This window comes from Mycobacterium sp. 852002-51971_SCH5477799-a (assembly GCF_001667145.1).
GTDB lineage: Bacteria > Actinomycetota > Actinomycetes > Mycobacteriales > Mycobacteriaceae > Mycobacterium.
In genome coordinates, this window is the sequence record NZ_LZIF01000014.1 from 57,672 (window position 1) to 115,342 (window position 57,671).

46 protein-coding genes, 3 tRNA genes and 2 pseudogenes (2 of these 51 cut by a window edge) are annotated in these 57,671 nt (G+C 67.4%); 31 read left to right on the forward strand and 20 right to left on the reverse strand.

Annotated elements, in window-relative coordinates:
- A protein-coding gene (locus A5753_RS01230; RefSeq protein ID WP_067122318.1) for a lysylphosphatidylglycerol synthase transmembrane domain-containing protein crosses the window boundary here: on the reverse strand, window positions 1-1,707 show its 5' portion. 669 nt of this gene lie to the left of the window's left edge; the window shows 1,707 of its 2,376 coding nt (coding positions 1-1,707); the start codon lies at window positions 1,705-1,707; its stop codon lies beyond the left edge, outside the window.
- Window positions 1,708-1,875: 168 nt separating this feature from the next.
- Here A5753_RS01230 and A5753_RS01235 point away from each other — a divergent pair, with 168 nt between their 5' ends.
- Together A5753_RS01235 and A5753_RS01240 are read left to right on the forward strand one after the other, a co-directional pair.
- Window positions 1,876-2,829 carry a class I SAM-dependent methyltransferase gene (locus A5753_RS01235; protein WP_067122321.1) on the forward strand — a complete coding sequence of 318 codons (954 nt, stop codon included), beginning with the start codon at window positions 1,876-1,878 and terminating at the stop codon, window positions 2,827-2,829.
- Between the two features lie 8 nt (window positions 2,830-2,837).
- Entirely contained in the window at window positions 2,838-3,791 is a 954-nt protein-coding gene (locus tag A5753_RS01240; RefSeq protein WP_067122582.1) for a class I SAM-dependent methyltransferase, read from the forward strand.
- A 35-nt stretch (window positions 3,792-3,826) separates the two neighbouring features.
- On the opposite strand, the pseudogene A5753_RS01245 reads toward A5753_RS01240, so the two are convergent.
- Window positions 3,827-5,190: pseudogene (locus A5753_RS01245) on the reverse strand (HNH endonuclease signature motif containing protein).
- Between the two features lie 85 nt (window positions 5,191-5,275).
- Entirely contained in the window at window positions 5,276-6,007 is a 732-nt protein-coding gene (locus tag A5753_RS01250) for a TVP38/TMEM64 family protein (protein ID WP_067122585.1), read from the reverse strand.
- A 131-nt stretch (window positions 6,008-6,138) separates the two neighbouring features.
- On the opposite strand from A5753_RS01250, the gene A5753_RS01255 reads away from it, so the two are divergent.
- Both A5753_RS01255 and A5753_RS01260 read left to right on the forward strand, forming a co-directional pair.
- Window positions 6,139-7,257 carry a DUF2235 domain-containing protein gene (locus tag A5753_RS01255; protein WP_067122324.1) on the forward strand — a complete coding sequence of 373 codons (1,119 nt, stop codon included), beginning with the start codon at window positions 6,139-6,141 and terminating at the stop codon, window positions 7,255-7,257.
- A 13-nt stretch (window positions 7,258-7,270) separates the two neighbouring features.
- Complete coding sequence (locus A5753_RS01260) at window positions 7,271-7,852, forward strand: phospholipase D-like domain-containing protein (protein WP_067122327.1); 582 nt, start codon at window positions 7,271-7,273, stop codon at window positions 7,850-7,852.
- Here A5753_RS01260 and recD read toward each other — a convergent pair.
- The 3 genes from recD to recC are packed head-to-tail and all read right to left on the reverse strand — an operon-like array spanning window position 7,845 to window position 16,158.
- Complete coding sequence (recD, locus tag A5753_RS01265) at window positions 7,845-9,542, reverse strand: exodeoxyribonuclease V subunit alpha (RefSeq protein ID WP_067122588.1); 1,698 nt, start codon at window positions 9,540-9,542, stop codon at window positions 7,845-7,847. The genes A5753_RS01260 and recD overlap by 8 nt on opposite strands.
- 11 nt (window positions 9,543-9,553) lie before the next feature.
- Window positions 9,554-12,856, reverse strand: a complete 3,303-nt coding sequence (gene recB / locus A5753_RS01270) for an exodeoxyribonuclease V subunit beta (RefSeq protein WP_067122329.1) — start codon at window positions 12,854-12,856, stop codon at window positions 9,554-9,556.
- The gene (gene recC, locus A5753_RS01275) at window positions 12,856-16,158 is read right to left on the reverse strand and encodes an exodeoxyribonuclease V subunit gamma (protein WP_067122334.1); all 3,303 of its coding nucleotides are present in this window, start codon (window positions 16,156-16,158) and stop codon (window positions 12,856-12,858) included. The genes recB and recC overlap by 1 nt, the downstream gene beginning before the upstream one ends.
- 134 nt (window positions 16,159-16,292) lie before the next feature.
- Between recC and cynS the strand changes: the two genes are divergently transcribed.
- A complete protein-coding gene (cynS, locus tag A5753_RS01280) occupies window positions 16,293-16,772 on the forward strand; it encodes a cyanase (RefSeq protein WP_067122337.1) in 480 nt (159 codons plus the stop codon).
- 83 nt (window positions 16,773-16,855) lie between these two features.
- Here the strand turns inward: cynS and A5753_RS01285 are convergent, their stop codons facing one another.
- The 5 genes and pseudogenes from A5753_RS01285 to A5753_RS01305 all read right to left on the reverse strand — a co-directional run bounded on the left by A5753_RS01285 (window position 16,856) and on the right by A5753_RS01305 (window position 22,169).
- Complete coding sequence (locus A5753_RS01285; protein WP_067122340.1) at window positions 16,856-17,335, reverse strand: hypothetical protein; 480 nt, start codon at window positions 17,333-17,335, stop codon at window positions 16,856-16,858.
- Window positions 17,332-19,773, reverse strand: a complete 2,442-nt coding sequence (locus A5753_RS01290; protein WP_067122343.1) for a molybdopterin oxidoreductase family protein — start codon at window positions 19,771-19,773, stop codon at window positions 17,332-17,334. The genes A5753_RS01285 and A5753_RS01290 overlap by 4 nt, the downstream gene beginning before the upstream one ends.
- Before the next feature lie 60 nt (window positions 19,774-19,833).
- Window positions 19,834-20,529, reverse strand: coding sequence for a crotonase/enoyl-CoA hydratase family protein (locus tag A5753_RS01295; RefSeq protein WP_067122346.1), 696 nt, complete (start codon window positions 20,527-20,529; stop codon window positions 19,834-19,836).
- A pseudogene (locus tag A5753_RS01300) lies at window positions 20,526-21,379 on the reverse strand (hypothetical protein). Before A5753_RS01300 ends, A5753_RS01295 begins: the two are co-directional and overlap by 4 nt.
- Window positions 21,380-21,449: 70 nt before the next feature.
- The gene (locus tag A5753_RS01305; RefSeq protein ID WP_067122353.1) at window positions 21,450-22,169 is read right to left on the reverse strand and encodes an MBL fold metallo-hydrolase; all 720 of its coding nucleotides are present in this window, start codon (window positions 22,167-22,169) and stop codon (window positions 21,450-21,452) included.
- A gap of 91 nt (window positions 22,170-22,260) precedes the next feature.
- Between A5753_RS01305 and A5753_RS01310 the strand changes: the two genes are divergently transcribed.
- The 12 genes from A5753_RS01310 (at window position 22,261) to rplA (ending at window position 27,498) form a co-directional block, all read left to right on the forward strand.
- Window positions 22,261-22,467: a type II toxin-antitoxin system VapB family antitoxin gene (locus A5753_RS01310; RefSeq protein ID WP_067122356.1), complete on the forward strand. Its 207-nt coding sequence runs from the start codon at window positions 22,261-22,263 to the stop codon at window positions 22,465-22,467.
- A gap of 153 nt (window positions 22,468-22,620) precedes the next feature.
- Window positions 22,621-22,693, forward strand: a tRNA-Thr gene (locus A5753_RS01315).
- A gap of 53 nt (window positions 22,694-22,746) precedes the next feature.
- A tRNA-Met gene (locus A5753_RS01320) sits at window positions 22,747-22,820 on the forward strand.
- 40 nt (window positions 22,821-22,860) lie between these two features.
- On the forward strand, window positions 22,861-23,028 hold the full coding sequence (gene rpmG / locus A5753_RS01325) for a 50S ribosomal protein L33 (protein ID WP_003898538.1): 168 nt from the start codon (window positions 22,861-22,863) through the stop codon (window positions 23,026-23,028).
- A gap of 48 nt (window positions 23,029-23,076) precedes the next feature.
- A complete protein-coding gene (gene hadA, locus A5753_RS01330; RefSeq protein WP_067122359.1) occupies window positions 23,077-23,556 on the forward strand; it encodes a (3R)-hydroxyacyl-ACP dehydratase subunit HadA in 480 nt (159 codons plus the stop codon).
- Window positions 23,543-23,971, forward strand: coding sequence for a (3R)-hydroxyacyl-ACP dehydratase subunit HadB (gene hadB / locus A5753_RS01335; RefSeq protein WP_067122372.1), 429 nt, complete (start codon window positions 23,543-23,545; stop codon window positions 23,969-23,971). Before hadA ends, hadB begins: the two co-directional genes overlap by 14 nt.
- A gap of 3 nt (window positions 23,972-23,974) precedes the next feature.
- Window positions 23,975-24,475: a (3R)-hydroxyacyl-ACP dehydratase subunit HadC gene (gene hadC / locus A5753_RS01340; RefSeq protein ID WP_067122375.1), complete on the forward strand. Its 501-nt coding sequence runs from the start codon at window positions 23,975-23,977 to the stop codon at window positions 24,473-24,475.
- 156 nt (window positions 24,476-24,631) lie between these two features.
- Window positions 24,632-24,704 (forward strand) — tRNA-Trp (locus A5753_RS01345).
- A gap of 94 nt (window positions 24,705-24,798) precedes the next feature.
- Window positions 24,799-25,248 (forward strand): preprotein translocase subunit SecE, encoded by a 450-nt coding sequence (gene secE, locus A5753_RS01350; protein ID WP_067122377.1) that lies wholly within the window; start codon window positions 24,799-24,801, stop codon window positions 25,246-25,248.
- Window positions 25,249-25,273: 25 nt separating this feature from the next.
- On the forward strand, window positions 25,274-26,071 hold the full coding sequence (gene nusG / locus A5753_RS01355) for a transcription termination/antitermination protein NusG (protein ID WP_067122380.1): 798 nt from the start codon (window positions 25,274-25,276) through the stop codon (window positions 26,069-26,071).
- A 47-nt stretch (window positions 26,072-26,118) separates the two neighbouring features.
- The gene (gene rplK, locus A5753_RS01360; protein ID WP_067122382.1) at window positions 26,119-26,547 is read left to right on the forward strand and encodes a 50S ribosomal protein L11; all 429 of its coding nucleotides are present in this window, start codon (window positions 26,119-26,121) and stop codon (window positions 26,545-26,547) included.
- Window positions 26,548-26,790: 243 nt separating this feature from the next.
- Window positions 26,791-27,498, forward strand: a complete 708-nt coding sequence (gene rplA / locus A5753_RS01365) for a 50S ribosomal protein L1 (protein ID WP_067122385.1) — start codon at window positions 26,791-26,793, stop codon at window positions 27,496-27,498.
- Between the two features lie 10 nt (window positions 27,499-27,508).
- On the opposite strand, the gene A5753_RS01370 is transcribed toward rplA, so the two are convergent.
- From A5753_RS01370 to A5753_RS01400, 7 genes are all read right to left on the reverse strand, one after another.
- Entirely contained in the window at window positions 27,509-28,726 is a 1,218-nt protein-coding gene (locus tag A5753_RS01370) for an RNA polymerase sigma factor (RefSeq protein ID WP_067122388.1), read from the reverse strand.
- Window positions 28,727-28,729: 3 nt separating this feature from the next.
- On the reverse strand, window positions 28,730-29,428 hold the full coding sequence (locus A5753_RS01375; RefSeq protein ID WP_067122391.1) for a YciI family protein: 699 nt from the start codon (window positions 29,426-29,428) through the stop codon (window positions 28,730-28,732).
- A 94-nt stretch (window positions 29,429-29,522) separates the two neighbouring features.
- Window positions 29,523-30,419 carry a hydroxymycolate synthase MmaA4 gene (mmaA4, locus tag A5753_RS01380; RefSeq protein WP_067122591.1) on the reverse strand — a complete coding sequence of 299 codons (897 nt, stop codon included), beginning with the start codon at window positions 30,417-30,419 and terminating at the stop codon, window positions 29,523-29,525.
- 211 nt (window positions 30,420-30,630) lie between these two features.
- Complete coding sequence (locus A5753_RS01385; protein WP_067122394.1) at window positions 30,631-31,491, reverse strand: cyclopropane mycolic acid synthase family methyltransferase; 861 nt, start codon at window positions 31,489-31,491, stop codon at window positions 30,631-30,633.
- An 89-nt stretch (window positions 31,492-31,580) separates the two neighbouring features.
- Window positions 31,581-32,486, reverse strand: coding sequence for an alpha/beta fold hydrolase (locus A5753_RS01390; protein WP_067122397.1), 906 nt, complete (start codon window positions 32,484-32,486; stop codon window positions 31,581-31,583).
- A complete protein-coding gene (locus A5753_RS01395) occupies window positions 32,486-33,832 on the reverse strand; it encodes an AarF/ABC1/UbiB kinase family protein (RefSeq protein WP_067122400.1) in 1,347 nt (448 codons plus the stop codon). Before A5753_RS01395 ends, A5753_RS01390 begins: the two co-directional genes overlap by 1 nt.
- 41 nt (window positions 33,833-33,873) lie before the next feature.
- Window positions 33,874-34,467 (reverse strand): DinB family protein, encoded by a 594-nt coding sequence (locus A5753_RS01400; protein ID WP_067122594.1) that lies wholly within the window; start codon window positions 34,465-34,467, stop codon window positions 33,874-33,876.
- Between the two features lie 78 nt (window positions 34,468-34,545).
- On the opposite strand from A5753_RS01400, the gene A5753_RS01405 reads away from it, so the two are divergent.
- From A5753_RS01405 to A5753_RS01415, 3 genes are read left to right on the forward strand one after another with little or no spacing between them, the layout of a single operon-like run.
- A complete protein-coding gene (locus tag A5753_RS01405; protein WP_067122403.1) occupies window positions 34,546-38,733 on the forward strand; it encodes an NEW3 domain-containing protein in 4,188 nt (1,395 codons plus the stop codon).
- Complete coding sequence (locus A5753_RS01410; RefSeq protein WP_067122406.1) at window positions 38,730-39,347, forward strand: malonyl CoA-ACP transacylase; 618 nt, start codon at window positions 38,730-38,732, stop codon at window positions 39,345-39,347. Before A5753_RS01405 ends, A5753_RS01410 begins: the two co-directional genes overlap by 4 nt.
- 5 nt (window positions 39,348-39,352) lie before the next feature.
- Complete coding sequence (locus tag A5753_RS01415; protein ID WP_067122409.1) at window positions 39,353-40,267, forward strand: ROK family protein; 915 nt, start codon at window positions 39,353-39,355, stop codon at window positions 40,265-40,267.
- On the opposite strand, the gene A5753_RS01420 is transcribed toward A5753_RS01415, so the two are convergent.
- On the reverse strand, window positions 40,260-40,589 hold the full coding sequence (locus tag A5753_RS01420) for a helix-turn-helix domain-containing protein (RefSeq protein WP_082971117.1): 330 nt from the start codon (window positions 40,587-40,589) through the stop codon (window positions 40,260-40,262). The two genes, A5753_RS01415 and A5753_RS01420, sit on opposite strands and share 8 nt — an antisense overlap.
- Window positions 40,590-40,656: 67 nt before the next feature.
- Here A5753_RS01420 and A5753_RS01425 point away from each other — a divergent pair, with 67 nt between their 5' ends.
- The 3 genes from A5753_RS01425 to rplL all read left to right on the forward strand — a co-directional run bounded on the left by A5753_RS01425 (window position 40,657) and on the right by rplL (window position 42,403).
- A complete protein-coding gene (locus A5753_RS01425) occupies window positions 40,657-41,097 on the forward strand; it encodes a DUF1772 domain-containing protein (RefSeq protein ID WP_067122415.1) in 441 nt (146 codons plus the stop codon).
- 246 nt (window positions 41,098-41,343) lie between these two features.
- Complete coding sequence (rplJ, locus tag A5753_RS01430) at window positions 41,344-41,964, forward strand: 50S ribosomal protein L10 (protein WP_067122418.1); 621 nt, start codon at window positions 41,344-41,346, stop codon at window positions 41,962-41,964.
- A gap of 43 nt (window positions 41,965-42,007) precedes the next feature.
- The gene (gene rplL / locus A5753_RS01435) at window positions 42,008-42,403 is read left to right on the forward strand and encodes a 50S ribosomal protein L7/L12 (protein ID WP_007767831.1); all 396 of its coding nucleotides are present in this window, start codon (window positions 42,008-42,010) and stop codon (window positions 42,401-42,403) included.
- Between the two features lie 49 nt (window positions 42,404-42,452).
- On the opposite strand, the gene A5753_RS01440 is transcribed toward rplL, so the two are convergent.
- Window positions 42,453-43,124 (reverse strand): TetR/AcrR family transcriptional regulator, encoded by a 672-nt coding sequence (locus A5753_RS01440; RefSeq protein ID WP_067122421.1) that lies wholly within the window; start codon window positions 43,122-43,124, stop codon window positions 42,453-42,455.
- Between the two features lie 71 nt (window positions 43,125-43,195).
- On the opposite strand from A5753_RS01440, the gene A5753_RS01445 reads away from it, so the two are divergent.
- The 8 genes from A5753_RS01445 to A5753_RS01480 all read left to right on the forward strand — a co-directional run.
- A complete protein-coding gene (locus A5753_RS01445) occupies window positions 43,196-44,713 on the forward strand; it encodes a carotenoid oxygenase family protein (protein WP_067122424.1) in 1,518 nt (505 codons plus the stop codon).
- A 170-nt stretch (window positions 44,714-44,883) separates the two neighbouring features.
- A complete protein-coding gene (locus tag A5753_RS01450) occupies window positions 44,884-45,894 on the forward strand; it encodes an ABC transporter ATP-binding protein (protein WP_067122427.1) in 1,011 nt (336 codons plus the stop codon).
- 392 nt (window positions 45,895-46,286) lie between these two features.
- Window positions 46,287-49,793, forward strand: a complete 3,507-nt coding sequence (locus A5753_RS01455) for a DNA-directed RNA polymerase subunit beta (RefSeq protein ID WP_156655854.1) — start codon at window positions 46,287-46,289, stop codon at window positions 49,791-49,793.
- A 70-nt stretch (window positions 49,794-49,863) separates the two neighbouring features.
- The gene (locus A5753_RS01460) at window positions 49,864-53,814 is read left to right on the forward strand and encodes a DNA-directed RNA polymerase subunit beta' (protein WP_067122432.1); all 3,951 of its coding nucleotides are present in this window, start codon (window positions 49,864-49,866) and stop codon (window positions 53,812-53,814) included.
- Window positions 53,815-54,172: 358 nt separating this feature from the next.
- A complete protein-coding gene (locus tag A5753_RS01465; protein WP_067122435.1) occupies window positions 54,173-54,928 on the forward strand; it encodes a deoxyribonuclease IV in 756 nt (251 codons plus the stop codon).
- 56 nt (window positions 54,929-54,984) lie between these two features.
- Window positions 54,985-56,613, forward strand: coding sequence for an acyl-CoA dehydrogenase family protein (locus tag A5753_RS01470; protein WP_067122438.1), 1,629 nt, complete (start codon window positions 54,985-54,987; stop codon window positions 56,611-56,613).
- An 8-nt stretch (window positions 56,614-56,621) separates the two neighbouring features.
- Window positions 56,622-57,560 (forward strand): crotonase/enoyl-CoA hydratase family protein, encoded by a 939-nt coding sequence (locus tag A5753_RS01475; RefSeq protein WP_067122441.1) that lies wholly within the window; start codon window positions 56,622-56,624, stop codon window positions 57,558-57,560.
- A 2-nt stretch (window positions 57,561-57,562) separates the two neighbouring features.
- On the forward strand, window positions 57,563-57,671 hold the beginning of the coding sequence (locus A5753_RS01480) for a PaaX family transcriptional regulator C-terminal domain-containing protein (protein ID WP_067122444.1). Its footprint extends 611 nt past the window's final position; 109 of the gene's 720 nt are visible here — the first part of the coding sequence; it begins with the start codon at window positions 57,563-57,565; the stop codon falls past the right edge of the window.

A 57,671-nucleotide genomic window follows, 5' to 3' on the forward strand; every position in this document is an offset into this window, starting at 1 on the left:
GGTGGTGGTTGCGGCAAAAGTGTTGGCCACCTGCGCGATTGACAGCGTCCAGAAGTTCACCATGCCGTCGGCGCAGGCCCACAACGCGGCGGCCGCACCGACATACGTCAGCGCCGACACCAGCAGCCCCAGCAGCGCCCACGACCAGTTCGCCGTCCGCAGTTGGGAGAAGAACGTCGGTGCCGTGCTGATGAAGGGGTACGCGACATAGACCAGCGCGCCGAAGAGCACCAGCTGCACGATCTGGCTGCGGGTGAACCTGGTGATGGTCGCAGGCTTGATCTGGTCGGCGCCGGTTTGGCGCTTGACCTCGGCCCGCGCGCCGGAGATGACGGTCCCAGAGTCCGGTATGGACCGCCGAATGTGACGCGGCACAGCGACTTTGGTGAGCCGGCGGGAAGCGCCGAGGATGGTGTCCTTGCCGAACACCTCGATCGCCGCGCTCACCGCGGACTGCGGCTCGTAGAGGGCGGAGGCAGTCACCAACAGCTGCGCAATGTCGGATTGAAGTTGGGCGTCGGTCGCCCCGTACTCGGCGTTGCCGAATCCTCCGAACACCACGGTGTCGTCCTCCACCGTGATGTGGTGGCTGCGCAGGTCGCCGTGGGCGATCCGGCGGTCATTGAGGGCTCGCAGCGATTCCCAAAGCCTTGCAACGGGAGTCGTCGCCGCGCATTCCTCGATGGGCGTCCCGCCGGGGGGCCGGTGCGAGTACAGCATCCAGCCCCGGTCCAGCGGGGCGACGGCGACCGTCGCCGTGTTGGCCAGGCCCACTTCACCGATGGCGATCGCCATCAACGCGCGATGTTCCACGGCCCGGCGCATGGACGTCACCAGGGGTGCGGTTTCGACGTCGCGCAGCTTCAGCTTCTCCCAGAGTTGGCGCAGCGCTCCACCGCTGCGTTGGTGCGGGCCGTACAACTCGATCAGCACCGTCTCCCCGAGATGTTCGCCGTCGGCCGAAAGAATCAGCGGGCCGCGGCCGGCCGGCCGGACCACCGTGAGCCGCGAGACGGCGAAGCCGCCCTTGGACAGCGCACGCACCGTGGCCTCCAGCGGCACCTCGAGCGCGGGAGTGCCGACCACGAGCACGACCAGCGCGCCGACGATCCACCCCACCGCCAGGCCCACCAATGAGCGCGCCGGGACGATGGCACTGATCACCAGATGGATGGGGACGAAGGCCAGCAGCAGCGCCCACCACCAGTGCCGCCAGCGCGCCGGCAGCCACGGGCCCGAGACCGTCAGCACCGCCGCCAGCATCCCGATCCAGCGCGGGTCGTCGAGGAATTGCGCCGGAACGGTGCTGAGCCGATCGTGAACGTCGAAGTGCCATCGTGGTGACGCGATGCCGCTGGCGCTGATCGACAACAAGAGAATCGCGCCGAAGCCCGCGGCGGCATACGCGCCCAGCATTTTCCACTGCCCCGCGACGATCAGACCGATGAGGATCACGAATGGCAAAGCCACGATCGCGAACCCGTACACCAGATACACCACGTCGGATTGCGTCGGTGACAAGACGCCGACGATCTGTGAAACGGATTTCTCCAGCGCGATCCATTGCGGCCGGGTGATCAACGAACCCGTGATCACCAGCGCCAAGAACAGCGAGGCCAGCACCAGCCGCAGGATGTCATTGGTCCGCCGGGTCAACGGCTGCAGCAAGCTGCCGGAAACGAAGATGTCGCGCCCGTCAACTCGCATGTACTAACGATCCTTCGGATTGCCCGGCACCGCTGACACCTCGCTTACCGCCTGCTGAATTGCCCGCCGACAAGTTAACGTAAATACCCGGTTCGTTGACAGCTCCCGCTCATCCGGCACGCGTAGGGTCGGATAGGTAGGCGTGCTAGCGAATTGGGGGGCAGCGGCGTGGCCAGGACGGACGACGACAGCTGGGAGATCACCGAGAGCGTGGGGGCCACAGCGCTGGGTGTGGCGGCGGCCCGGGCCGAGGAGACCGAGAGTGAGAACCCGCTGATCCGCGATCCGTTCGCGCGGGTGTTCCTGCAAGCCGCCGGAGAAGGCATGTGGGACTGGTTCGCGGCTCCCAATCTGCCCGCCCAGATCGCCGAGATCGACCCGGACCTGAAGCCGCGGATGCAGGGGATGGTCGACTACATGGCCGCGCGGACGGCGTTCTTCGACGAGTTCTTCCTGGACGCAACCGGCGCGGGCGTGCGCCAAGTGGTGATCCTGGCGGCGGGGCTGGACTCGCGGGCCTGGCGGCTGCCCTGGCCCGACGGCACCACGGTGTATGAGTTGGACCAGCCGCGGGTGCTGGACTTCAAGGCCGCGACGCTGCGCGACAAGGGTGCCCAGCCAACCTGCGAGTTGGTCAACGTTCCCGCCGACCTGCGCCACGACTGGCCGTCCGCTTTGCAGCAGGCGGGATTTGACGCCTCGGCGCCCAGCGTGTGGTCGGCCGAGGGGTTGTTGCCGTTTCTGCCGGCTGCCGCACAAGAGCTGTTGTTCGAGCGGGTGCAGGCACTCGGCGCGGAAGGCAGCCGGATCGCCGTGGAGGCGCCCGGTGCCGACTTCCTCGACGAGGGCGCCCACGACCGGCAGCGCCAGACCATGCAGCGGGTGCGCGACGTGATGGCCGATCTGGATCCGGACCGCGACATTCCCGACGTGCAAGACCTGTGGTACTTCGAGGAACGCGAAGACGTGGGTGACTGGCTGGGCCGCCATGGTTGGGACGTGACGGTCACCCCGGCGCCGGAGCTGATGGCCGGCTACGGCCGCAGACCACCACAAGACATCGACGACGCCACTCCGCAGACGCTGTTCGTCGCGGCGCAGCGGACCAGAAAGGAAGCGTGACCGGAGAAATGAGCGGAGCCAGAACCGACAACGACAGCTGGGAGATCACCGAAAGCGTGGGGGCGACCGCGCTGGGTGTGGCCTCGGCCCGTGCGGCGGAGACCCGCAGCGAAAACCCGTTGATCACAGATCCATTCGCCCAGGTGTTCCTGGATGCCGCCGGCGACGGCGTGTGGAACTGGCATTCCGCGGCGCAGCTACCGGCCGAGATCATCGAAGCCGAGCCGACGTTGCCGCTGCAGATGCAGTCGATGGTCGGCTACATGGCTTCGCGCACAGCGTTTTTCGACAAGTTCTTCCTCGAGGCCACCGGCGCGGGCATCCGCCAGGCCGTGATTCTGGCGGCCGGCCTGGACGCGCGGTCCTGGCGGTTGCCTTGGCCGGCGGGCACGACGGTCTACGAGCTCGACCAGACCCGGGTGCTGGACTTCAAGGCGTCCACGTTGGCCGAGCATGGGGCAACGCCCGCCTGCAACCGCGTCGCGGTGCCGGTGGACCTGCGCCAGGATTGGCCGGCTGCGTTGCAACAGGCGGGTTTTGACATCTCCGCGCCCAGTGTCTGGTCGGCCGAGGGGCTGATGCCGTATCTGCCGGCGGCGGCCCAAGATTTACTGTTCGACCGCATTCAAGGGCTGACCGTTGCCGGCAGCCGGGTCGCCGTGGAGGCATTGGGTCCGACGTTCCTCGACCCGCAGGCCCGCGCCAAGCGCCGTGAGCGGATGGACCGGATCCGCGGGCTGATGGCCGACGTGGATCCGGACCGTGAGATACCCCGGACCGACGAGCTCTGGTATTTCGAGGAACGCGAGGATGTCGGCGAATGGTTCGGCCGCCACGGCTGGGATGTAACGGTGACACCGGCCGGCGAGTTGATGGCCGGCTATGGTCGCGCAGCGCCCGAGGAAGTCCGGGCCTACGTGCCCGGGAATCTGTTCGTGGCAGCGCAACGGACGACGAGCTAGCGGACCGACGGCGCCGAAAGCACTCTGCGCCAATGTCAACCGGGTTCATCGTCGTCCCCGCCGCGCAGGAATCGTTCGGGGTGATGAAATGCGTTTGTCTTCGGTTGCCCATGGTCTAGGTGCGGAGGCGCGATCCATTCCGTTTCGCCTCGGGCATTGGCGCGAGTGGTCCAGCCCTTTTCGGCAAGTCTGTTGTCCGGTCCGCAGGCGAGGGTGAGGCCGTCGATGTCGGTGCGACGGGTGGCGGTCCAGCCCTGGACGTGGTGGACCTCGCTGTGATACGCCGGTGCGTCACAGCCCGGTTTCGTACAGCCACGATTCTTGGCGTACAACATGATTCGCTGTGCCGGCGACGCCAGCCGCTTGGTGTGCTGCAACGCCAGGGCCCAGCCGTTGTCGAAAATCGCGAGGTAGTGATGAGCGTGGCTGGCCATGCGAATCAGATCCGACATCGGCACCGAAGAGCCGCCACCGGTGAAACCCTTGCCTGTGGCGGATTCCAGATCCTGCAGCGTGGTAGTGACCACGATCGAGACGGGTAGGCCGTTGTGGCAGCCCAGCTCGCCCGAGGCCATCAAGGCGCGCAACCCGGCCAGCAGTCCGTCGTGATTGCGTTGGGCTTGGCTGCGGGTATCGCGTCGGACCGCGTCCTCATCGGTAGCTCGTCGACGAAGGGTGCGTGATCCTCCGGGTTGCACGCACCGGGAGCGGCCAGCTTGGCCAGCACCGGTTCCATCGTGGCCCGCGCCTCAGGCGTCAGATAGCCGGTGATGGGCGACATCCCGTCGTACTGCTGGTCGCCGATGGTGATGCCGCGCTTGCGGGCGCGCTCCGTATCGCTGAAGTCCCCGTCGGGGTTGAGCCAGTCCATGATGCGTTGGGCGTACTTGGCCAGTTCATCGGGACGATACCCGCCCGCCTTGGCAGCGAGGTCGGCGTCGGCGGCCTCGCGGGTCGGCAGGTCGACCGCGGCGGGCAGGTGAGCAAAGAAGCCGCGGATCACCCGCACGTGCCCATCGCCGATGAGCCCCTTGCGTTGGACGGCCGCCGTTGCGGCCAAGTTGGGCGCCAACAGTTCGCCGGTGAGCGCCCGACGTTCGCCGAGGTCGGCGGCCTCGTCGATGCGCCGCCCGGCCTCGGCCTTGGTGATGCGCAACCGATCGGCGAGCGCCGAGCGCAACGTGCCGCCCAGTTCTGCGTCGCCGGCCTGGGCACCGACTTGGTTGATCAGGACGTGCTGTGGTGCTCGCAGGCGACGCGCGACGCGTTCCATGCGTTCCAGTGCGCGCAGTCGTTCTGGGGTGGTCAGCGCCTCAAAAGTCAACTTGCACAGGCGGTCCACGTCGTCGTCGAGCGCGTCGAGAACATCGACGACCTCTTCACGGCTGCTCGAACCCATGCCTCAAATCGTAGGAAGCACCACCGACAAGAATCGCGGCTTTGTAGCCACTGAAACCAAAGTGGCACAAGGGATTTAACGGCGGCTAGCGCGCTGCCGAATCGGGCTCCGGCGCACCGTTGCCCTCGTCGTCGGGTGCGTGCCCGCGCCATTTTCGGTAGCCACGATGCGCGGCGAACGCGCCGACGACGGCGCTCACGCACCACACCGCGATCGCCGCGTAGGCCAACGGTGACGACCGGTTCCCGATCGAAGCGCCCAGCGCGGTGTAGGCGAAGGCGCGCGGGGACGAGCCGATGAACGCGCCAACGGCCATCTGCCACACCGGAACTCCGAACGCGCCGAACGCATACGAGGCCAGCGCATCTGAGATGCCGGGGACGAAGCGCTGGCCGACGACCGCCCACAGTCCGCCGCGTCCGATCAGGGCGTCGATGCGATCGGCGCGCGCCGTACCCAGCAGCGCGCGTGCGCTGTCGCGGCCGGCGCGCCGCCCGACGAAACTCGCGACGATCGCGGTGCCCACCGTCGCGCCCAGCGTCACGAAGACGCCCAGCAGCGGACCGAACAGCAACCCACTGCCCGCGGCCAGTATCGAGCCCGGAACGAACAACGCGCCCACGACCGCCGAGACCACGACGTAGGCCAGGGGTGCCGCCGGTCCGGTCACGGACACCACGCGACGGATCTCGTCGATGTTGATCACCCGCGCGACGGCCACCAGATAGAAGACCACGCCCAGAAACCCGGCGAACACGGCCAGCCGCACGATGTGGGACCGTCGCGATGTCGGTGGCGGACCGTCGGTGTCGTCCATGTTGACCATGATTGTTCCGCACCGCCGCTCGCTCATCCCCGCCGGGGATTTTCAACACGCCGCGGTGCGGGCGCGGTCGTCGTAGAGTGCCGCATATCAGGGAGTCGAATTCTGGTGAGAGGCCTTCCCCGATGACCGAGCAGCCTGTGCCGCCGAAAGGCAAGCGGATAGTCGTCTGCCTGGACGGCACCGCGAACCAGATAGGAGCCGGCAACCTCACCAATGTCGCCAAGCTTTTCGAGCTGCTCGACAAGAACGATCCCAGCACTCAACTGGTTTACTATGACCCCGGTGTGGGCACGCTGGCGCCGGCCGCCGCGCACTCGGCGGTGCGGCGCTCGGTGTCGCTGCTGATCGAGAAGGCGTTCGGTGCAGGCCTGAAAGACAATGTCGCACAGGCATACCGGTATGTGATGGAGCATTGGCGTCCCGGCGACGCGGTGTACATCTTCGGTTTCAGCCGCGGCGCCTACACGGCGCGCGCGTTGGCGGGCATGCTGCTGCGGCCGGGACTGATGCGGCCGGGTTCGGAGAACCTGCTGCCTTACGCGGTCGAGAAGTACGCCATCAACCGGCCTTTCACACAGGATGAGTTTGACCGCTGGGCCGAGTTCGCCCGCGCGTTCTGCTGGCGCACCGACGGCGAGCCGCTGTTTTCCGTGGTGCGCCAAAACAGTCCGAACCAGGTGTGGCACTACGCCGTGCCCGTGGCGTATCTCGGACTGTGGGACACCGTCAAGGCGGCCGGCTTCCTGCGGTTCGGCAGCCTGCGATGGCCCTACACGCGTTCGCTGCCCAACGTGGCCCGCATCCGCCACGCCGTCTCGATCGACGAGCGACGCCGGCCGTACCGTGAATATCTCATCCAACGGCACCCGCAGGGCCTCGAGGAACGCTGGTTCCCCGGTGTGCACGCCGACGTCGGCGGCACGTTTATGCCCGACCACCGGCTTGCCGCGATTGCGTTGAAATGGATCGTCGACGGAATCACCGACGAACTGGCGATCGACGCGACGGCCTACCGGCGGCAGTGCGCGGTGACCGAAGACTTTGCGTACGCGCCGATCCACAACAACGGGAAGTTGTGGTACCTGGTCGGACGCCGGCGTCGGCCGATGAACCCCGACGCACTGGTGCACCCGAGCGTGTTGGCGCGCCGTCGTGACAATCCGGGCTACTTACCGAACCTGACCGACGAGCAGCAACGGCTGTCCGCCGACCCGAAAGATTGGATGTCTCCCGCGTTGTGAAGGAGCAACCGCCATGGCACTGAGTTCGCTGACCGAGCTGGACCAATACAAAGCCGCGCCCTTCCCCCCGGGCTATCCCGACGACACAAGGACGTTCTACAGTCCGGTCGATCAGGTGCACCAAGCGCTCAAGGCCCTGTTGAGCTCGGCCGACAAGACCATCGTCGTGGCGATGTATGGTTACGACGACACCGAACTCAATGCGGTGCTCCAGTCGGCGCTGAACGACGAAAAGATCTATGTACAAATGAGTCTCGACTCCACGCAGGCCGCCGGAAAGTCCGAACACGCTCTGCTGGCCCCATGGCTCAACGACAAGGTCGGCAACAGCATCGCGATCGGTCACAGTGAGAAGTCGGCGATCATGCACTTGAAGATGGTGATCATCGACGGCGTCGACGTCATCACCGGTTCCACGAACTGGTCCACCGGCGGAGAATCCAAGCAGGACAACCAACTCACCGTGATCCGGGACCCATATGTGTGCGCGGAAGCTCGCTCGCGGATCGACATCATCCACGACGGCATGCTCAAGCAGATGGCCGCGCGGGCTGGGTCCGGAAGCGCACCCCAGGGTGGCCCTGCCGCTACTTGACCGACCGCAGCCGTTGCCGCAATCCGGTGGCGCGCACCGCCCGGCGTTGGAGCGCCGCGCGGATCGATGCCTCGGGGCCCGCCACCCGGACCTTGGTCTTCGCCCGGGTCACCGCCGTGTAAAACAATTCTCGCGTCAGCAGACGCGAATCTTCCGGCGGTATCAGCACCGTCACCTCGTCGGCCTGGCTGCCCTGGCTCTTGTGGATGGTCATGGCATGCATCGTCTCAACCTCGCCGAGGCGGCTGGTCGCGAAGTTCAGCGGCCCGGTGGCGCCGGCGACGACGGCACGCAGGCCGTCGGCGGCGGCCACGGTCACTCCGGTGTCGCCGTTGTAGAGGCGCAGCCCGTAGTCGTTCGCCGTCACCAGCAAGGGACGGCCGGCGTACCACTGCGACCAGGCCGGCTGGCCGGTCGCTTCGGCAATCCACTTCTGCACCTGCGTGTTCCAGTGCGTCGCCCCGTAGGGTCCCTCGCGGTGCGCACACAACAGCCGGTGTTCGTCCAGCGTCGCCAACGCCTCGGCCGCCGCGCCCAGCAGCGCGGCCGAGCGCAGCCGCAGCGCGTGAGCGACCAGCACCCCACGCAGCCGCTCGGCCGGGCGCTCGGTGTTCACCCACTCGATGTGTTCACCGCCGGCAGCCAGCAATTGCACGACACGGTCCGCCTCGCCGACCCGGATCGCCTCGGCCAGGGCGCCGATCGACGTGCCGAATCGGTGCGGTGTGTGCAGGGCCGCGACCCGCACGTCGTCGCGGGCGGCCAATCCGTCCACCAGGTCCGCGAGCACGGCACCGGCTTCCACCGAGGCCAACTGGTCGGGGTCACCGACCAGAATCAGCCGGGTGTCCGGCCGGACCGCCTCGACCAGCCGGGCCATCATCGTCAACGACACCATCGACGTCTCGTCGACCACGATGACGTCGTGCGGTAGTCGATTGCCGCGATTGTGCTTGAAGCGCACCGACGTATCCGGCCGGGGGCCCAGGAGGCGATGCAGCGTGGTTCCGGGCAGGCCGGTCAGCCGCGCCCTGTCCGCCGCGGTGAGCTCCTGGCTTCCCGCGGCCACCGCCTCGGCCAGCCGTGCCGCCGCCTTGCCGGTCGGTGCGGCCAGTGCAATCCGCGGTCTCGGCAGGCCGGCCCGCTCCGCCTGTTCGACCAGCAGGGCGAGCAGGCGCGCGACCGTGGTGGTCTTGCCGGTGCCGGGGCCACCCGTCAGCACGGTCAGCGCCTGCGCGACCGCGATCTCGGCGGCCGCCCGCTGCTCCTCATAGCCGGGGCCGAAAAGCCGTTCGTAGCTCGCCGGTTCGATGTCGGCGGGGGCCACCGAAAGGGCCAGCAGGTCGGCGCACACCTGCTCTTCCTCGAGCCAATACCTGTCGAAATACAGCAGGTCGCCGAACAACCGCAGCACCGGCGGCGACCCGAGCAACGCACTCGCGCGCACCGCCGCCATCCAGTCATCGGTGCCGGGCCAGGGCAGGTCGGCTTCGTCGAACTGGTCGTGCACCGCGCGCAGATCGACGCAGACCGAACCGCCCCGCAACGCGCGTACCACCAGGGCGACCGCGAGCGCCACGCGCTCGTCGGGTTCGCCCGTGAGCGAGGTAAGTCGTTGCGCCACATGGATATCGGCGGGTTCGAATACACCGGCGTCGCTGAACGTGCGCAGCAGCCCGGTCGCGGACATGACTTCCACCGTCACGCGGCCACCCCCTGGGCATCGAGCAGATTCGACAGGGCCGCGATCAATGGCCAGGGCGGCCGCCAGTCGAACACGCCCGCCGGGTGGCCGTCGAGCACGGGCGTCCGCGCGCCGCACATGCCCCGCACGAACAGGTAGAGGACGCCGCCGAGGTGCCGGCTCGGATCGTAATCGCTCAACCTCCAACGCAAAAACCGATGCAGCACAGCACAATACAACAGCGCCTGCAGTGGATAGTCCGAGTGCAACATCGCCTCGGCCATGCGTGATCGGTCGTAGTCGGCGGCGGTCAGCGGTCGTTCCGGGTCTCCGAGCCGGTTGGTCTTGTAATCCACCACCACGTAGCGGTGCCCCGCTCCGTCGGGAATGCGAAGCACGGCGTCGATCGACCCGGTGAGGTATCCGCGCAGCGACTGATCGCCGAGGCCGGGTTCGGCGAGCCGGTCGGCATAGGCGGCCAGCACATCGTCATCCGGCAGATGCGCGCGCAACAGCGGCGCCACATCCGCGAGCCGAACCTCGGGCGCCGTCGAAGGACGGTCACCGCCTGCCAGGGGAAGCTCGAAGTCCAGTTCGCGCAACCGGTCCGGCAACCCGATCTGGCGTAGCGTCCTGCCATCCGTCGACGGGCCCAGCGGCGTGTCGTGCATCGGCACCATCGCCGCGGCCAGCTCGTCGGGGGCCACGGCGACCGGCCACCATGCAGAGTGGGCCCGGATCTGCGTCTCGAGCTCGGCGGCCAGGTCCTCGGCCAACGGGTCGGCCGTCTCCAGCACGGCGTGCACCAGGGTGCCGAATTTGGCGCCCGCCGGCAGGTCGGCCATCGGCGAGGGCACGTCCGGCCCGGCCACCGCCGACGCCAATGGAATGTCGCCGGCTTCGTCGTCGAGTTCACCGATTTCGGGTTCGCTGCTCACCCCGCTGGTCTGCGCCGCCCGGATCAAACCGGAATACGAGGTGCGCCGCCAACCGGTGTCGATGCCGCGGTGAAAGTGGCGGTTCCCCAGACGATCGGGCATCAGCTGGGCGGGCAGCGGCGGGGCAGGCGCCACCACCGATTCCTCGATGACCGGCCCGCCCGCCGCCTCCCACTCGCGCAGCCGGGCCATGGCATCGTCGTCGGAGATCCTGGCGGGTTCGCACCGGTCCGGCACCACCGGCTCGCCGGGCCGGCGACCGCGCAGCAGCCGCGACAGGCCGCCGTTGGGTTCGTAGTACGCCGGTGACCACCACGCCACCACCTGGGACTGGGCCCTGGTCATCGCGACGTAGGTCAATCGGCTGTCGTCGCTGGCGTCCTCCTTACGCCCCAGCCGCTCAACGGCTTTGAAGTCTGGGCTGTCCTTGCCGCCGACGTGCAGGCAGCGCGCGCCGTCCTCGTCGTGGAACAGCACCACGTCACTGTCCTGAGTGTTGCGGTTGAACGCGAACGGCAGATACACGATGGGGTATTGCAGGCCCTTGCTGACGAAGACGGTCATGATCTGCACGGCCGCGGCGTCGCTGTCGAGCCGGCGATTGCGTTCCGGCGCGCCGCTGCGCTCGTCACGCTGCCGGCGCAGCCAATCGCGCAGCGCGGGCAGGCCGTAGTGGTTGCGGTGCGCGACCTCCTGCAGTAGCTGGGTGACGTGCGCCAGGTCGGTCATGTGCCGCTCGCCGCCCCGCCAGGCGAGCACCCGGTTGCCCATGCCCAGCAATTGAGCGGCCTCGAAGATGGCCGCGACACCGCGTTCGCGGGCATGACCGGCCCACTCCCGCAGGGTTTTCCCGACATTGTCTGTGAGCGCGTCACCGCCGGCGGCCAGCGATTCGGCGGTCTCACCGAAGAACATCGTCGCGGCGGCCGCGCGCACCATCCCCGGCCGGTGCGGCTGGTCGAAGGCCTCCAGCAGGCACAGCCAATCCTCGGCGGCCTCGGAGGTGAACACGTCGGAGTTGCCCGTGTACACTGCCGGGACGCCCGCCGCGCAGAGGGCCTTGAAGCATGCCTGCGCGTCGCGGTGTTTCTCCACGATCACGGCGATGTCGCGGGCCTGCAGTGGTCGACCGGCGAACGTCGCCCCGCTGGCCAGCAAGGCGCGGATGTCCGACGCGAGATCGGCACCGATGTGCTCGCGCACCTCATCGATCGGTAGGTTCTGAACACCGCGGCGCCCCAACGCCTTCCGTGCGACCACGCGCAGCCGGAACGGATCGTTGTGCGGTGCGCCGGCGAGCCGATGACCACGGTGGTGTGCGTCGACGTCGTTCACCACGATTGCGGGGTCACCGAGCTGGGCGCCGCGCAGCACCACCTGAAGCCGCTGCAGCAGCGCGGAGTCGCTGCGCCAGTTGGTGTCCAGCGTCCTGCGCTCACCGGCCGTCTCGGCCGCCCGCAGGTAGGTCACGATGTCACCCCCGCGAAACGCGTAGATAGCCTGTTTCGGGTCACCGATGAGGATCACGGTGGAGCGCCCACTGAAGGCCCGGTCGATCACCTGCCACTGCACTGGGTCGGTGTCCTGGAACTCGTCGACCATGACGATGGGCCAGCGTTGGTGCATGCGTAGCCGGGCGGGGGAGTCGTCGGTGGTCAGCGCGTCGGCCAGGCGGATCAACAGATCGTCATAGCCCAGGACGCCCAGTCGGCGCTTGCGCGTATCCAGCTCGGCCAGAACCTCTTTGGCGAATTTGACGCTGGCGGCAGCGCGTGAATCGGGGTCCGGGTCGCGCGGCCGCAGCTCGGTCGACGGGTTGTTGACCACCGCTCGCGCCAGCCGCAGCGCCTCGCGGTAGTGCAGCGCCGGGTCGTCGCGCTCCTGGCCGAAGTGCGCCAGATACAGGTCGTCGACGATCTCGGTCACCAGGTCGTCGAGACTGTCGAGCAGCGTCACGCTGGCCGCCGTGTCCCCGGCCACGCCGAGCGAGCGCAGCACCAGCTGGCAGAACTGATGGGTGGTGGCGATCGTCGCCGCGTCGAAGCCGGCCAGCGCGTCGCGAAGGCGCTGTCGGCGTGCCGCGCGCTGCTCGTCGGTGCCGTCCAGCAGGTATGCCACCACCTGGTTGTCGCCGATGGTCGACGGATCGGCGAAAGCTCGTACAGCATCTACCGTTTGGCAGCGGACGCGTTCGCGTAACTCTTGACTCGCGGCCCGGCCGAACGTGATGAGCAGCATCTGGTCGAGCGTCGCGGCACCGTCGGCGAGGTACCGCGTCACCAAAGAGGCCAGCGCGAAAGTCTTCCCGGTTCCCGCGCTGGCCTCCAGCACGGTGGTGGAGCGCTCGGCGGGAAGCGCACCCAGCAGGTCGAAGCGCTCCATCAGTGGGGTTTCCTCCCGGCGCGCAGCATCGGCAGCCAGACCCGCGCGGCGTAGGCGCCCAGCCGAGTGTCCTCGCCGTCGCACTCCTCGCCCGGACGTACGGGCTGCATCAGCTCGTCGAGCGCCGCGCCCTTGCCCCACGCCCGCGCGTGAGCCGGGGCCTGATCCTCGCCCGGAACGCGGTCGGTGGATTTCCATCGGTATCGCGCCTCGGTCACCGGGTCGTCGCCGCCGTACCGAGCGGCTGCCCATGCATAGGATGTCTTGATGGGCAACGGGATTGGCTCACGCCGACCGGTATCGTAGATCGCCACCAGCTCGCGCAGCACCTGCACGGCCTGCGCACGGTCGTGCGGCGGGCCCAGCCCCTCGACCCGGGTGCTGGCGCCCCTGCGCATGCGGCCGACACACACCGCCGACCAGTCCCGGCCGGGATCATGGGCGGCCAAGGCCAGCAACGGGATCCACGATTCGAGCAGATGTTTGCCGTCCAGGCGCGAATACGTCACTGACACCGTGCGATCGCCATACACCGGCGACACCGTGCCGGTCAACCGCCGCCCGCCGCCCAGGTCGATGTCGACATCGTATGCGGCGGCGCCGGCGTGGCCGTGCCCTTGCCTATGGCCAAGCGCCTCGCGCGCCAACAGGGCGGCTTGGTCGCGGATCTCGGTGACCTTGCGCCAGCCCAGTTGGCCCGGCGGCAGCGTGCCGCGCCGCCACTCGGCCTGCCGCGCGTCGTCCGGAGTCATTCCGCGCAGCATGTCGCCCAGCATCCGATCGCCGACCGTCCACTCTTCGAGGCCGTCGATGTCAACCGGCATGGCGTCTTGCACGCCGTCGACGTCATAGGGGAGCGTGAATTCCAGTGCGCGGAAGAAGCCCTTCACCGGATCTTTGAAGAAGCCGACCAGTTCGGCGAGGATGACGTCGCCGGCCGGCGGTGACCGCAGCGGTGCCGAGATGAATTTCGGGCGTTCGCGGTGCTCGCCGGTGGCCGCGCGCGCCGCACGCAACACCGTGGGGTCGAAACTGAACGGCACGTCGCCGACGAGCCTGCCGGGGATGACATTGCGAATGTCGTACGGCTGCAACGGATGCTCGACGACGATGCGGTCCCGCACCTTGGTCGGGCTGGTCATGTCGAGGGTGTCCAGGAGTTCGGCCAGCGGCACCGCCGGGGGGCGCGGCTGGCCCGAATATTCGTTGGCGCCGGTGTAGGTGATCACCAGTTTCTCGGTGGCCGCGCCGAGCGCGTCGAGCAGCAGTTGCCTGTCCTCCGAACGGATGTCGCGTTCCCCGGTCATCGGACATCGGGCCAGCGCGTCGTCGCCGTCGACGATTCCGCGCCGCGGGAACACCCCGTCGTCCAGCCCGACCAGGCACACCACCCGGTGTGGCACCGAGCGTATCGGCACCATGGTGCACACCGTCAGGGTGCCGGTGCGGAAGTTGGCCCGCGTCGGGCGACCGGCGAGGCGGTGGGTCAGCAGCGCGCGAATGTCGGGCAGCCGCAGCGCGGTGCCGGCCCGGGACCCGGCCTGCGCAACCGTCTGGGCGAACTCGCGTTGCATCTGACCGGTCTGCCATTCGTCCGCATCGCGGACGCGCGTCAGCAGCGCGATGCCCTCGGTGAGCGAGGCCAGCCACTCGGTCAGCGGGCGGGTTCCGGAAAGCGAATCGAGGACGTGTTGCAGCCGCGCGACGAATTCGGCGAACTGGCCGGCCAATTGGACGCGGTTGCTGCTGACGTCGTCCAGCGGCAGCGTCGCGTCGATCCATGCGTTCGAATCATCGGACATCGCGACGCCGGCCAGTATTCGGTCGATGCCGAAGCGCCATGTGTTGTGCACGAAGTCGACGTGGTAGGGCCGCCGATGCTCCTGATCCAGCCCCCACCGGATATTCGCCTGCCGGACCCAGCGGGTGATGGCCTCCAGGTCGTCATCGGTGAACCCGAACCGGGCCCGCACCGGCGGGGACTGGGCCAGGTTGAGCACCTCGCTGGCCGTCACCCGTCCGGCCGCCAGGGCGAGCAGTTGCGCGGACACGCCCAGCAGTGGATTGGTCTGGATCGGTGAGCGGTCGGCCAGCCGGACCCGCAGCTGGTGGGCGGGATGGGCGCCGTGCACCACGTCGCCCAGGCCGAAGTCGGCCATGATCAGCGGCGCGTAGGTCTCGATGTCCGGGCACATCACCAGGATGTCGCGCGGCTGAAGCGTCGGGTCGTCCTGCAACAGGCCGAGCAGCACCTCGCGCAGCACATCGACCTGGCGGGCCGGGCCGTGGCAGTTGTGAATCTGCACCGATCGGTCGTCGGCTCGCATCGTGCGGCCAAGGGGGCGAACGGCGTTGGCGGCGATGTCGGACTGCAACCAGCCGAGCAGCGTGTCCGGGCGTTCGTCGCCGGGCAGATAGTCGTCGGTCACCGGATCCGCCGGCAGGCTGCGTTGCAACTCCCGCAGGTCTCGTCCCAGCGTCGCGAGCAGCGGGTGGGACACCGCGCGGTGGCTGACGTCGTCGCGCCGGCGAATCGCGCCGCGGGTGCCGGCCAGCGCGCGCCACAGCTCCTCGCTCGGGTGCGGTAGCCACAGATGCAGGTCGTGGTGGGTGGCCACGGCCTCCAGCAGCTCGATATCGGTGCGCGTCAACCGGGTGTGCCCGAACAGTGACAGCCGAGGCGGCAGCTCGCTGGGCGCCTCTCGCAGTCGCGCGATGGTGTTGGCGTGCCGGATATGCGGCGGGTCGGCGGCGACTCTCGCCACCAGTGCCCGCCACAGCTCGGGCTGCCAACGCAGGTCCTCGTCAAGCTCGCCGGGGTCGCCGTTGCCCCAGTCGACGAGCAATTGCGGGCGCTGGCGCGCGTAGGAGTCGAACAGGCCGGCCAGCCGTCGCGCCACCTCGTATCGGCGGCCCCGGCGCAGCTCGGCCTCCGCGCCGGTGTGGAAGTGGCCCACATGCAGGGCCAGCGTGCGGCACCACGGTTCGTCCAGCGAGCAGTCGATCGCCTCGAGCAGCGGCCAGGCCATGGCGTCCGGCGACCAGGGATCGTTGTCGGACGTGCCGGTGACCTCGGCGATCAACGAGCCCGGACTGCGGAACGCCACCCCGGCGCACACCCCGTCACCGCCACGCGCACCGAGCAGGTGCGACAACCGCTGGCTTAGCCAGCGTTCCACGCCCCGCGCCGGCACGACGACGAGTTCGGTGCCGAACGGGTCGAGCAGCGGGTTGGCCAGCAGGGCGCCGAGACCGTCGGCCAGAAGATCGGTGCGCTCGGCGCGGTGTAGATGAAGCGGCATTGCGCTGTCACGATAAACCCGGACACCGACGTGAGTGGGCGCTTACGGGTGCGACCGCTTGGAATGGGTGCCGTGCGACGCCGGTCGCTGGTGACCGCGCCGCTGTGAGGGCCAGCCAGGCATGCTTGGGGGCTATGAACAGAACCGAAGTCACCGAACAGGTTGTTTTTGCCCGGCTCCGGGAGGGGCTGACGTGGCAACAGCTGGCCGACGCGATCGGTAGGCCAGTCATGTGGACCACGGCGGCATTGCTCGGCCAGCATCCGATCCCGGTGGAGCAGGCCAAGGTTCTGGCCTCGAAGTTGAAGCTGGACGATTCGGTGGCGCCGGTGCTGGCTGCCGCCCCGATGCGTGGCGGGCTGCCCGCCGCGGTTCCTACCGACCCGACCATCTACCGCTTCTACGAAGCCCTGCAGGTGTACGGCGGCGCCCTCAAGGAGGTGATCGCCGAACAGTTCGGCGACGGCATCATGAGCGCGATCAACTTCAGCCTCGACGTACAGAAGAAGCCGCACCCGTCCGGTGATCGGGTCGTGGTGACTTTCGACGGGAAGTTCCTTCCCTATCAATGGGTCGAGGCGGACGGCTCAAGCGAGGACGCCAAAATGAAGTGACGGCGCGTCGCGGGCGTGTCAGACTAGCGTCGAGGAGGCGAAGTGAACGCGGTGGCGGCCAGCGGCGGCCACCGCGTTCGCCGTTAGTTCATCAAGACCTGTGGGGATAGCTCTTTGAGCATCGCGTTGGCCCAGCGCATCTGCCGCAACGTCTCGGGGTGGCAGCGCGACGACAGGCTCAGCAGTTCGGAATCCTTTGCGGCCTGCGCGCCCTGCGCCAGCAGCTCCCAATCCAGCGAAACCCCCGCCGACAGCCGGTGAATCCGGCGCAGGTCGGCGAGCAGTGCCAAACCGGGCTCCGGCCGGTGTCGCAGCAGGCCACTCATCCGCGACTGCAGAAAACCGGTGATCGCGCCGGTGCGCGGGTCCGCGGACAGGCGCAGACCATAGTGACGCCCGTGCTGCGCCAGCTCGCTGACATGATTCTGCGACCAGCGGGACATGTCGCGCGCGAGGTGGTGAATGTCCTGGTCACTGTGGTGACGCGCCGCCACCACGTTGAGCTCGTGCGCCAGCTTGCGTTCGGAGCGATGCAGCTCGCGGATCGCCAACTTCAGCTTCATGGCCGGCCTCCCCCGGCGACGACTTCGGTGACGCTGGCCATCGCGCCATCGACCGTCGCGGGCACAGATCCATTGGCCGACGCCGCGGTCGTCGGCGCGCGCCCATTTCGGCCGGGCGGCCTCACCCGAGCCTTGCGCAGCCGGGCGGCGGCGGTCTTGTAGATCGGCTGCTTGGACACCGGATCCCAATCGGTGAGCGTCATTTCGTTGCCGGCCCGGTGGTGAGCCTTGCCGTCGGTGTCCCAGTAGCCGTAATGGAAGGGCACGAACAACACGCCCTCGCGGATGCCGCAGATGCGCGCGGCGCACACCACGCAGCCGCGGGGCGTGCTCACCTCGACAAGATCGCCTTCTTCGATGCCCAGCCGCTGCGCGTCGCGGTCGGACACCTCGACCCAGACCTCCGGGGCAGCCCGCTGAAGTTGCTGTGCCCGAGCGGTTTTGGTGCGGGTATGGAAATGGTAGACGGTGCGTCCGGTGATCAGCGCGAACGGGTACTCGGAGCTCGGCTGCTCGTGCGGGGGCACGTACTCGGCCGCTTTGATGATGGCCTTGCCGAAGGGGTTCATCGAGCGGTATTCGTCGGGTTGCAATGGGGCGCCCGTGATCATGTCTTTGCCGTATGCCTCGCAATAGTCCGGGGCCGCCCAGAATTTCGCATCGGCGTAGAGCCGTTCGGTGCCGTCGGGATGCTCTGCGTTACAAGGCCATTGAATGCCGCTGCCGCCGCGCAGCTTGTCGTAGGTCAGGCCCGTGTAGTCGCACGGCCGCCCCGCGGTGCATTTCTTCCAAGCCTCGAACGCCGATTCCGGATCCGTCCAGGGCGGGAACGGCTGGCCGTCGGAGTCGCGGAAGTCCATCCGGCGCGCGTAGTCCAGGAAGATGTCGAGGTCCGAACGCGCGGAACCCGGTGGGTCAACTGCCTTTTCGGACAGGTGCACGGTCCGGTCGGCATTGGTGAAGGTGCCGGTCTTCTCCGCCCACGCCGCGGCGGGTAACACCACGTCGGCCAGCGCGGCGGTCTCCGTCATGAAAATGTCCTGCACGATGAGGAACAGCCGTTCCTGCGACAGGATGTCGCGGATCCGCCGCAGCTCCGGCAACGATACCGCGGGATTGGTGGCGGTGACCCACAGCATCCGCATCGTGCCCTCTTCGGCGAAGCGGAACATCTGCATGGCGTGCGTCGGCGGACCATAGTGCGGAATCTGCAGCGGCTCGAGATTCCACAACTTCGCCAATTCTTCGACGTGAGAGTCGTTGGACCAGTTGCGGAAGCCGGCCAGGTCCCCGTCGGCCCCGCACTCGCGCGTGTTCTCCGCGGTCGGCTGCCCGTTCATCTGCAGCACCCCGCAGCCCGGCTTGCCGAGCATGCCGCGCACCAGGTGAATGTTGTTGACCTGCACGGCCGCCGCGGTGGCCTGGTGGGACTGGTAGAAGCCCTGCAGCACGGTTGACATCAGCCGCTTAGCCTTGCCGAGCAGCCGCGCCGCCCGCCGGATGTCCTCGGCCGCCACACCACAGATATCGGCAGCCCGCTCGGGCGGAAATTCCTCGACCCGGCTACGCAGCTCGTCGAAACCGACTGTGTGCGTGTCGATGTAGTCCTGATCGATCCAGCCGTGGCCGATGATCTCGTGCAGCAGACCGTTCATTAGCGCCACGTTGGTGCCCGGCAGCGGCGCCAGGTGAACCGTGGCATGCCGGGCCACCGGCGTCAGCCGAGGGTCGACGCAGACGATCGACGGCGGCGAGTTGCCGGCCAGCCGGTCCAGCATTCGCGCCCACAGGACCGTCTGCGTCTCGGCGACGTTGTGCCCGAACAAGGCGATGACGTCGGCGTGGTCTACGTCGGTGTAGGACCCCGGTTGCCCGTCGCAACCGAAGGATTCCTTGAGCGCCTCGGCGGCCGTCGCCGTGCAGAGCCGGGTGTTGCCGTCGACGTGGTTGGTGCCGATCGCCCCGTGTGCGATCGCACCCTGGGTGTAGTACGCCTCGGCGAACAGCTGCCCGGAGGTGTAGAACCCGATCGAGCTGGGGCCGTAGCTGGCGAGTAAGTCCTTGGTGCGGTCCACGATCCGTTGCATGGCGGTGTCCCAGTCGCACGGCTTCAGCTCGCCGCGGACCCGGATCATCGGTGTGGTGAGGCGGTCGGGCGAGGCGTTGGCCTGCCAGCCGAACAGATCCTTCGGATCGAGCCGCCCCTGGTTGACCCGGTCGACGGCGCGCCCGCGCACGCCCACGATCCGCCCGTCCTTGACGGCGATGTCCAGGCCGTCACCGTTGGAGTGCAACACCGCGGCCGACTGCACCCAGCGGTCAACCGACTCGGCGCTGACTCCGTCGGCCAGGTAGGTGTCGACTCGTTCCGGCCACCGCGTGCCGGGTTCGTAAGGAGTTCGCGTTCCCCAGGGGTTCGCGATGCGATCGATGGCCATTCCGCTGTCTTCCCCGGCAGCGGCCCCCCAAACCGGCTCGGGCCAAGGCCCTTGCGCGGCTCACACTCCGAATTCGGCTTCGATCCCGTCGATGCCGGCGCGGATGGCCGCCAGGGCGTCGGCGCGGGCGCGCAGTTTCGTGGCGGCGTGCGCCCGCTGATTCAGGCCGGCGAATTCCCGTGCGGCCTCTTCGGCGCGGTCGATCACCACCTCGGGCAGTACGATCTCGTCGACAAAGCCTGCCGCAAGGGCGGTTTCACCGAAGAACGTCTTGGCCAGCCCGGCGGCCTGCTGGTAGGCCGATGGCGTCAACCGCAGCTTCATGATCTCCAGCGCGGCATAGGGAATGACCATGCCGATCGCGACCTCATTGGCCTGAATGTTGTAGGCGTGTGCGGCCACCCGGTGATCGCCCGCCGACAACAGGAACGCCCCCATCGCGATGGCATGGCCGGTGCACGCCATCACCACCGGCTTGGGATAGGACAACAGGCGATACGCCAACTCGAATCCGCCGCGGAGCATGTCGATCGCGGGCTGCACCTCACCGGAAGTCAGGATCTTCAGGTCGAAGCCGCCGCTGAACACGCGTTCGTTGCCGGCGATCACCAGCGCTCCGGCGTCGTCCGCCTCGGCCCGGTCGATCGCATCGTTGAGGGCCTGTTGCATGACCGGGCCCAGCGCGTTGACCTTGCCATCGTCCATCTTGATCACGGCGATGGAGTCCTTGGTGCCGTAGTGGACCGGGGCGCTCATCGGTTACTCCTTGCCGTCAGGCGGGCTGGCTGTGGTGTTTGCCCAGGTCGTTTTCGGCGTTACTCCAGCGCAGGCTGACATCGGTGGGTTCGTCGAGTTGGCGTGTGCGCCATCTGTCTTGGGTTTCCCGCACCGCCGCGTTGATCCGTTCGATCTCGCTGCGGAACACCTCGGGCCGGGTTTCCTTGCTGACGTAGTGGAAATAGGTCAGCAGGCCGCGCAACAGCTCCAGCTTCTCCTTCTCCCGCTTCGCCAAATCGTGGGTGGTCATCAATTCGATGCGCTGGACGGGGGGCAGGGCATCCCAGTCCAGCACGACGTCGGTGTGCAGCGGGGAACGCTCGCGCTCCCAGAACCGCCGGCCGCGCGCTCGATCGGGCCGGTCGTAGTAGGTCAGGGTGCCGGTGAAGCGCGATTCGATGCCGCTACCGATCTCGGCGCGGTCGAGCGCGGAATCCCACACCATGCGCCACTCCTGGCCGGACGCCAGCATCGGCAGCTCGCGGGGGAGCCGCAGTTCGACGACGTCGGCGTAGCCGTCGGTGGCGTTCTCGTATTCGGCGACGGTCGGGGGATTGGCGAAGGAGAAACCGATGTCGTAGGCCGCGGTCCGCCCGAAGTTCCGGACCACGAGTTCGATCACGTGCCAGTCGGCGGAATGCGGCTCCATGAACATCGCGACCTGAGGACGCGTCTGCTCGGCCGCCGCGCGGCGATTCCGGGTGATCTGCCTGTTCGTGAAGATCAGCGTGATGACTGCCAGGACGATTGCCGCCCACGCCGCCCACGCTATCCAGGTGTCGGACCCGACGTGCGTGACATCATGCCAGCTGTCCTGGATCCAACCCATGGAATCCACCCTCCGCTTATATCACAGGGGCGGTGCCCTCGCCGCCTGGTCGTGACCGAGCGATACGGCCTCAGCCGCCCATCAGCATCCGCCATTGGTTGAGGTCCGCTGCCCGATACACGTAGTTGGAACGCTTGACCTCCGCGAGCGACGCGCTGGGCTCCGCCGAATACCAGTGACCCGGAAACACGGTCGGGTCACCGGGCAGGGTCGCGAGCCGCTGCAGGCTGCGGTACATCTCCTCGGAGTCCCCACCGGGGAAGTCCGTTCGCCCGCAGCCCTCCAGGAACAGCGTGTCACCGGCGACGAGGCGGCCGTCGAGCAGAAAGCACTGGCTTCCCGGCGTGTGGCCGGGAGTGTGCAGCAACTCGATCTCGATCTCGCCGATGCTGATCTTGTCGTGATTCTCGTGGGACGTCAGGTCGCCGAGACCTATCCCCGTGACGCGCGAAACCCACAGTGCCTCATGGGTATTGACGTGCACCGGCACCGGCACCGGTGCCCGGTCCAGCAGCTCGGCAAGCCCCGGCAGCGCGAACCCCATCATCGAGCCACCCACGTGGTCGGGGTGGTGGTGGGTCACCAGCACGCCGGACAGGTGCATGCCATCGGCCTCCAGCGCGTCGAGCAGGTCGCCGGCGGCGTAGGCCGGGTCGACGACCACGCAGTCCCCCGTTTGCCGGTCGCCGATCAGGTAAGCGAAGTTGCGCATTTGCGTCGCGAACATGTCGCCGGCGGCGAAGTCGCGACCGGAGAGCAGTTGTCGGAAATACAGCCGGTCCTCTGGCACGTGAACAGACTAGGACCCCGACCGCAAGGGGCCCACCGACACCGCCGTTTCGGAGCCGATTAGGCCGGTACCTCGTGGGTATTGTTGGCGCATGAGGAAGAAGGTCGAAATCGAGGTCGACATCGATCTGGTCGACGAGGCGATCCGCCGCTTCCATCTCCTCGATGCGCGCGAGGCCATCAACCTCGCGTTGCGGACCCTGCTCAGCGACGGCGAATCCGTCGAACAGGACGATGAGTACGACGAGTTCAGTGACCTCAGCGCCTGGGAACGTCATCGCAACGGCGGGAGCGGCTGATGTTTGCCGCGACCCCATCGACCGCCGGGTGACCCTCGGGTTTACGAACGTCCGCCGGGGAACGGCGCTGCCATTACCCGTGGTTTGGTTCCGCTGCGAGCCAGGCTGTACCCTCTTTTAGGCCCGCGCGGAGGAGATCGCTTCGGGTGCACGGCCCCCTTAGCTCAGTCGGTAGAGCGTTTCCATGGTAAGGAAAAGGTCAACGGTTCGATTCCGTTAGGGGGCTCGGCGGACGCCGAGCAGGCGTGGCGGCCCCCGACCCCAAAAGGGGTGGCCAGAGGCGATGTAGCTCAGTCGGTTAGAGCGAACGACTCATAATCGTTAGGTCGCCGGTTCGAGTCCGGCCATCGCTACAACACAACAGCACAGTTCAGGAATCGAGAGAGAACCGTCATGGCTTCCAGTACCGACGTACGGCCGAAGATCACCTTGGCATGCGAGGTGTGCAAGCACCGCAACTACATCACCAAGAAAAACCGCCGGAACGACCCGGACCGACTGGAGCTGAAGAAATTCTGCCCCAACTGCGGTAAGCACCAGGCGCACCGGGAGACGCGCTAGCGGCCACCCGCGGGCGTTTACTCCAGTTGACTAGGTAGTTTAAGAACCGTGCCGTTAAGTCCGAGCATCGTCGGTATGCACTACCGCTACCCCGATCATTACGAGGTGGAGCGGGAGAAGATCCGCGAATACGCGGTGGCCGTGCAGAACGACGACCCCTCGTCCTTCGAGGAGAAGGCGGCGGCCGAACTCGGCTACGGCGGTCTGGTAGCGCCCCCTACCTTCATCTGTGTTTTCGGATACAAGGCCCAGACCGCGTTCTTCCAGTACGCGAACATCGAGATCGCGGACCAGCAGATCGTTCAGGTCGACCAGGTGCTGAAGATGGAGAAGCCGATTGTCGCCGGCGACAAGCTGTACTGCGACGTCTACGTGCAATCGCTGCGGGAGTCGCACGGCACCCAGATCGTTGTCACCAAGAATGTCGTCACCAACGACGCCGGCGACGTCGTGCAAGAGACCTACACGACCCTGGCGGGCCGTGCCGGTGAGGATGGAGAAGAGGGATTTACTGATGCCACTGCGTGAGTTCAGCTCCGTGAAGGTGGGTGACCAGCTTCCGGAGAAGACCTATCCGCTGACCCGACAGGATCTGGTGAATTACGCGGGCGTTTCTGGTGACTTGAACCCGATCCACTGGGACGACGAGATAGCCAAGGTTGTCGGCCTGGACACCGCGATCGCGCACGGCATGCTGACCATGGGTATCGGCGGCGGCTACGTGACCGCGTGGATCGGTGACCCCGGCGCGGTAACCGAGTACAACGTGCGGTTCACCGCCGTGGTCCCGGTGCCCAACGACGGCAAGGGCGCCGAGCTCGTCTTCAGCGGCCGGGTGAAGTCCGCCGATCCCGAGACCAAGTCCGTGACGATCGCGCTTACGGCCACCACCGGAGGCAAGAAGATTTTCGGCAGGGCGATCGCGTCCGCGACTCTGGCATAGTTCATGGCACTCAAGACGGACATCCGCGGAATGATCTGGCGTTACCCGGATTACTTCGTCGTGGGGCGCGAGCAGCTGCGTGCGTTCGCGCAATCCATCAAGAACGATCACCCCGCCTACTACACGGAAGACGCGGCCGCCGAACTCGGCCACAGCGCGATCCTCGCGCCGCTGACCTTCGCGACCATCTTCGCCAAGTTGGTGCAGCTGGACTTCTTCCGGCACGTCGACATCGGCATGGAAACCCTGGTGATCGTCCAGGTCGACCAGCGCTTCGTGTTCGCCAAGCCGATCATGGCCGGCGACAAGCTGTGGGCCCGGATGGAGGTCCAATCGGTGGACGAGCGCTTCGGGGCCGACATCGTCGTCACCAAGAACATCTGCACCAACGATCAGGGTGAGCTGGTCTTGGAGGCCTACACCACGCTGATGAGCCAGTACGCCGAACAGTCCGAGAACCTGCGCTGGGACCCGGAAACCGGCCAGGTTGTCAGGACAGCGTAATTACTATTGGATTTCCCGCGCTTAGGGGCAATCAAGTACACTCGGTCCTCGGGGTTTTCCCAGCAATAGCGCGCTTTCCGTGAGTCGAAGTAATCGGAAGGCGCGCGTGTCATGTAGGCCCCGGTAGGTAAGCGCAGGTTGGCCTGCCAACCGCGAAGGGGCGTAGCTCAACTGGCAGAGCAGCGGTCTCCAAAACCGCAGGTTGCAGGTTCAAGTCCTGTCGCCCCTGCAATGGCGAACGTACTGGCATGGTGGACACTGGAAGGAAGTTCCCACCAGCGGCGGGATGGTTCGCGAAGTACTAGCAAACAAAGGAGCATGCGGTGAGCGACGAAGGCGACGTTGCCAACGACGCCGCAAGCGACGGCACTGACAACGATGCCGACCGCGCGAGCGCCGGTCGGACTGCGGTGGTGACACGGCCCCAACGCCCCACGGGCAAACGGTCCCGGCAGCGGGCGGTCGAGGGCGGCGAATACGCCGGGGCTTCGGATGAGGTCGAGGCCTCCGGGCCGGACGAGGCCAAGAAGGGCGCCAAGGCCAAGAAGGCGGCAAAGCCCAAGAAAGCCGGCGACGGGCGGGTCAACCCGTTCCTTTTCGTCTACAACTACCTCAAGCAGGTCGTTGCAGAGATGCGGAAGGTCATTTGGCCCAACCGCAAGCAGATGCTCACTTACACCTCCGTTGTGCTGGCTTTCCTGGCCTTCATGGTGGCGCTGGTCGGCCTGGCGGATTTCGGCCTGACCAAGCTGGTGCTGTTGGTGTTCGGCTGAGCGAGTGACAGAGAGGACTCAAACCGTGACTACCTTCGACGGTGACCCGTCCGCGGGTGAAGCGGTCGACGTGGACGAAACCGCGCAGGCGCAGGCCACGGACACCTCTGCGGCCGCCGAGGTCACCGAGGCGACTGTGGACGACGCCGCCGACGAGACGGCCGACGCCGCCGCGGCGCCCGAGCAGCCGGCCGAAGAGGCCGACCCGGCCGCCACGCTCAAGGCGGAGCTGCGCAGCAAGCCCGGCGACTGGTATGTCATCCACTCCTACGCGGGATACGAGAACAAGGTCAAAGCCAACCTCGAAACCCGTGTGCAGAACCTCGACGTCGGTGACTACATCTTCCAGGTGGAGGTGCCCACCGAGGAGGTCACCGAGATCAAGAACGGCCAGCGCAAGCAGGTCAATCGCAAGGTGCTGCCCGGCTACATCCTGGTGCGCATGGACCTGACCGACGATTCGTGGGCGGCGGTCCGCAACACCCCCGGTGTCACCGGGTTCGTCGGGGCGACCTCGCGTCCGTCGGCGCTGACGCTCGACGATGTGGTCAAGTTCCTGCTGCCGCGCGGCGCGACGAAGAAGGCCGCCAAGGGCGCGGCCACCACGGCCGCCGCCGCCGAGGTGGGCGGGCTGGAACGCCCGGCCATCGAGGTCGACTACGAGGTCGGCGAATCGGTGACGGTCATGGACGGCCCGTTTGCGACGCTGCCGGCCACGATCAGCGAGGTCAACGGCGAACAGCAGAAGCTCAAGGTGCTGGTGTCGATCTTCGGCCGCGAAACCCCGGTCGAATTGACGTTCAGCCAAGTCTCCAAGCTCTAAACCGGCGCATACGCCCGGCGTAAACCAGGAAGGAACAGCACAATCTCATGGCCCCGAAGAAGAAAGTCGTCGGGCTGATCAAGCTTCAGATCCAGGCGGGGCAGGCCAACCCGGCGCCGCCGGTCGGGCCCGCGCTCGGTCAGCACGGCGTCAACATCATGGAGTTCTGCAAGGCATACAACGCTGCCACGGAGAACCAGCGCGGCAACGTCATCCCGGTGGAGATCACGGTCTATGAGGACCGCAGCTTCACCTTCGCGCTCAAGACGCCGCCCGCCGCCAGGCTGCTGCTCAAGGCCGCCGGCGTGGGCAAGGGATCGGCCGAGCCGCACAAGACCAAGGTCGCCAAGGTCAGCTGGGATCAGGTCAAGGAGATCGCCGAGACCAAGAAGGCCGACCTGAACGCCAACGACATCGACGCAGCCGCCAAGATCATCGCCGGCACCGCCCGGTCGATGGGTATCACCGTCGAGTAGACCGAGCATGACGAAGCGGGGCGAGGAACGAGGCCCAGCGTAGGAATGCGAAGGACGAATCGACGCAAAAACACCGTCGAGTAGACCGAGCATGACGAAGCGGGGCGAGGAACCAGGCCCAGCGTAGGAATGCGAAGGACGAATCGACGCAAAAACACCGTCGAGTAACACCCGCATCACCCGTGGGAGGGCCAGCTTCGGCCCGCTTTTCAACCACGACCCAACACACGATTGGATGAATCAATGAGCAAGAACAGCAAGGCATACCGCGCCGCCGCCGAGAAGGTGGACCGCGACAACCTCTACAGCCCGCTGGAAGCGGCCAAGCTCGCCAAGGAGACGTCGTCGAGCAAGCAGGACGCGACCGTCGAGGTGGCGATCCGCCTCGGCGTCGACCCACGCAAGGCCGACCAGATGGTCCGTGGCACGGTCAACCTTCCGCACGGCACCGGCAAGACCGCCCGTGTCGCGGTGTTCGCGGTGGGCGACAAGGCCGAGCAGGCCCAGGCCGCCGGCGCCGACATCGTGGGCAGCGATGACCTGATCGAGAAGATCCAGGGCGGCTGGCTGGAATTCGACGCCGCGATCGCGACCCCGGACCAGATGGCCAAAGTCGGTCGCATCGCTCGCGTGCTCGGCCCCCGTGGCCTGATGCCGAACCCCAAGACGGGGACGGTGACTCCCGATGTCGCCAAGGCCGTCGCCGACATCAAGGGCGGCAAGATCAACTTCCGCATCGACAAGCAGGCCAACCTGCACTTCGTGATCGGCAAGGCCTCGTTCGACGAGAAGGCCCTGGCCGAGAACTACGGCGCCGCGCTGGACGAGGTGCTGCGGCTCAAGCCGTCCGCCTCCAAGGGCCGCTACCTGCGCAAGATCGTGGTCTCGACGACGACCGGGCCGGGCATCCCCGTGGACCCGGGGGTCACCCGCAACTTCGCTGAGGCCTGAGCCGGGCGGGCTAGCCCCCGCACTCGGCGATGCGCCGCCGCAGAAATGCGCGGCCTGGGTCAGATCCGTTGGACTCCAACGCCACTCGATACCACTTGAGGGCGGCGGCGGGTCTGCCCGCGCGCCGCAGCAGGTCGGCGCGCACGGTCGCGACGAGGTTGGAGCGGGTCAGCCGCGGGTCGTGTGCCACCTTGTCCAGGGCGGCCAGGCCTGCGTCGGGGCCGTCGCGAAAGCCGATCGCCAGCGCCCGGTTGGCCGCAACCACCGGCGAGTTCGTCAGTCCGAACAGCCGGGCGTAGGCGGCGCAGATGGTCACCCAGTCGGTCTGCTCCCAGGACGGTGCCGTGGCATGCAGCGCGGCGATCACGGCCTGGGGCAGGTAGGCGCCCGTCGAGCCCTGGGCGTGCCGCAGCCGGTCGAGGCCGCGCGAAATGCGCTCGCGGTCCCATCGGCGCCGGTCCTGGTCCTCGAGCGGCACCAGCATCCCGGTGTCGTCCACCCGCGTCGCGCGCCGCGAATCATGCAGCAGCATCAGGGCGGACAGGGCGTGCGCCTCGGGCTCGTCGGGCAGCAGCGCACACAGCTCCGCGCCCAGCCGGATCCCTTCGTCACACAGATCGTCCCGGATGGCCGACGGGCCCGCGGTCGACCAGTAGCCCTCGGTGAACACCGAATAGACGCAACCGAACACATGCGGTGTGCGCTCGGGCAGCAACTCAGTGGGGGGCACCCGCAGCGGGATGTTGGCGTGCCGAATCTTGTTCTTGGCGCGCGTGATTCGCTGCCCGATGGCGGCCTCGGTCTGCAATAGCGCCCGCGCGATCTCGCCGACGGTCAAACCGGACACCAACCGCAGCGTCAGGGCCAGTTGCGACTGCCGGTCCAGCGCCGGGTGGGCGCAGGTGAACATCATCCGCAACTCGTCGTCGCGAACCGGGTGCGGGTCGGTGTGATCGGTGCGCGCTCTGATGTCGTCCAGCACGGCCGCCAACTCCTTTCCGGGACGCGCTGACTCGCGGCGCAGCCGGTCCCGGGCGCGGTTACGGCCGACTGTTACCAGCCAGCCGCCAGGGTTGGCGGGCACCCCGTCGTGCGGCCAGGTGCGCAGCGCTTCGGCGCAGGCTTCCTGGACGGCGTCTTCGGCGACGGTGAGGTCACCGGACCACCGCGCGAGGGCGGCCACGGCGGGTCCCCATTCTCGGCGGAAGACGCCGTCCAGGTTCGCCATGCTCTACAGGGCCGAAACTCCAGCCAGTTTCCGCACCTGCACCGTCGAGGCGGGGATCATCGATGCGATCTTGACGGCTTCGTCACGGTCGGCGGCGCTCAGTAGATAGATCCCCGTAGCGATTTCGGAGCCCTCCACGTATGGCCCGTCGGTGATCAGTACCTCGCCGTTGCGCACTCGCACGGTCGTCGCCGTGGACCGGTCGTGCAGCGCGGCACCGCCGATGATGTTCTGACCCGCAGCCGCGTGGAGGTCGGCGTGCTTGGCTGCCACTGCCTCCCACTCCGGTGTGCCCGGTGTGTGCGCGGTGGCGGGCGGCTCCAGCAGCAGCGCGAGCCAATCGTTGCCGGTGAGCTTGCGGGACGGCTCGATCGAATGCACGGTGGGCCACACTTCCACGGCCCCGAACTCGGCGAGCGGCACATCGCGTGCCAGCGCCAGCGCCTCGTCGAGGTTTTCCGCTTCGAACACGTAGTAGCCGCAGGCCACCTCGGCGGTCTCAGCGAAGGGCCCGTCGGTGACCGCCGGCGCATCCGGGCCGCCGGTGATGACCACTGCCTCGGCGGCGGGAGCCAGCGCATCTCCGGATTTGATCGCGGAGCCGGCTTTGGCGTGGAAGTTCTCCCATTCCGCCATCGCTGCGGCAGCATCGTCGGGTGCGCGGTCTTGCTCTTGACTGATCAACAGCGCGAAGTACTGCATGTTCGTGACCTCCGGTTGTGAGCGAAGCCCCGTGCTCCACTCTCTACCTACTCGACGAACCGCGCAGCGCCAATCCGACAGGCGGCGTGAAAAATCAGGCCGCCGCGCCCGGCTTGAGGTAGGTGACCAGACTGACGTCGAGCATCTCGTCGGCGAAATAGTGCTCGCAGCCGCGCAGATACTTGATGTAGCGGTTGTAGACCTCTTCGGAGGTGGCCTCGATGGCCTTGTCCCGGTTCGACTCAAGCGTGTCGCTCCAGATGTGCAGCGTCTTGATGTAGTGCGGCCGCAGCGAAAGCGGTTCGGGCACAACGAATCCCGCCTTCTCGCCGTGGTCGATCATCATCTGGGTGGACGGCAGCCGCCCGCCCGGGAAGATCTCGGTGACGATGAACTTGATGAACCGCGCCGTCTCGAAGCTCAGCTTCTTGCCGCGGGCGTGCAGGTCGGCGGGGTGGTAGCTGACGCTGCTCTGAACGGTCATCCGGCCGTCGTCGGGCATGATGTCGAACGTCCGCTTGAAGAAGTCGTCGTAGTTCTCGTGGCCGAAGTGCTCGAAGGCCTCGATCGAGACGATGCGGTCGACCGGCTCGGTGAAGTCTTCCCAGTTCTGCAACCGAACCTGGCGCGAACGGTCGCTCTCCATGGAACCGAGCAACGCCTCGGCGCGGGCGTGCTGGTTTTTGGACAGCGTCAGGCCGATGACGTTGACGTCGAACCGCTCCACGGCGCGCTTCATGGTGGTGCCCCACCCGCAGCCGATGTCGAGCAGGGTCATGCCCGGCTTGAGGTCCAATTTGTCCAGGTTGAGGTCGATCTTGGCGTACTGAGCCTCTTCCAGGGTCATGTCGTCGCGCTCGAAGTAGGCGCAGCTGTAGATCCGGGACGGGTCCTGGAACAGGCCGAAGAAGTCGTCGGAGACGTCGTAATGCGCCTGAATGTCTTCCGAACGCGTCCGCGTCTTCGTCGGGCCAGTCGGTTGCTCAGCCATTTTCGTCCTGTTCTCCTGGATGAGGTTCGCTTCCTGCGATCCCCGCACGCACCCGTGGGTCGCGCGTGACCTGCAACGATACCCAACGTCGGGACGTGAACTCGAAAGGGTGCAGGTGCGCGTCGCGGTCCCGACCGCGGATCGAAGTCTACTTTTCCGGGGCGATCTGATGCACGCCGACCCACCCCGGTCCGAATGCGCCGGCCGGGCGTTATTTGGTGAGCGTGTACTGGGCCACGTTGGAGATGCCTTTGCGGAACAGCTCCGCGCAGCCGGTCAGGTAGCGCATGAAGCGGTCGTAGACCTCTTCGGACTGGATGGCGATGGCGCGTTCGCGGTTCGCCGCAAGATTGGCCGCCCACGTGTCGAGCGTGCGCGCGTAGTGCGGTTGCAGGTATTGGGTGTGTTCGAGCGTGAATCCGCTGTTCCGCGAATAGTCGACGATATCGGGCTCGCCGCACATGTGTCCGCCGGGGAAGATTTCCTTGCCTAGAAAGCGCAAGAATCGCAGATCCGACATCGTGATCGTGATGCCGTGCTCGTGCCAGTAGTTCTGCGGATGCGTGAAAATGCTGTGCATCATCATGCGGCTGCCCTCCGGAAGGGTCTTATAGGCCCAATCCCAGAACGCCGGCCAGCGCTCTTTTTTGAATGCGTCGAAGGCCTCGAAACTGATGATCCGGTCGACGTGCTCTTCGAATTCTTCCCAGCCCTGCAAACGGGCCTCGGTGCGCCGCGTGGTTGGGATCGCCGCCAGCCTCGCTTTGGTGCGCGCGTAGTGGTTGCGGCTCAGCGTGATCCCGATGACATTCACGTCGTACTTCTCCACCGCCCGGACCACGGCGCCGCCCCAGCCGCATCCGACGTCGAGCACCGTCATCCCGGGCTCGAGTTGCATTTTGTCCAGTGCCAGATCGATCTTGGCGAGCTGCGCCTCTTCCAGCGTCATGTCGTCGTTCTTGAAATAAGCGCAGGTGTACACCATGTTCGGGTCGAGGAACAGCGCGAAGAAGTCGTCCGAAATGTCGTAGGTTGCCTGCGACTCTTCGTAATACGGCTTCAGCTTGGCCATTTGCGACACCCACCTTTCTGTGCCAACCGTACAACCCCGCGACATGGACCGAAAATCACGGGGATGCGTTTCCATCAAATGTTTTTGGGCTAGCGCGCCTCGTTGAAGTTTTTCGCCAGCGCACCGATCACCTGATCCCACAACTGCTGTGGAAGATCATGACCCATGCCGTCGTATGTCACCAGTCGGGCCCCCTCGATCGCCCGCGCCACGGCGCGCCCGCCGGACGGGCGCATCAGCTTGTCGGCCCGGCCGTGGATCACCACGGTGGGCGCGGTGGTCCGGCGGTTGTAGCGACGCAGGCTGCCGCTGCCCAGCACGGCGTCGAAGTGCCGGGCGACGCCCCACGGGTAGTAGCTGCGTTCGTAGCTTCCGATGGCCTCGGCCCGCAGCTGCTCCTCGGAAGCCAGATACCGCGGGCTGCCGATGATCTTGCTGACGCGAATGGCATTGTCAACGACCACGTCACGCGGTGAGTTCGGCGCCGGTCCCTTGATGAGCGCCAGCAATTGGCGGGGGCCCGGCGGTGGCAGGAACGCCGAATTGTTGCTGGAGAAGATGATCGCGAGGGTTTTCGTCCGCTCCTGGAATCGCCCGGCAAAAATCTGGGCGATCATCCCGCCCATCGAAGCGCCCACGATGTGCGCCCGCTCGATGCCCAGGTGATCGAGCACGGCCGCGGCGTCGTCGGCCATGTCCTCGAGCTTGTATGCCGCTTTGCTCGGCAGACCCAGAAAAGAGCGGACCAAGCGCGTCACCAGCGGCTGCCCAGGGCTGCGGCGCTGGGTCTTGCTCGAAAGGCCGACGTCCCGGTTGTCGTACCGGATGACGCGCAATCCGTGACCGACCAGCTTCTCGCAGAACGCGGTTCGCCACAGCAGCAGCTGGGCGCCCAGCCCCATGATCAGCAGCACAGGCGGGTCGTCGATGTCGCCCATGTCCTCGTAGTAGAGCTTCAAATCGCCCGATGTGGCGTTGCCGGTGCGGACCTCCATCAGACCTCGACGTCCGAGGAGTGCTCGCGGCTGACTTCGACCATGAAGTTCGCGAAATAGCCCGTCAGTTGCGGATCCGACATCATCTGCCACCTGGGCGCCAGCAGCTTCATGTACCGCTCGACGTAGAGGAATTGCTTGCCGATCAGCACTAGCTCGCGGGGGAGCTTGACGTCGTAGGCGTCAGCCAGCGCCGACAACTGCCGGCCGATGTCCGCGTAGGACATGTCGCCCAAGGTCTGCATGGTTAACGGGGTCGCGAACTTTTCCAGGTCCTTGGCGGCCTCGGCCTCGGGCTTCATCGTGCCGACGGCGCCCATCAGCACCACGATCTTGCCCGCCGCGGCGTGGTCCTTTTTGACCAGCAGCGCGTACACCAGCTCGCGCAGCAGCCAGCGGGTGCGGGGATCGATGCGGCCCATGATGCCGAAATCGAAGAAGACGATGCGGCCCTGGTCGTCCACGTAGAGGTTGCCGGCGTGCAGGTCGCCGTGGAACAACCCGTGCCGCAGCCCACCCTCGAACAGCGAGAACAGCAGCGCCTTGACCAGCTCGACACCGTCGAACCCGGCCTTGCGAATGGCCGCGACGTCGTCAATCCGGATGCCCTGCACCCGCTCCATCGTCAGCACCCGGTCGCTGGTGAAATCCCAGAACACCTGCGGCACCCGAATGTTCTTGCCCAGAGGGGAGGTATGCAGGTGCGACACCCAGGCCTCCATCGACTGGGCCTCCAGCCGGAAGTTCAACTCCTCGGCCAGGTTGTCGGAGAAGTCGGCGACCACGTCTTGCGCCGAGAGCCGGCGGCCCAGCTTGGCCAGTTCGACGGCCTGCGCGAAACGCTTGAGGATCTGCAGGTCGGCCGCGACCCGGCGCCGGATGCCCGGTCGCTGGATCTTGACAACCACCTCCTCGCCGGTGTGCAGGGTGGCGTAGTGCACCTGCGCGATGGACGCCGACGCGAACGGCGTCTCGTCCCATTGGGCGAACAACTCCGACGGGTCACCGCCGAGGTCTTCGACGACGAGCTTGTGCACCTCGCCGGAGTCGGCGGGCGGCACCCGGTCGAGCAGGCCGCGAAACTCGCGGGACAAGGATTCGCCGAAAGCCCCGGGACTGGACGCGATGATCTGCCCGAACTTGACGTACGTCGGTCCCAGGTCGGCGAAGGTCTGCGGCAGCTGCTTGATCACCTTCTGCTGCCACGGGCCCCTACCCGGCAGCTTGGTGAGGATGCGAGCGCCGGTGCGGGTGACCTGCCAACCCGTCACGGCTACCCGGGCCGCTTCGACCGGCAACGGCACCCGGTCGAGCTTGGCTCCCTCTCGATGTTTGGTAGGGCTCATCAGTGCAGTGTGCCAAACCCGCACGGATGAATCCCAATCCGCTAACTCGGGCGGCCACCGCTTTCGTTGCTTTTCCAGGGCTGCACCCAGCCCTCGATCGCCCAGCCTTCGCGCGCCGCGATCAGCTCGTACATGGTGGCGCCGTCGATCGTCTCCCGGATGATGTCGGCGTGCCCGGCATGTCGGGCCAGCTCGTTGATGACGTGCAGGACCACCCAGCGCACCGACCAGGACTGCTGATCCTTGGGAAACCACGGGATGTCCTGCGGAACCGGCACCGCGGCGTCCAGGTCGGCGGTCTCGACCAGCCGCAGCGACGTCGCGTTCTGCGTCTTGAACGCACTCAGCAGCCCGCTCAGCGTCTCGTCGTGCCGCATCACGTGCTGATCGGCGAACTCCGCAGCGATCTGCTCGAACGGGCGGGGGTCTTTCGGCGGCGCGCCCGGTGCGGCGGCCACGCGCGCCATCCAGCTGCGTTGCATTCCGGTGGCGTGCTTGACCAGTCCGCCGATCGACAGCGCGCTGACCGACGGTGTGGCTCGGGCCTGGTCGTCGGTGAGGCCATGGCTGACCGCGAAATAGGCGCTCTGGTGATACGCCAGGAAGTCGCGCAAAGCGCTGCGTTCGTCGGCCACCGGTGGGGCGAGGGCGGGCATTGATCGATCCTAGGGTCTCGCCGCGCCGTAAGGTGCGGGGATGCAGGTGGTTTCGGCATGCAAGTGAGGAAGGCCGAGTCGACCGAGCTCTTCGTCGGGCCACCGCACGCGCCGCTGCAACTGGTCCGCGTCACCATTTCCGAGTGCGAGAAGCCCACCCCGGTCCGCGTCGACGGCCGCGGCGTGCTCGGGCAGGCGGTCGCCGAATCCGGGCGCGAGGTCGTCGAGGTCGCGGTGACCGTGCACGAGGCCGTCGTCGGGCAGCGCCGCCCCGCGCGGGTGCACGCCGGTGGTCAGCGGCTGCCGTTCGAGTTCACCGTCGCCGAACCGGGCTGGACGATGTTCATGGTCAGCCACTTCCACTACGACCCGGTGTGGTGGAACACCCAGGGCGCCTACACCACCGAGTGGGCCGAGGACCCGCCGGGGCGAGCCCGCCAACGGAACGGCTTCGACCTGGTGCATGCGCATCTGGAGATGGCGCGCCGCGATCCCGAGTACAAGTTCGTGCTGGCCGAGGTCGACTACCTCAAGCCGTACTGGGACGCCCGCCCCGAGGACCGGGCCGATCTGCGGCGGTTCATCGACCAGGGCCGCGTCGAGGTGATGGGTGGCACGTACAACGAACCCAACACGAACCTCACCAGCCCCGAGACGACCATTCGAAACCTGGTGCACGGCATGGGTTTCCAGCGGCATGTTCTGGGAGCGAACCCGGCCACCGCGTGGCAGCTGGACGTGTTCGGCCACGATCCGCAATTTCCCGGGCTGGCCGCCGACGCCGGGCTGACGTCGAGTTCGTGGGCCAGAGGCCCGCATCACCAGTGGGGTCCCGCCCACGGCGGCCCAGACAGCGGCCCGGAACCGCGCGGCGTCGAGCGGATGCAGTTCTGCAGCGAGTTCGAGTGGATCGCGCCGTCGGGGCGCGGCCTGCTCACCCATTACATGCCGGCGCACTATTCGGCGGGCTGGTGGATGGATTCCGCGGCGTCGCTGGCCGAGGCCGAACGCGCCACGTACGAACTCTTCGATCAGCTCAAAAAGGTCGCGCTCACCCGCAATGTGCTGCTGCCCGTCGGGACCGACTACACCCCGCCCAACAAGTGGGTCACCGAGATCCACCGTGATTGGGCCGCCCGCTACACCTGGCCGCGGTTCGTGTGCGCGCTGCCGTGTGAGTTCTTCGCGGCGGTGCGTGCCGAATTGGCGCAGCGCGACGGCGCGCCGTCGTCCCAGACCCGGGACATGAACCCGATCTACACCGGCAAGGACGTCTCCTACATCGACACTAAGCAGGCCAACCGGGCCGCCGAGAACGCCGTGCTGCAGGCCGAGCGCTTCGCGGTGTTCGCCGGGCTGCTGACCGGCGCCGCGTACCCGCAGGCCGCCCTGGCCAAGGCCTGGGTCCAGCTGGTCTACGGCGCACACCACGACGCCATCACCGGGTCGGAATCCGACCAGGTGTACCTCGACCTGCTGACCGGATGGCGCGACGCCTGGGAGCTCGGCGGCACGGCCCGCGACCGCGCGCTGGCGTTGTTGTCCGGCGCGATCGACGGCGACGTGGTGGTGTGGAATCCGCTGACCTGCGCGCGCACCGACATCGTCACCGTGCGCCTCGACCCGCCTCTGGGCGCCCGGGTTCGGGTGCTCGACACCGACGGCGCCGAGCTGGCCGCGCACGTCGAGCACGGCGGGCGGTCGGTCAGCTGGTTGGCCCGCGAGGTGCCGTCGCTGGGCTGGCGGGCGTATCGGTTGGTGCCCGCGCCCGAACGGGGCGAACCGGCCGGCTGGGCACCGGTGGCGGGATCGGTGATCGCCAACGAGCACTACCGCGTCGAGGTCGACCCCGGGCGCGGCGGGGGAGTCGCCTCGCTGATCCAGGACGGTCACGAGCTGATTGCCGGCTCTGCGGTGGGCAATGAGCTGGCCGTCTACGAGGAATATCCGGCGCACCCGGACCAGGGCGAGGGCCCGTGGCATCTGCTGCCCAAGGGGCCGGTGGTGTGCTCTTCCGAAGGCGCCGCGCAGGTGCAGGCTTTCCACGGGCCGCTCGGCCAGCGGGTGGTGGTGCACGGCCGGATCGGCACGCTGCTGCGCTACACCCAAACCCTGACCCTGTGGCGCGGCGTCGCGCGGGTCGACTGCCGCACCACGATCGACGAGTTCAGCGGCGCCGACCGGCTGGTGCGGCTGCGCTGGCCGTGTCCGGTGCCGGGCGCCATGCCGGTCAGCGAGGTGGGCGACGCCGTCGTCGGGCGCGGGTTTGCGCTGCTGCACGACGGCCCTCGCTCGGTGGACACCGCCGAGCACCCGTGGACGCTGGACAACCCCGCGTACGGCTGGTTCGGCCTGTCCTCGGCGGCCCGGGTCCGGGTATTGGGCAGCGGCGTGCGGGCGATCGCGGTCGCCGAGGTGGTGTCGCCGGCCGAGGCGGTGTCCGGTCCGCTGGTCCGGGAGCTGATGGTCGCGCTGGTCCGCGCCGGCGTAACCGCCACCTGCAGCTCCGCGGACAAGCCGCGCTACGGCAACCTCGAGGTCGATTCCAATCTGCCCGACGTCCGCATCGCGCTGGGCGGACCCGCCCGCAACGCCTTCGCCGCGGCCGTGCTGGGCGACGCTCCGGCGTACGCCGCAGAACTGAAGCGCCAGTTGGCGACGACCGGCCGGGCCCGGGTATGGGTCCCGGCCGCCGCACCGCTGGACGCCGTGTGGGTGCCCGACGCCGACCTGCGTGCGCCGCGGGCCCTTCCGGTGCTGGTCATCGACGGCCACGACGAGGACGACCTGCGGGCCGCCATCGCGGCCGTGGCCGACGACCTCGCCGACGCCGAGATCACCGTGTCGCAGCAAGAACCCTCGGAGACGGGCGCCTTCGAGGACCGCACCGTCGCCCTGCTTAACCGCGGGGTGCCCAGCTTCGCCGTCGACGCCGAGGGCACCCTGCACACCGCGCTGATGAGGTCCTGCACCGGCTGGCCGTCGGGCATCTGGATCGACGACCCGCGGCGCACCGCGCCGGACGGGTCCAACTTTCAACTGCAGCACTGGACGCACACCTTCGACTACGCGTTGGTCAGCGGAGCCGGCGACTGGCGGCGGGCCGGGATTCCCGCCCGCAGTGCGCAGTTTTCCCAGCCACTGCTCGCCGTCGCATCGGGCCGACGGGGGTCTGCGCTGCCGAAAGCCGGATCGCTGCTGCGCGTCGAGCCCGCCGAATCGGTACAGCTGGCCGCCCTCAAGGCCGCCGGCAACCCTCTGGCCGCGGGCAGCGCGGCGGGGCTGGACCCGAACGCGGTCGCCCTGCGCTTGGTGGAGACCATCGGCGCGGCCACCGACGTCGTCATCGACTCCGACGTTGCGGCGGTGCGTGACCTGCGACGTGCCGATCTGCTGGAAAAGCACCCGGAACCCGTGTCCTCGGTCGGGCTGCATGGCTACCAGGTGGCGACCGTGCTGGCGCGTTTCGCCGCGCCCCGGGCCGCGACCGGAGCTCCCGACCTGGCCCCGCACGCCGAGGCCGCGCAGCCGCTGTACGCGCGGTATTGGCTGCACAATCGCGGCCCCGCGCCGCTCGGCGGGCTGTCGGCGGTCGCCCACCTGCACCCGCCGGGGGTGACCGGGCAGGCCGGAGGCGAGGCGACGTTGCGCCTCACCGCGGCCAGCGACAGCACCGACGCCACGCTGCACGGCACGGTCACCCTGCGGTGTCCGCACGGCTGGACGGCCAGGCCCGCCGAGCTGCCCTTCACTCTGCAGAGCGGCGACCACCTGCACACCGACGTGGTGGTGTCGGTCCCGGCGCGCGCCGAACCCGGCCTCTACCCCGTCCACGCCGAACTGCGCATCACCGGCGACGAGGTCCCGCCCTCCTGGCGCCAGCCCGTCGAGGATGTCTGCGTGGTGACGGTGGGTGCGGCAGCCGGTGAGCTCGTCTACCTGGCCGACGGCCCCACCGAGGTCGCGCTGCGACCCGGCGAAGCCGGCACCCTGACCGTCACGGTCGGCAGCCACGCCGGCGCGGACCTGACCCTGGAGGCGCATCTGATCAGCCCGTGGGGCACCTGGGAATGGATGGGTCCCGGCGCGCTCGGCGCGGTGCTACCCGCCCGCGCCACCGTCGACCTAGGCTTCCAGCTGACACCGCCGGCCTGGCTGGAACCCGGCCACTGGTGGGCGCTGGTGCGGATCGGCTGCGCGGGCCGGCTGGTCTACTCGCCGGCAGTGAAGGTGACGGTGACATGAGCGCGCAGCCGATAGCGACCATTGCCGGCGTGCCCGTTGCGCCGGGCGTGCTCGACGCCGCCGAAGCACGGCTGCGCGCCTCGCCCGGCGCGGCCGGCCTGCCGGTCAGCGGCACCAGCGAGGGCCGTCAACTGCGGCGCTGGCTGGCCCAACTGATCGTCACCGAGCGAGTGGTCGCCGCGGAGGCGGCCGCGCGCGGGCTGAGCGGACGCGGCGCGCCGCCCGAAGCCCAGTTGCTGCCCGACGCGACCGCCCGGCTGGAGATCGGCAGCATCGCTGCGGCCGCGCTGGCCGGTCCGCGTGCCCGCGCGCTGTTCGCCGAGGTCACCGCCGAGGTGCGGGTTGCCGACTCCGAGGTGGCGGCCTATCACGCCCGCAACCCACTGCGCTTCGCCGCGCCGCAACAGGGCGAAAATGGCTGGCGCACAACGGCGTCCGCGGCACCACCGCTGGACGAGGTGCGATCGGCGATCGAAGAGCATCTGCGCGGCGCCGCACGGCGGCGGGCCTTCCGGCTGTGGCTGGACGCGCGCCGCGCCGCGGTGGTGGAGCTGGCACCCGGCTACGAGCATCCCGGCGACCCTCGTCAACCCGACAACACTCACCGGCACTGAACGCCATGCTGACCCTCTGCCTGGACGTCGGCGGCACCAAAATCGCTGTCGCGCTGGCGGATTCGGGCGGAAAGCTGGTGCATACCGCCGTCCGCCCCACTCCGATCACGCCCGCCGCCGACGACGTCTGGGCCGTCGTCGAAGCGATGATCACCGACGCGCTGCAGGCCGCGGACGCTCCGGTCGGCGCCGTCGGGATCGCGTCGGCGGGGCCCATCGACCTGCGCAGCGGGGCGGTCAGCCCGATCAACATCGATAGCTGGGACCGTTTCCCGTTGCGCGACAAGGTCGCCGCGGCGGTGCCCGGCCTGCCCGTCGTTCTGGCCGGTGACGGCGTCTGTATGGCCGTGGCGGAGCACTGGATCGGAGCGGGCAAAGACGCGGACGCCCAATTCCTGCTGGGCATGGTGGTCTCCACCGGGGTGGGCGGCGGACTGGTGCTCGACGGCGTCCCCTACTCGGGGCGCACCGGAAACGCCGGTCACGTCGGGCATGTGGTGGTCGAACTGGACGGGCGGCCCTGCACCTGCGGCGGTCACGGTTGCGTGGAGACCGTCGCGTCCGGCCCGTGGATGGTGCGCTGGGCGCGAGAGAACGGCTGGTCCGCGCCGCCCGGCGCCGCCGCCAGCGACCTGGCCGTTGCCGCGGCGGCCGGAGACCCGTTGGCCCAGCGGGCATTCCACCGGGGGGCCAACGCGCTGGCCGCGATGATCGCCTCGGTCGGCGCGGTGTGCGATCTGGATCTCGTGGTGATCGGGGGAGGGGTGGCCAAATCCGGGCCGCTGCTCTTCGACCCGCTGCGGGCAAAGCTCGCCGAATACGCCGGCCTGGACTTCTTGTCCGGGTTGCGGGTGGTGCCGGGCGAGCTGGGCGGTGATGCCGGGCTGATCGGCGCGGCCCGGCTCGCGGGACTCAGCTGACCCGCTGCATGTGTTTTCGGCCCCAGTCGCACAGGCTTGCCAGCACCGGGGCCAGCGTCATGCCGTATTCGGACATCGAATAGTGCACGCACGGCGGCACCGTGCGCGCGTCGTGACGCTCGATGATCCCGGCGTCGACCAGTTCATGAAGGTGCCGGATGAGCATGCGCTCGGTGATGCCCGGGATGCTGCGCCGCAACTCGGCGGTGCGCATGGGACCGTCGCACAGCCGCCACAGGATGGTGCCCTTCCAGCGGCCGTCGATGACCGACAGCGCCGCGTCGATGGGGCAGTCGCTGACTTGCTTCTTGGATACGGACACGAGCACCTCCACTGACTAATTTGTCAGTACCTTGATATTTGTCAGCATAACCGCCAGTGTCGTTGCCATGAATAACAGCATCGACGCGCTCGCGATTGTGGTCACCGGACTGTTGGTGGGCGTGGAACTGGGGGTCGCGGTCTTCTTCCACCCCCTCATCGCCCGGCTGCCCGACGACGCCTTCCGCGCGGCTCGCGGCGGTGCCGCCCGAGCGCTGGGCACGACGATGCCGTTCTGGTACGCGATCGTCCTGCTGCTGGTGGGCTCGCTCGCCATCCAGGAACGCGGCGAGCAGCGCGACTGGTTGTGCGGCGTCGCCGCCGGCCTGATGGCCGCGGTGATCCTCCTGACGCTGACCATGCTGGTGCCGATCAACAACCGCATCGCGAAATGGCCGAGCACCGGTGAGTTGTCCCGCGAGCTCGCCGCCCGCTGGGATCGGCGGCACCGCGTCCGGGTGACTCTGCTGCTGGCCGTGTTCGTCCTGCTGGCCCTCGCCGTCACCTGAGGCCGCCGTTTTGGCTGATCGCGCTGGCCACGCTATTGTGTTAGCCGATCCACCGAAGACCGTCGGTCACCGAGCAATCGGTTGAAGGTCCGGGAGCATCCCGGCGGCCCACGCAGGAGGACGAGGCATCAGCGCCGGCTCGAGCCGGCGTCCTTTCACGCCCCGGCCGCTTCTGCGCCGGGGCGTTCGTCGTTCTTCGGGGGAATCGAGACGACACGTCGCACTGACTTACTTCAGGAGGTAGGCATGGCCAGGGCTGATAAGGCCACCGCCGTTGCAGACATTGCCGAGCAGTTCAAGGAAGCGACCGCGACCCTGATCACGGAGTACCGCGGTCTGACCGTCGCCAACCTGGCCGAGCTGCGGCGCTCACTCAACGGGGCGGCCACCTACTCGGTGGCCAAGAACACGCTGATCAAGCGTGCGGCCTCGGAGGCCGGGGTCGAGGGGCTCGACGAGCTCTTCGCCGGCCCGACGGCCATCGCATTCGTCACCGGGGAACCGGTCGACGCCGCCAAGGCCATCAAGACCTTCGCCAAGGAGCACAAGGCGCTGGTCATCAAGGGCGGCTACATGGACGGTCGCGCTCTCACGGTCGCCGAAGTCGAGCGCATCGCCGACCTCGAGTCTCGCGAGGTGCTGCTGGCCAAGCTGGCGGGCGCGATGAAGGGCAACCTGGCCAAGGCGGCCGGGCTGTTCAATGCTCCGGCGTCGCAGGTCGCCCGCCTAGCGGCCGCCCTGCAGGAGAAGAAGGCCGCAGAGGGGGCAGCCGCTGCGGCAGAGCCCGCGGCCGCCGCGGAGGCCACGCCGGAACCCGCTTCGGAAACGCCCGCTGAGGCCCCGGAAACCCCGGCCGAAGCCGAATAACAACCACCCCGGAACCGGAAAAAACAAGGAAGGACCCATACCCATGGCAAAGATGTCTACCGACGACCTGCTCGACGCTTTCAAGGAAATGACCCTGCTGGAGCTCTCCGACTTCGTGAAGAAGTTCGAGGAGACCTTCGAGGTCACCGCGGCCGCCCCGGTCGCCGTTGCCGCCGCCGGTGGTGGCGCCGCCGGTGGAGCGCCCGCCGAGGCCGCCGAGGAGCAGTCGGAGTTCGACGTGATCCTCGAGGCCGCCGGTGACAAGAAGATCGGCGTCATCAAGGTGGTCCGCGAGATCGTCTCCGGCCTGGGCCTCAAGGAGGCCAAGGACCTGGTCGACGGCGCGCCCAAGCCGCTGCTGGAGAAGGTGGCCAAGGAGGCCGCCGACGAGGCCAAGACCAAGCTCGAGGCCGCCGGCGCCACCGTCACCGTCAAGTAAGTCACTGCGCGCAAACCCCCGGGATCGCCATCCCGGGGGTTTCGTGCGTTCAGCGCCTGGCCGACTGCAGCGACTGCGCCACCCGATCGGGTGAATCCCCAAGGGCAGCAAGAAGATTCGTAGTCATCGCGGTAAGCACCGGTACGACCGCCGAGTCGTCGTCACCGTAATAGCCGGCCAGCTCCAGCATGACGAACCCGTGGATCAACGCCCAGAACTGGGCCGCGGTGGCCACGACGGACGCATCATCGTCGGGGGCGCCCACGGTGATCCGGCCGGCCAGCATGCACCGGTGCACCCCGCGCACCACATGGGCGAAGCTCGGGTGGCGCCGCTCGATCTCGGCGACCGTCAGCGTCAGGACGTTATGGGCGGGCGCGTTGATGCCGTGTGCGCTGGTGCTGCCGAACATCAGTCGATACATGTGCGGGCGCCTGATGGCGTAACGGCGGTAGGCCGCGCCGACGACCAGTAGATCGGTGACCGGGTCGGCGGTCTGCGGCACCGTCAGGGCGGCGTCGAACTGCCGCAGCCCCTCCTCGGCCATCTCGGCGATCAGCCCGCGCATCCCACCGAAGTGGGTGTACACCGCCATCGTGGAGGTCCCCGCGGCGCCGGCCACCTTGCGCGTCTGCAGGGCGTCGGGCCCGTGCTCATCGAGCAGGCCGACCGCCGCGTGCAGCATCTCCTCGCGAACGCTGCGCTGAACGTCTGAAGTCATCGTTGCCATCTTCCCATCGGAAGCGTAGCGTGCCAATAACGCCGAAATAACAATGTTATAGGAGCTCAGCCATGGCGACCACGACAACCGCCAAGCCCAGTAATCCGTACCTCGAGGGCTTTCTGGCGCCGGTGAGCGCGGAAGTCACCGCGCACGATCTGCGGGTCACCGGACGGATCCCCGAACACCTCGACGGCCGCTACCTGCGCAACGGGCCGAACCCCGTCGCCGAGGTGAACCCGGCCGTCTACCACTGGTTCAGCGGCGACGGCATGGTGCACGGGGTCGGATTGCGCGACGGGCAGGCCCGTTGGTATCGCAACCGCTGGGTGCGCACCGCGCACGTATGCAGGGCATTGAACGAGTCAGCCCCTCCGGGGCTGAACCCGCGCGCCGGGATGCTCTCGGTGGGCCCGAACACCAACGTGCTGAGCCATGCCGGTCAAACGCTTGCGCTCGTCGAGGGGGGCGGGGCGAACTACCGGCTGACCGAAGAACTCGACACCGAGGGGGCGTGCGATTTCGACGGCACCCTGTTCGGGGGCTACACCGCCCATCCGCACCGCGATCCCCACACCGGCGAACTGCACGCGGTTTCCTACGCGTTCACCCGCGGTCGGACCGTGCAGTACTCGGTCATCGACACCTCGGGACGGGCCCGTCGCACCGTCGACATCGACGTGTCAGGGTCGCCGATGATGCACGATTTCTCGCTGACCGACAAATATGTGGTGATCTACGACCTGCCGGTCACATTCGATCCCGTGCAGGTGATGCCGACGAACGTGCCGCGGTGGTTGAGTTTGCCGGCCCGGCTGGTGATGCAGTCGCTGATCGGGCGCGTCCGCGTCCCCGGTCCGATGACCACGATGATCAACCGCAATCGCGAACCGATCAATCGGATGCCGTACCGCTGGAATCCCGACTACCCGGCGCGGATCGGAGTCATGCCGCGCGAGGGCCACGGGAGCAACGCGGGCAAAGATGCCATCCGCTGGTTCGACATCGAACCCTGTTACGTCTATCACCCGCTCAACGCCTACTCCGAGATGCGCGGTGGCGCTGAGATTTTGGTGCTCGATGTGGTCCGCTACTCGCGGATGTTCGACCAAGACCTGCGCGGCCCCGGCGACAGCCGGCCGACCCTGGACCGCTGGACGATCAACCTCGCGACCGGGGCGGTCACCAGCGAACGCCGCGACGATCGTCCTCAGGAGTTTCCGCGCATCAACGAGACGCTGCTGGGCGGGCGGCACCGATTCGGCTACACCATCGGCACCGACGGCGGCTACCTGGCGAACGGGGCGTCCGAGATGTCCACCGCGCTCTACAAACACGACTACGCCACCGGATCCAGCACGGCCGCCGCCGTTGATACCGGCCTTTTACTCGGCGAGATGTCCTTCGTGCCCAACCCGGCGGCCCGCGCCGAGGACGACGGCATCCTGATGGGCTTCGGCTATCACCGCGACCGCGACGAAGGCCAGCTGGCTTTGCTGGACGCACAGACGCTCGAACAGGTGGCCACCGTGCACCTGCCCCAGCGGGTGCCGATGGGCTTCCACGGCAACTGGGCACCCGCTGGCTAACACGTGCGTCAAATAAGAGGCGCCGCGCGGGCTTCCGGGCGATCTCAGGACGGCCAATTTTTCCGCCTGTCGTGCGCATCCCTGATGCCGTGTGGCAGGCGTGCGCTACAGTGACTCATGCCACATAAAAGGGCAGGTGGCGGGCACGACTGTCGACGGAAGGATTCCCCATGGGCGTCGCTATCGAGGTGAATGGACTGACGAAGTCCTTCGGCTCCTCGAGGATTTGGGAAGACGTGACGCTGGAAATCCCCGCCGGGGAGGTCAGCGTCCTACTGGGACCATCGGGTACCGGCAAATCGGTTTTCTTGAAGTCCCTGATCGGTTTGTTGCGGCCCGAGCGCGGCTCGGTCGTCATCGACGGCACCGACATCCTGCAGTGTTCGGCCAAGGAGCTCTACGAGATCCGCACGCTGTTCGGCGTGATGTTCCAGGACGGCGCACTGTTCGGTTCGATGAACCTGTTCGACAACGCGGCGTTCCCGCTGCGCGAACACACCAAGAAGAAGGAAGGCGAGATCCGTGACATCGTCATGGAGAAGCTGACCCTGGTCGGTCTCGGTGGCGACGAGAAGAAGTTCCCCGGAGAGATCTCCGGCGGTATGCGCAAGCGCGCCAGCCTGGCCCGCGCGCTGGTGATGGACCCGCAAATCATCCTCTGCGACGAGCCGGACTCGGGTCTGGACCCGGTCCGTACCGCCTACCTGAGCCAGTTGATCCTCGACATCAACGCCCAGATCGACGCCACGGTGCTGATCGTTACCCACAACATCAACATCGCCCGCACGGTGCCGGACAACATGGGCATGCTGTTCCGCCGCAAGCTGGTCATGTTCGGCCCCCGCGAGGTGCTGCTGACCAGCGACGAGCCCGTCGTGCGGCAGTTCCTCAACGGCCGCCGCATCGGACCGATCGGCATGTCCGAGGAAAAGGACGAGGCGACCATGGCCGAAGAGCAGGCCGCGCTGGACGCCGGACAGCATGCCGGCGGTGTCGAGGAGATCGAGGGTGTGCCCCCGCAGATCGTCGCGTCGCCGGGCATGCCGGAGCGCAAGGCCGTCGGCCGGCGCCAGGCGCGGGTGCGCGAGATCCTGCACACCCTGCCGCAGAAGGCGCAAGCCGCGATCATCGACGACATGGAAGGCACCCACAAGTATCGGGCGCACGAGGTCGGCGATTAGGGCGTGGTGCCCGCCGGGTTTCGCGATAACTCCGCGTAACACTCCCGGCCCGCCCTCTTGACGACGGGCCATAAACGGGCCAGTCTGTTGGGCAGCATGTATCCAGTGGAGAGTCGAGATGCCAGCCAGCGCCGATGTCCCTGGACTGCTAATGCTGGGCAGTTGAGGAATGCGCCGTCCTGCGCTATTGTTGGACGTTGCGCTGGCTACCTCCTGCCCACCTCACCCGCCACCTGACATCGTGGTCTAAGCCTGAGCCCCGTAAGCGGCTTAGTTCTAGTTGCGCGTGAGATCCGGACAGATCGTCTGCCGGCCGAACCGACACAATTCGCGGCGAGCTGGCCGGTGGTCCCGGTCTTCGTGAGTCGCACGAGGTGCTGGAAGGATGCATCTTGGCAGATTTCCGCCAGAGCAAGACGGATCGCCCACAAAGTTCCTCTAACGGGAGTTCCTCAAACGGCTCCGTGCCGGGAGCGCCCAATCGAGTTTCCTTCGCCAAGCTCCGCGAACCGCTCGAGGTTCCGGGCCTGCTTGACGTGCAGATCGACTCCTTCGAGTGGTTGATCGGCGCGCCGCGGTGGCGCGAGGCCGCCGCCGCACGCGGGGACGTGACTCCGGTGGGTGGCCTGGAAGAGGTGCTCTACGAGCTCTCGCCGATCGAGGACTTCTCCGGCTCGATGTCGCTGTCGTTCTCCGACCCGCGTTTCGACGAGGTCAAGGCGCCGGTCGACGAGTGCAAAGACAAGGACATGACGTACGCGGCCCCGCTGTTCGTCACGGCCGAGTTCATCAACAACAACACCGGCGAGATCAAGAGCCAGACGGTGTTCATGGGTGACTTCCCGATGATGACCGAGAAGGGCACCTTCATCATCAACGGCACCGAGCGTGTGGTGGTCAGCCAGCTGGTCCGCTCGCCCGGTGTGTATTTCGACGAGTCGATCGACAAGTCGACCGAGAAGCTTCTGCACAGCGTCAAGGTGATCCCGAGCCGTGGCGCCTGGCTGGAGTTCGACGTCGACAAGCGCGACACCGTCGGCGTCCGCATCGACCGCAAGCGCCGCCAGCCCGTCACCGTGTTGCTCAAGGCGTTGGGCTGGACCAACGAGCAGATCACGGAGCGGTTCGGTTTCTCCGAGATCATGATGTCGACGCTGGAGAAGGACAACACCGCCGGCACCGACGAGGCGCTGCTGGACATCTACCGCAAGCTGCGTCCGGGCGAGCCGCCGACCAAGGAGTCCGCGCAGACGCTGCTGGAGAACCTGTTCTTCAAGGAGAAGCGCTACGACCTGGCCCGCGTCGGCCGCTACAAGGTCAACAAGAAGCTCGGCCTGCACACGGGCGAGCCGATCACGTCGTCGACGCTGACCGAGGAAGACGTCGTCGCCACCATCGAATACCTGGTCCGCCTGCACGAGGGCCAGGCCACGATGACCGTCCCCGGCGGCACCGAGGTGCCGGTGGAGACCGACGACATCGACCACTTCGGCAACCGCCGGCTGCGCACCGTGGGCGAGCTGATCCAGAACCAGATCCGGGTCGGCATGAGCCGCATGGAGCGCGTGGTCCGGGAGCGGATGACCACGCAGGACGTCGAGGCCATCACGCCGCAGACCCTGATCAACATCCGGCCGGTCGTCGCCGCGATCAAGGAGTTCTTCGGCACCAGCCAGCTGTCGCAGTTCATGGACCAGAACAACCCGCTGTCCGGGCTGACCCACAAGCGTCGTCTCTCGGCGCTGGGCCCCGGTGGTCTGTCGCGTGAGCGCGCCGGCCTGGAGGTTCGTGACGTCCACCCGTCGCACTACGGCCGCATGTGCCCGATCGAGACCCCGGAAGGCCCGAACATCGGTCTGATCGGCTCGCTGTCGGTGTACGCCCGCGTCAACCCGTTCGGGTTCATCGAGACGCCGTACCGCAAGGTGGTCGACGGTGTGGTCTCCGACGAGATCCACTACCTGACCGCCGACGAGGAGGACCGCCACGTGGTGGCGCAGGCCAATTCGCCGATCGACGCCAAGGGCCGGTTCGAAGAGGCACGCGTCCTGGTCCGCCGGAAGGCGGGCGAGGTCGAGTACGTGCCCTCGTCCGAGGTGGACTACATGGACGTGTCGCCGCGCCAGATGGTGTCGGTGGCCACGGCCATGATCCCGTTCCTCGAGCACGACGACGCCAACCGTGCCCTGATGGGTGCCAACATGCAGCGCCAGGCGGTTCCGCTGGTGCGCAGCGAGGCGCCGCTGGTGGGTACCGGTATGGAGCTGCGCGCGGCGATCGACGCCGGCGACGTGGTCGTGGCCGACAAGGCCGGGGTGATCGAGGAGGTCTCCGCCGACTACATCACCGTGATGGCCGACGACGGCACCCGGCACACCTACCGGATGCGCAAGTTCGAGCGGTCCAACCACGGAACCTGCGCCAACCAGTCGCCGATCGTCGACGCGGGGGAGCGGGTCGAGGCCGGCCAGGTGATCGCCGACGGTCCCTGCACCGAGAACGGCGAGATGGCGCTGGGCAAGAACCTGCTCGTGGCGATCATGCCGTGGGAAGGCCACAACTACGAGGACGCGATCATCCTCTCCAACCGGCTGGTTGAGGAGGACGTGCTCACCTCGATCCACATCGAGGAGCACGAGATCGACGCCCGCGACACCAAGCTGGGCGCCGAGGAGATCACCCGGGACATCCCGAACGTCTCCGATGAGGTGCTGGCCGACCTGGACGAGCGCGGCATCGTGCGCATCGGTGCCGAGGTTCGCGATGGCGACATCCTGGTCGGCAAGGTCACCCCAAAGGGTGAGACCGAGCTGACCCCGGAGGAGCGGCTGCTGCGCGCGATCTTCGGTGAGAAGGCCCGCGAGGTTCGCGACACCTCACTGAAGGTGCCGCACGGTGAGTCCGGCAAGGTGATCGGCATCCGGGTGTTCTCCCGCGAGGACGACGACGAGCTGCCGGCCGGTGTCAACGAGCTGGTGCGCGTCTACGTGGCCCAGAAGCGCAAGATCTCCGACGGCGACAAGCTCGCCGGACGCCACGGCAACAAGGGCGTCATCGGCAAGATCCTGCCGCAGGAGGACATGCCGTTCCTGCCGGACGGCACGCCGGTGGACATCATCCTGAACACCCACGGTGTGCCCCGACGGATGAACATCGGCCAGATCCTGGAGACCCACCTCGGGTGGGTGGCCAAGTCCGGCTGGAACATCGACGGCTCGCCCGACTGGGCGGTCAACCTGCCCGAGGAGCTGCTGCACGCGCAGCCGAACCAGATTGTGTCGACGCCGGTGTTCGATGGCGCCAAGGAGGAGGAGCTGCAGGGCATGCTGTCCTGCACGCTGCCCAACCGCGACGGTGAGGTCATGGTCAACGGCGACGGCAAGGCGGTGCTGTTCGACGGCCGCAGCGGTGAGCCGTTCCCGTACCCGGTGACCGTCGGCTACATGTACATCATGAAGCTGCACCACCTGGTGGACGACAAGATCCACGCCCGCTCCACCGGCCCGTACTCGATGATCACGCAGCAGCCGCTGGGCGGTAAGGCGCAGTTCGGTGGCCAGCGCTTCGGTGAGATGGAGTGTTGGGCCATGCAGGCCTACGGCGCGGCGTACACGCTGCAGGAGCTGTTGACCATCAAGTCCGACGACACCGTCGGCCGGGTCAAGGTGTACGAGGCGATCGTCAAGGGCGAGAACATCCCGGAGCCGGGCATTCCCGAGTCCTTCAAGGTGTTGCTCAAGGAGTTGCAGTCGCTCTGCCTCAACGTCGAGGTGCTCTCCTCGGACGGTGCGGCGATCGAGCTGCGCGAAGGCGAGGACGAGGACCTCGAGCGGGCAGCCGCGAACCTGGGAATCAACCTGTCCCGCAACGAATCTGCGTCTGTTGAGGATCTGGCTTAGCGGCAAGTTCATTGCGGCTCAAGCCCGCCTTCTTATTGGTAACTAAACCCGCAAGGGGAAAGGGAGTTACGTGCTCGACGTCAACTTCTTCGATGAACTCCGTATCGGCTTGGCCACCGCGGAGGACATCAGGCAATGGTCTTACGGCGAGGTCAAGAAGCCGGAGACGATCAACTACCGCACGCTGAAGCCGGAGAAGGACGGCCTGTTCTGCGAGAAGATCTTCGGACCGACTCGCGACTGGGAGTGCTACTGCGGCAAGTACAAGCGCGTCCGGTTCAAGGGCATCATCTGCGAGCGCTGCGGCGTCGAGGTGACCCGCGCCAAGGTGCGCCGCGAGCGGATGGGCCACATCGAGCTGGCCGCGCCCGTCACGCACATCTGGTACTTCAAGGGCGTGCCGTCGCGGCTGGGGTATCTGCTGGACCTGGCGCCGAAGGATCTCGAGAAGATCATCTACTTCGCCGCCTACGTCATCACGTCGGTTGACGACGAGATGCGCCACAACGAGGTCTCGACGCTCGAGGCCGAAATGATGGTGGAACGCAAGGCCATTGAGGACCAGCGCGACGCCGACCTGGAGGCCCGCGCCCAGAAGCTCGAGGCCGACCTGGCCGAGCTGGAGGCCGAGGGCGCCAAGGCCGACGCGCGCCGCAAGGTCCGCGACGGCGGCGAGCGCGAGATGCGTCAGCTGCGCGACCGGGCGCAGCGCGAGCTGGACCGGCTCGAGGAGATCTGGACGACCTTCACCAAGCTGGCCCCCAAGCAGCTGATCGTCGACGAGAACCTCTACCGCGAACTGATCGACCGCTTCGGTGAGTACTTCACCGGCGCCATGGGTGCGGAGTCGATCCAGAAGCTGATCGAGAACTTCGACATCGACGCCGAGGCCGAGTCGCTGCGTGACGTCATCAAGAACGGCAAGGGGCAGAAGAAGCTTCGCGCGCTCAAGCGGCTCAAGGTGGTTGCCGCCTTCCAGCAGTCGGGTAACTCCCCGATGGGCATGGTGCTCGACGCCGTCCCGGTGATCCCGCCGGAACTGCGCCCGATGGTGCAGCTCGACGGTGGCCGGTTCGCCACGTCGGACCTCAACGACCTGTACCGCCGCGTGATCAACCGCAATAACCGCCTCAAGAGGCTGATCGACCTCGGCGCGCCCGAGATCATCGTCAACAACGAGAAGCGGATGTTGCAGGAGTCCGTGGACGCGCTGTTCGACAATGGCCGTCGCGGCCGTCCGGTCACCGGGCCGGGTAACCGCCCGCTGAAGTCGCTCTCGGATCTGCTCAAGGGTAAGCAGGGCCGGTTCCGTCAGAACCTGCTCGGTAAGCGTGTCGACTACTCGGGCCGTTCGGTCATCGTGGTCGGTCCGCAGCTCAAGCTGCACCAGTGCGGGCTGCCCAAGCTGATGGCGCTGGAGCTGTTCAAGCCGTTCGTGATGAAGCGGCTGGTCGATCTCAACCACGCGCAGAACATCAAGAGCGCCAAGCGCATGGTGGAGCGTCAGCGTCCCCAGGTGTGGGATGTCCTCGAAGAGGTCATCGCCGAGCACCCGGTGCTGCTGAACCGCGCACCCACCCTGCACCGGCTGGGCATCCAGGCCTTCGAGCCAATGCTGGTGGAGGGCAAGGCGATTCAGCTTCACCCGCTGGTGTGTGAGGCGTTCAACGCCGACTTCGACGGTGACCAGATGGCGGTGCACCTGCCGCTTTCCGCCGAGGCGCAGGCCGAGGCCCGCATCTTGATGCTGTCGAGCAACAACATTCTGTCGCCCGCGTCTGGGCGTCCGCTGGCCATGCCGCGTCTGGACATGGTGACCGGCCTGTACTACCTGACCACCGAGGTCGAGGGGGACAAGGGCGAATTCAAGGCGGCCGCCAAGGACGAGCCCGAGGTCGGGGTTTACTCCTCGCCGGCCGAGGCGATCATGGCGGCCGACCGTGGCGTGCTGTCGGTGCGGGCCAAGATCAAGGTGCGGCTGACGCAGTTGCGTCCGCCCACGGAGATCGAGGCCGAGCTGTTCGGCGCCAACGGCTGGCAGCCGGGCGACGCCTGGATGGCCGAGACCACATTGGGCCGTGTGCTTTTCAACGAGCTGCTGCCGGTGGGCTATCCGTTCGTGAACAAGCAGATGCACAAGAAGGTGCAGGCGTCGATCATCAACGATCTGGCCGAGCGCTACCCGATGATCGTCGTCGCGCAGACCGTGGACAAGCTCAAGGACGCCGGTTTTTACTGGGCGACCCGCAGTGGTGTCACGGTCTCGATGGCCGACGTGCTCGTCCCGCCGCGTAAGAAGGAGATCCTCGACCAGTACGAGGAGCGGGCCGAGAAGGTCGAAAAGCAGTTCCAGCGTGGTGCTTTGAACCACGACGAGCGCAACGAGGCGCTGGTGGAGATCTGGAAGGAAGCCACCGACGAGGTCGGTCAGGCGCTGCGCGAGCACTACCCGGCCGACAACCCGATCATCACGATCGTTGACTCGGGCGCCACGGGTAACTTCACCCAGACGCGAACGCTGGCCGGCATGAAGGGTCTGGTGACCAACCCGAAGGGTGAGTTCATCCCGCGTCCGGTCAAGTCGTCGTTCCGTGAGGGCCTGACGGTGCTGGAGTACTTCATCAACACGCACGGCGCTCGAAAGGGCCTGGCGGACACCGCGTTGCGTACCGCCGACTCGGGTTACCTGACCCGTCGTCTGGTGGACGTCAGCCAGGATGTCATCGTCCGCGAGCACGACTGCGAGACCGAGCGGGGCATCATCGTCGAGCTGGCCGAGCGGCAGGCGGACGGCACCCTGATCCGCGACCCGTACATCGAAACCTCGGCGTACGCACGGACTCTGGGTGCCGACGCGGTCGACGAGGCCGGCAACGTCGTCGTGGCGCGTGGCGAGGACCTGGGTGACCCGTCGATCGAAGCCCTACTGGCCGCGGGCATTACGCAGATCAAGGTGCGCTCGGTGCTGACGTGTACCACCGGTACCGGTGTGTGTGCGACCTGTTACGGGCGGTCCATGGCCACCGGCAAGTTGGTCGACATCGGCGAGGCCGTGGGTATCGTCGCGGCGCAGTCCATCGGTGAGCCCGGTACCCAGCTGACGATGCGTACCTTCCACCAGGGTGGTGTCGGTGAGGACATCACCGGCGGTCTGCCCCGGGTGCAGGAGCTGTTCGAGGCCCGCATCCCGCGCGGTAAGGCGCCGATCGCCGACGTCACCGGGCGGGTGCGTCTCGAGGATGGTGAGCGGTTCTACAAGATCACCATCGTTCCCGACGACGGCAGCGAAGAGGTCGTGTACGACAAGCTCTCCAAGCGGCAGCGGCTGCGGGTGTTCAAGCACGAGGACGGTTCCGAGCGGGTGCTGTCCGATGGTGACCACGTCGAGGTGGGCCAGCAGCTGATGGAAGGCTCGGCCGACCCGCACGAGGTGCTGCGCGTGCAGGGCCCCCGCGAGGTGCAGATCCACCTGGTCCGCGAGGTCCAGGAGGTCTACCGCGCCCAGGGTGTGTCAATCCACGACAAGCACATCGAGGTGATCGTTCGCCAGATGCTGCGCCGCGTCACCATCATCGACTCGGGCTCCACGGAGTTCCTGCCCGGCTCGCTGATCGAGCGAGCGGGGTTCGAGGCGGAGAACCGCCGGGTGGTGTCCGAGGGCGGCGAGCCCGCCGCCGGACGCCCGGTCCTGATGGGCATCACGAAGGCGTCGCTGGCCACCGACTCGTGGCTGAGTGCGGCGTCGTTCCAGGAGACCACGCGAGTGCTGACCGACGCGGCGATCAACTGCCGCAGCGACAAGCTCAACGGTCTGAAGGAGAACGTGATCATCGGAAAGCTGATCCCGGCCGGTACCGGTATCAACCGGTACCGCAACATCCAGGTGCAGCCGACCGAGGAGGCCCGGGCCGCGGCGTACACGATCCCCTCCTACGAGGATCAGTACTACAGCCCGGACTTCGGTGCGGCCACTGGTGCCGCGGTGCCGCTGGACGACTACGGCTACAGCGACTACCGCTAGTTCACAACGGAAAAAGCCCCGGCCCTTGGGTCCGGGGCTTTTTCATGCGTCGAGTGTGCGGCCAGCCGCACGTTCGGACCCGAGTGTGCGGCCAGCCGCACGCCGGCGGGCGGGGCAGAGCGACCACGTCGTCGATGTACTCGTCCTCAATCAAAGCATCGACGAGTGACGGCGGCCCGAGGATCTCGCATCGGCCCGGTGGATTAGACACTCACGACACGGCCGCCTCACCGGTCCACCGCCGGAAAGATCGTCCATACAAGAACCCCGCCAGCCATCACCCTTGCCATCGCAGACAGTACCGGCCTGGACCGCGCAGCCATCGCGGCCGTCAGTACCCCTCACTAGACTGGCCACCGTGCTCATCGGTTCACACGTCCGCAATGACGACCCGTTGGCCGCCGCGCAAAACGACGGCGCCGACGTCGTGCAGTTCTTCCTCGGCAACCCGCAGAGCTGGAAGAAACCCAAGCCGCGCGACGACGCCGAGGCGCTCAAAGCGTCGACCGTGCCGCTGTACGTCCATGCGCCGTACCTGATCAACGTGGCCTCGGCCAACAACCGCATCCGCATCCCGTCGCGCAAGATCTTGCAGGACACCTGCGACGCGGCGGCGCAGATCGACGCGACGGCGGTGATCGTGCACGGCGGCCACGCCGACGACAACGACATGGACGCCGGCTTCGAGCGCTGGGTCAAGGCGCTGGACTACCTGGAAACGGACGTGCAGGTGTATCTCGAGAACACCGCCGGCGGCGACCATGCGATGGCTCGCCACTTCGACACCATCGGCCGGCTGTGGGATCACATCGGCGACAAGGGAATTGGGTTCTGCCTGGACACCTGCCACGCTTGGGCGGCGGGTGAGCAGCTGATCGACGCCGTCGACCGGATCAAGGCGCTGACCGGCCGCATCGACCTGGTGCACTGCAACGACTCGAGAGACGCCGCGGGCTCCGGCGCCGACCGGCACGCCAACTTCGGCACCGGGAAGATTGACCCGCAGCTACTCGTCGCGGTGGTCGATGCCGCCGGCGCGCCGGTGATCTGCGAAACGGCCGACGAGGGCCGCAAGGACGACATCGCCTTCCTGCGGGAGAACATCAAGGGCTGACCCGCCCGCCTGTTACACCTCTTGTGCAACTGTCGAGGAAATGTAACATTGGTGGCATGTCGGATACCCACGTCGTCACCAACCAGGTTCCGCCCCTGGAGAACCACAACCCCGCCAGCTCCGCGGTGCTCATCGAGGCCCTGATCCGCGAGGGCGGTCAGTGGGGCCTGGACGAAGTGAACGATGTGGGCGCGCTGTCGGCCACCCACCAGGCGCAGCGGTGGGGCGAGCTCGCCGACCGTAACCGGCCCGTCCTGCACACCCACGACCGCAACGGCCACCGCATCGACGAGGTCGAATACGACCCCGCCTACCACGAACTGATGCGCGCGGCGATCGCCCACGGCATGCACGCCGCACCCTGGGCCGACGAGCGGCCGGGCGCACACGTCGTGCGCGCCGCCAAGACTTCGGTGTGGACGGTGGAACCTGGCCACGTCTGCCCGATTTCGATGACGTACGCCGTCGTTCCCGCGCTGCGCTTCAACCCCGAGCTGGCCAAGGTGTACGAGCCTCTGCTGACCAGCCGCGAATACGACCCCGAGCTCCGGCTGGCCACCACCAAGCCGGGCATCACCGCGGGCATGTCGATGACCGAGAAGCAGGGTGGCTCCGACGTGCGCGCCGGCACCACCCACGCAACGCCGAACGCCGACGGCAGCTATAGCCTGACCGGGCACAAGTGGTTCACCTCGGCGCCGATGTGCGACATCTTCCTGGTGCTGGCGCAGGCGCCGGGCGGGCTGTCGTGCTTCCTGCTGCCCCGGATCCTGCCCGACGGCAGCCGCAACCGGATGTTCCTGCAGCGGCTCAAGGACAAGCTCGGCAACCACGCCAACGCCTCCAGCGAGGTGGAGTACGACGGCGCGATCGCGTGGCTGGTGGGGGAGGAAGGGCGCGGCGTGCCCACCATCATCGAGATGGTCAACCTCACCCGGCTGGACTGCACGCTGGGCAGCGCCACCAGCATGCGCACTGGTTTGACCCGCGCGATCTACCATGCCCAGCACCGAAAGGCCTTCGGCGCCTACCTGATCGACCAACCGCTGATGCGCAACGTGCTGGCCGACCTGGCCGTCGAGGCGGAGGCGGCCACCATGGTCGCGATGCGAATGGCCGGCGCCACCGATAAAGCCGTGCGCGGCGACCAGCGCGAGGCGCTGCTGCGCCGCATCGGCCTTGCGGCAAGCAAGTACTGGGTGTGCAAGCGCTCCACGCCCCATGCCGCCGAGGCGCTGGAGTGCTTGGGCGGCAACGGCTACGTCGAGGACTCCGGCATGCCGCGGCTGTACCGGGAGGCGCCGCTGATGGGTATCTGGGAGGGTTCGGGCAACGTCAGTGCACTGGACACGTTGCGCGCCATGGCAACTCGCCCCGAATGCGTCGAGGTGCTGTTCGACGAGCTCGCCGACGGCGCGGGTCAAGATCCGCGCCTGGCCAACCACGTCGCGCGGCTGCGCGATCAGCTAAGCGAACTGGAGTCCATTCAGTACCGCGGCCGCAAGGTGGCCGAAGACATCTGCCTGGCGCTGCAGGGCTCGCTGTTGGTGCGCCACGGCCACCCCGCTGTTGCCGAGGCGTTCCTGACCACCCGGCTCGACCGACGGTGGGGCGGTGCGTTCGGCACCATGCCGGACGGGCTCGACCTCGCACCGATCCTGGAGCGGGCGCTGGTCAAGGGCTGAGCCGCAACATGACTCACGCGATCAGGCCGGTCGACTTCGACAACCTCAAGACGATGACCTATGAGGTCACCGATCGGGTTGCGCGCATCACGTTCAACCGGCCGGACAAAGGCAACGCCATCGTCGCCGACACCCCATTGGAACTCTCGGCACTGGTGGAGCGCGCCGATCTCGACCCGGATGTTCATGTCATCCTGGTGTCCGGCCGCGGCGAGGGCTTCTGCGCGGGCTTCGACCTGAGCGCCTACGCCGACCGCACCGGCTCGGCCGGCGGCACCGGCGCGTACCAGGGCACGGTGCTGGACGGAAAGACCCAGGCGGTCAACCATCTGGCGGACCAGCCGTGGGACCCGATGATCGACTATCAGATGATGAGCCGCTTCGTGCGGGGCTTCGCCAGCCTCATGCACGCCGACAAGCCGACGGTGGTCAAAATCCACGGCTACTGCGTGGCCGGCGGCACCGACATCGCGCTGCACGCCGATCAGGTGATCGCCGCCGCCGACGCCAAGATCGGCTACCCGCCGACCCGGGTGTGGGGCGTCCCGGCGGCGGGGCTGTGGGCCCATCGGCTCGGCGACCAACGTGCCAAACGCCTTCTGCTGACTGGAGATTGCATTACCGGCACGCAGGCCGCCGAGTGGGGTCTGGCGGTGGAGGCGCCGGACGCCAAAGACCTCGACGAGCGCACCGAGCGGCTCGTCGAGCGGATCGCCGCGGTGCCGGTCAATCAGCTGATCATGGTCAAACTCGCGCTGAATTCCGCTCTGCTGCAACAGGGCGTGGCAACCAGCCGGATGGTCAGCACCGTGTTCGACGGTGTCGCCCGGCACACGCCGGAGGGCCACGCCTTCGTCGCCGATGCGGTCGAGCACGGCTTCCGTGAGGCGGTGCGGCATCGCGACGAACCGTTCGGCGACCACGGCCGCCGCGCGTCCGGAGTGTAGCCATGCCGGACATGACGGCACGGTCGGTGGTGCTCAGCGTGCTGCTCGGCGCCCACCCCGCCCATGCCCGTGCCAGCGAATTGGTCAGGCTAACTTCCGATTTCGGCATAA

Excerpts from the sequence above, each read along its gene's own strand:
- A5753_RS01240 (WP_067122582.1), top strand. The coding sequence starts at position 2,838 with ATGAGCGGAGCCAGAACCGACAACGACAGCTGGGAGATCACCGAAAGC.
- A5753_RS01250 (WP_067122585.1), bottom strand. The coding sequence starts at position 6,007 with ATGGACGACACCGACGGTCCGCCACCGACATCGCGACGGTCCCACATC.
- A5753_RS01255 (WP_067122324.1), top strand. The coding sequence starts at position 6,139 with ATGACCGAGCAGCCTGTGCCGCCGAAAGGCAAGCGGATAGTCGTCTGC.
- A5753_RS01260 (WP_067122327.1), top strand. The coding sequence starts at position 7,271 with ATGGCACTGAGTTCGCTGACCGAGCTGGACCAATACAAAGCCGCGCCC.
- recD (WP_067122588.1), bottom strand. The coding sequence starts at position 9,542 with ATGTCCGCGACCGGGCTGCTGCGCACGTTCAGCGACGCCGGTGTATTC.
- recB (WP_067122329.1), bottom strand. The coding sequence starts at position 12,856 with ATGGAGCGCTTCGACCTGCTGGGTGCGCTTCCCGCCGAGCGCTCCACC.
- recC (WP_067122334.1), bottom strand. The coding sequence starts at position 16,158 with ATGCCGCTTCATCTACACCGCGCCGAGCGCACCGATCTTCTGGCCGAC.
- cynS (WP_067122337.1), top strand. The coding sequence starts at position 16,293 with ATGAACAGAACCGAAGTCACCGAACAGGTTGTTTTTGCCCGGCTCCGG.
- A5753_RS01285 (WP_067122340.1), bottom strand. The coding sequence starts at position 17,335 with ATGAAGCTGAAGTTGGCGATCCGCGAGCTGCATCGCTCCGAACGCAAG.
- A5753_RS01290 (WP_067122343.1), bottom strand. The coding sequence starts at position 19,773 with ATGGCCATCGATCGCATCGCGAACCCCTGGGGAACGCGAACTCCTTAC.
- A5753_RS01295 (WP_067122346.1), bottom strand. The coding sequence starts at position 20,529 with ATGAGCGCCCCGGTCCACTACGGCACCAAGGACTCCATCGCCGTGATC.
- A5753_RS01310 (WP_067122356.1), top strand. The coding sequence starts at position 22,261 with ATGAGGAAGAAGGTCGAAATCGAGGTCGACATCGATCTGGTCGACGAG.
- rpmG (WP_003898538.1), top strand. The coding sequence starts at position 22,861 with ATGGCTTCCAGTACCGACGTACGGCCGAAGATCACCTTGGCATGCGAG.
- hadB (WP_067122372.1), top strand. The coding sequence starts at position 23,543 with ATGCCACTGCGTGAGTTCAGCTCCGTGAAGGTGGGTGACCAGCTTCCG.
- hadC (WP_067122375.1), top strand. The coding sequence starts at position 23,975 with ATGGCACTCAAGACGGACATCCGCGGAATGATCTGGCGTTACCCGGAT.
- rplK (WP_067122382.1), top strand. The coding sequence starts at position 26,119 with ATGGCCCCGAAGAAGAAAGTCGTCGGGCTGATCAAGCTTCAGATCCAG.
- rplA (WP_067122385.1), top strand. The coding sequence starts at position 26,791 with ATGAGCAAGAACAGCAAGGCATACCGCGCCGCCGCCGAGAAGGTGGAC.
- A5753_RS01370 (WP_067122388.1), bottom strand. The coding sequence starts at position 28,726 with ATGGCGAACCTGGACGGCGTCTTCCGCCGAGAATGGGGACCCGCCGTG.
- A5753_RS01375 (WP_067122391.1), bottom strand. The coding sequence starts at position 29,428 with ATGCAGTACTTCGCGCTGTTGATCAGTCAAGAGCAAGACCGCGCACCC.
- mmaA4 (WP_067122591.1), bottom strand. The coding sequence starts at position 30,419 with ATGGCTGAGCAACCGACTGGCCCGACGAAGACGCGGACGCGTTCGGAA.
- A5753_RS01385 (WP_067122394.1), bottom strand. The coding sequence starts at position 31,491 with ATGGCCAAGCTGAAGCCGTATTACGAAGAGTCGCAGGCAACCTACGAC.
- A5753_RS01390 (WP_067122397.1), bottom strand. The coding sequence starts at position 32,486 with ATGGAGGTCCGCACCGGCAACGCCACATCGGGCGATTTGAAGCTCTAC.
- A5753_RS01395 (WP_067122400.1), bottom strand. The coding sequence starts at position 33,832 with ATGAGCCCTACCAAACATCGAGAGGGAGCCAAGCTCGACCGGGTGCCG.
- A5753_RS01405 (WP_067122403.1), top strand. The coding sequence starts at position 34,546 with ATGCAAGTGAGGAAGGCCGAGTCGACCGAGCTCTTCGTCGGGCCACCG.
- A5753_RS01410 (WP_067122406.1), top strand. The coding sequence starts at position 38,730 with ATGAGCGCGCAGCCGATAGCGACCATTGCCGGCGTGCCCGTTGCGCCG.
- A5753_RS01415 (WP_067122409.1), top strand. The coding sequence starts at position 39,353 with ATGCTGACCCTCTGCCTGGACGTCGGCGGCACCAAAATCGCTGTCGCG.
- A5753_RS01425 (WP_067122415.1), top strand. The coding sequence starts at position 40,657 with ATGAATAACAGCATCGACGCGCTCGCGATTGTGGTCACCGGACTGTTG.
- rplJ (WP_067122418.1), top strand. The coding sequence starts at position 41,344 with ATGGCCAGGGCTGATAAGGCCACCGCCGTTGCAGACATTGCCGAGCAG.
- rplL (WP_007767831.1), top strand. The coding sequence starts at position 42,008 with ATGGCAAAGATGTCTACCGACGACCTGCTCGACGCTTTCAAGGAAATG.
- A5753_RS01440 (WP_067122421.1), bottom strand. The coding sequence starts at position 43,124 with ATGACTTCAGACGTTCAGCGCAGCGTTCGCGAGGAGATGCTGCACGCG.
- A5753_RS01445 (WP_067122424.1), top strand. The coding sequence starts at position 43,196 with ATGGCGACCACGACAACCGCCAAGCCCAGTAATCCGTACCTCGAGGGC.
- A5753_RS01450 (WP_067122427.1), top strand. The coding sequence starts at position 44,884 with ATGGGCGTCGCTATCGAGGTGAATGGACTGACGAAGTCCTTCGGCTCC.
- A5753_RS01470 (WP_067122438.1), top strand. The coding sequence starts at position 54,985 with ATGTCGGATACCCACGTCGTCACCAACCAGGTTCCGCCCCTGGAGAAC.
- A5753_RS01475 (WP_067122441.1), top strand. The coding sequence starts at position 56,622 with ATGACTCACGCGATCAGGCCGGTCGACTTCGACAACCTCAAGACGATG.